This is a genomic window from Bacillus sp. 11C (assembly GCF_055486375.1).
Map to the genome: position 1 here is coordinate 230,685 of NZ_JBUPVZ010000004.1, position 57,671 is coordinate 288,355.

The 57,671-nt window shown below is 44.8% G+C and carries 59 protein-coding genes (2 of these 59 cut by a window edge); 3 read left to right on the plus strand and 56 right to left on the minus strand.

The annotated features are described in order from the left end of the window. From hslU to ACY3LV_RS08210, 20 genes are all read right to left on the minus strand, one after another. Positions 1 to 181, minus strand: the 5' portion of a protein-coding gene (gene hslU, locus ACY3LV_RS08115) for an HslU--HslV peptidase ATPase subunit (RefSeq protein ID WP_087992062.1). The gene continues 1,223 nt to the left of window position 1, outside the view; 181 of the gene's 1,404 nt are visible here — the first part of the coding sequence; the start codon lies at positions 179 to 181; its stop codon lies beyond the left edge, outside the window. Between the two features lie 16 nt (positions 182 to 197). Then, positions 198 to 743 (minus strand): ATP-dependent protease subunit ClpQ, encoded by a 546-nt coding sequence (gene clpQ, locus ACY3LV_RS08120; RefSeq protein WP_003238555.1) that lies wholly within the window; start codon positions 741 to 743, stop codon positions 198 to 200. 12 nt (positions 744 to 755) lie between these two features. Then, entirely contained in the window at positions 756 to 1,670 is a 915-nt protein-coding gene (gene xerC, locus ACY3LV_RS08125) for a tyrosine recombinase XerC (RefSeq protein WP_087992063.1), read from the minus strand. A 66-nt stretch (positions 1,671 to 1,736) separates the two neighbouring features. Continuing rightward, complete coding sequence (gene trmFO, locus ACY3LV_RS08130; RefSeq protein WP_087992064.1) at positions 1,737 to 3,044, minus strand: FADH(2)-oxidizing methylenetetrahydrofolate--tRNA-(uracil(54)-C(5))-methyltransferase TrmFO; 1,308 nt, start codon at positions 3,042 to 3,044, stop codon at positions 1,737 to 1,739. Positions 3,045 to 3,119: 75 nt separating this feature from the next. Beyond that, the gene (gene topA, locus ACY3LV_RS08135; RefSeq protein WP_148961833.1) at positions 3,120 to 5,195 is read right to left on the minus strand and encodes a type I DNA topoisomerase; all 2,076 of its coding nucleotides are present in this window, start codon (positions 5,193 to 5,195) and stop codon (positions 3,120 to 3,122) included. A 186-nt stretch (positions 5,196 to 5,381) separates the two neighbouring features. Further along, positions 5,382 to 6,275, minus strand: coding sequence for a DNA-processing protein DprA (gene dprA / locus ACY3LV_RS08140; protein WP_333560432.1), 894 nt, complete (start codon positions 6,273 to 6,275; stop codon positions 5,382 to 5,384). Between the two features lie 61 nt (positions 6,276 to 6,336). Continuing rightward, positions 6,337 to 7,239 (minus strand): succinate--CoA ligase subunit alpha, encoded by a 903-nt coding sequence (gene sucD, locus ACY3LV_RS08145; protein ID WP_087992067.1) that lies wholly within the window; start codon positions 7,237 to 7,239, stop codon positions 6,337 to 6,339. Positions 7,240 to 7,267: 28 nt separating this feature from the next. Further along, the gene (gene sucC / locus ACY3LV_RS08150) at positions 7,268 to 8,425 is read right to left on the minus strand and encodes an ADP-forming succinate--CoA ligase subunit beta (protein WP_148961835.1); all 1,158 of its coding nucleotides are present in this window, start codon (positions 8,423 to 8,425) and stop codon (positions 7,268 to 7,270) included. 173 nt (positions 8,426 to 8,598) lie between these two features. Then, the gene (locus ACY3LV_RS08155; RefSeq protein ID WP_087992069.1) at positions 8,599 to 8,880 is read right to left on the minus strand and encodes a FlhB-like flagellar biosynthesis protein; all 282 of its coding nucleotides are present in this window, start codon (positions 8,878 to 8,880) and stop codon (positions 8,599 to 8,601) included. Next, positions 8,877 to 10,607: a hypothetical protein gene (locus ACY3LV_RS08160; RefSeq protein WP_333560433.1), complete on the minus strand. Its 1,731-nt coding sequence runs from the start codon at positions 10,605 to 10,607 to the stop codon at positions 8,877 to 8,879. The genes ACY3LV_RS08155 and ACY3LV_RS08160 overlap by 4 nt, the downstream gene beginning before the upstream one ends. Before the next feature lie 29 nt (positions 10,608 to 10,636). Beyond that, a complete protein-coding gene (gene rnhB / locus ACY3LV_RS08165) occupies positions 10,637 to 11,404 on the minus strand; it encodes a ribonuclease HII (RefSeq protein ID WP_333560434.1) in 768 nt (255 codons plus the stop codon). Between the two features lie 70 nt (positions 11,405 to 11,474). Next, the gene (ylqF, locus tag ACY3LV_RS08170) at positions 11,475 to 12,323 is read right to left on the minus strand and encodes a ribosome biogenesis GTPase YlqF (protein ID WP_333560435.1); all 849 of its coding nucleotides are present in this window, start codon (positions 12,321 to 12,323) and stop codon (positions 11,475 to 11,477) included. A 142-nt stretch (positions 12,324 to 12,465) separates the two neighbouring features. After that, on the minus strand, positions 12,466 to 12,813 hold the full coding sequence (rplS, locus tag ACY3LV_RS08175; RefSeq protein WP_003220825.1) for a 50S ribosomal protein L19: 348 nt from the start codon (positions 12,811 to 12,813) through the stop codon (positions 12,466 to 12,468). Between the two features lie 139 nt (positions 12,814 to 12,952). Beyond that, the gene (trmD, locus tag ACY3LV_RS08180) at positions 12,953 to 13,684 is read right to left on the minus strand and encodes a tRNA (guanosine(37)-N1)-methyltransferase TrmD (protein WP_148961840.1); all 732 of its coding nucleotides are present in this window, start codon (positions 13,682 to 13,684) and stop codon (positions 12,953 to 12,955) included. Then, positions 13,681 to 14,205 carry a ribosome maturation factor RimM gene (gene rimM / locus ACY3LV_RS08185; protein ID WP_087992073.1) on the minus strand — a complete coding sequence of 175 codons (525 nt, stop codon included), beginning with the start codon at positions 14,203 to 14,205 and terminating at the stop codon, positions 13,681 to 13,683. The genes trmD and rimM overlap by 4 nt, the downstream gene beginning before the upstream one ends. A gap of 4 nt (positions 14,206 to 14,209) precedes the next feature. Next, positions 14,210 to 14,596 carry a YlqD family protein gene (locus ACY3LV_RS08190; protein WP_333560436.1) on the minus strand — a complete coding sequence of 129 codons (387 nt, stop codon included), beginning with the start codon at positions 14,594 to 14,596 and terminating at the stop codon, positions 14,210 to 14,212. Between the two features lie 121 nt (positions 14,597 to 14,717). Then, positions 14,718 to 14,963, minus strand: a complete 246-nt coding sequence (locus ACY3LV_RS08195; RefSeq protein ID WP_087992075.1) for a KH domain-containing protein — start codon at positions 14,961 to 14,963, stop codon at positions 14,718 to 14,720. Further along, positions 14,963 to 15,235, minus strand: coding sequence for a 30S ribosomal protein S16 (gene rpsP / locus ACY3LV_RS08200; protein ID WP_010788590.1), 273 nt, complete (start codon positions 15,233 to 15,235; stop codon positions 14,963 to 14,965). The genes ACY3LV_RS08195 and rpsP overlap by 1 nt, the downstream gene beginning before the upstream one ends. A gap of 105 nt (positions 15,236 to 15,340) precedes the next feature. Further along, the gene (gene ffh, locus ACY3LV_RS08205) at positions 15,341 to 16,681 is read right to left on the minus strand and encodes a signal recognition particle protein (protein WP_087992076.1); all 1,341 of its coding nucleotides are present in this window, start codon (positions 16,679 to 16,681) and stop codon (positions 15,341 to 15,343) included. A 13-nt stretch (positions 16,682 to 16,694) separates the two neighbouring features. After that, a complete protein-coding gene (locus tag ACY3LV_RS08210; RefSeq protein WP_003238590.1) occupies positions 16,695 to 17,027 on the minus strand; it encodes a putative DNA-binding protein in 333 nt (110 codons plus the stop codon). Between the two features lie 178 nt (positions 17,028 to 17,205). Here ACY3LV_RS08210 and ACY3LV_RS08215 point away from each other — a divergent pair, with 178 nt between their 5' ends. Next, on the plus strand, positions 17,206 to 17,691 hold the full coding sequence (locus ACY3LV_RS08215) for an Ig-like domain-containing protein (protein WP_253269087.1): 486 nt from the start codon (positions 17,206 to 17,208) through the stop codon (positions 17,689 to 17,691). A 33-nt stretch (positions 17,692 to 17,724) separates the two neighbouring features. Here the strand turns inward: ACY3LV_RS08215 and ftsY are convergent, their stop codons facing one another. The 13 genes from ftsY to ACY3LV_RS08280 all read right to left on the minus strand — a co-directional run bounded on the left by ftsY (position 17,725) and on the right by ACY3LV_RS08280 (position 32,791). Then, positions 17,725 to 18,714, minus strand: a complete 990-nt coding sequence (ftsY, locus tag ACY3LV_RS08220) for a signal recognition particle-docking protein FtsY (protein WP_087992079.1) — start codon at positions 18,712 to 18,714, stop codon at positions 17,725 to 17,727. 19 nt (positions 18,715 to 18,733) lie between these two features. Beyond that, a complete protein-coding gene (gene smc / locus ACY3LV_RS08225) occupies positions 18,734 to 22,294 on the minus strand; it encodes a chromosome segregation protein SMC (protein WP_333560438.1) in 3,561 nt (1,186 codons plus the stop codon). A 102-nt stretch (positions 22,295 to 22,396) separates the two neighbouring features. Next, positions 22,397 to 23,146 carry a ribonuclease III gene (rncS, locus tag ACY3LV_RS08230; RefSeq protein WP_014113767.1) on the minus strand — a complete coding sequence of 250 codons (750 nt, stop codon included), beginning with the start codon at positions 23,144 to 23,146 and terminating at the stop codon, positions 22,397 to 22,399. Between the two features lie 139 nt (positions 23,147 to 23,285). Further along, positions 23,286 to 23,519: an acyl carrier protein gene (acpP, locus tag ACY3LV_RS08235; RefSeq protein WP_003154310.1), complete on the minus strand. Its 234-nt coding sequence runs from the start codon at positions 23,517 to 23,519 to the stop codon at positions 23,286 to 23,288. Between the two features lie 84 nt (positions 23,520 to 23,603). Beyond that, positions 23,604 to 24,344 (minus strand): 3-oxoacyl-[acyl-carrier-protein] reductase, encoded by a 741-nt coding sequence (fabG, locus tag ACY3LV_RS08240; protein ID WP_087992081.1) that lies wholly within the window; start codon positions 24,342 to 24,344, stop codon positions 23,604 to 23,606. Then, entirely contained in the window at positions 24,337 to 25,290 is a 954-nt protein-coding gene (fabD, locus tag ACY3LV_RS08245) for an ACP S-malonyltransferase (RefSeq protein WP_333560439.1), read from the minus strand. Before fabD ends, fabG begins: the two co-directional genes overlap by 8 nt. Positions 25,291 to 25,308: 18 nt before the next feature. Beyond that, positions 25,309 to 26,310 (minus strand): phosphate acyltransferase PlsX, encoded by a 1,002-nt coding sequence (gene plsX / locus ACY3LV_RS08250; RefSeq protein WP_333560440.1) that lies wholly within the window; start codon positions 26,308 to 26,310, stop codon positions 25,309 to 25,311. 13 nt (positions 26,311 to 26,323) lie between these two features. Then, entirely contained in the window at positions 26,324 to 26,890 is a 567-nt protein-coding gene (gene fapR, locus ACY3LV_RS08255) for a transcription factor FapR (protein ID WP_087992084.1), read from the minus strand. A 108-nt stretch (positions 26,891 to 26,998) separates the two neighbouring features. Further along, positions 26,999 to 29,047 carry an ATP-dependent DNA helicase RecG gene (gene recG, locus ACY3LV_RS08260; protein ID WP_333560441.1) on the minus strand — a complete coding sequence of 683 codons (2,049 nt, stop codon included), beginning with the start codon at positions 29,045 to 29,047 and terminating at the stop codon, positions 26,999 to 27,001. Then, positions 29,025 to 29,927, minus strand: a complete 903-nt coding sequence (gene sdaAA, locus ACY3LV_RS08265; protein WP_333560442.1) for an L-serine ammonia-lyase, iron-sulfur-dependent, subunit alpha — start codon at positions 29,925 to 29,927, stop codon at positions 29,025 to 29,027. The genes recG and sdaAA overlap by 23 nt, the downstream gene beginning before the upstream one ends. Positions 29,928 to 29,950: 23 nt before the next feature. Then, complete coding sequence (sdaAB, locus tag ACY3LV_RS08270; RefSeq protein ID WP_019714380.1) at positions 29,951 to 30,613, minus strand: L-serine ammonia-lyase, iron-sulfur-dependent subunit beta; 663 nt, start codon at positions 30,611 to 30,613, stop codon at positions 29,951 to 29,953. 138 nt (positions 30,614 to 30,751) lie between these two features. Further along, positions 30,752 to 32,413 (minus strand): DAK2 domain-containing protein, encoded by a 1,662-nt coding sequence (locus ACY3LV_RS08275; protein WP_464863617.1) that lies wholly within the window; start codon positions 32,411 to 32,413, stop codon positions 30,752 to 30,754. A 15-nt stretch (positions 32,414 to 32,428) separates the two neighbouring features. Further along, positions 32,429 to 32,791: an Asp23/Gls24 family envelope stress response protein gene (locus ACY3LV_RS08280; RefSeq protein WP_087992089.1), complete on the minus strand. Its 363-nt coding sequence runs from the start codon at positions 32,789 to 32,791 to the stop codon at positions 32,429 to 32,431. A 279-nt stretch (positions 32,792 to 33,070) separates the two neighbouring features. On the opposite strand from ACY3LV_RS08280, the gene rpmB reads away from it, so the two are divergent. Beyond that, positions 33,071 to 33,259, plus strand: coding sequence for a 50S ribosomal protein L28 (rpmB, locus tag ACY3LV_RS08285; RefSeq protein ID WP_003221548.1), 189 nt, complete (start codon positions 33,071 to 33,073; stop codon positions 33,257 to 33,259). 72 nt (positions 33,260 to 33,331) lie between these two features. On the opposite strand, the gene spoVM is transcribed toward rpmB, so the two are convergent. The 17 genes from spoVM to ACY3LV_RS08370 form a co-directional block, all read right to left on the minus strand. After that, positions 33,332 to 33,412, minus strand: coding sequence for a stage V sporulation protein SpoVM (spoVM, locus tag ACY3LV_RS08290; protein WP_003221545.1), 81 nt, complete (start codon positions 33,410 to 33,412; stop codon positions 33,332 to 33,334). A 70-nt stretch (positions 33,413 to 33,482) separates the two neighbouring features. Then, the gene (locus tag ACY3LV_RS08295; RefSeq protein ID WP_333560445.1) at positions 33,483 to 34,127 is read right to left on the minus strand and encodes a thiamine diphosphokinase; all 645 of its coding nucleotides are present in this window, start codon (positions 34,125 to 34,127) and stop codon (positions 33,483 to 33,485) included. A 68-nt stretch (positions 34,128 to 34,195) separates the two neighbouring features. Then, positions 34,196 to 34,849 (minus strand): ribulose-phosphate 3-epimerase, encoded by a 654-nt coding sequence (gene rpe, locus ACY3LV_RS08300; protein ID WP_464863618.1) that lies wholly within the window; start codon positions 34,847 to 34,849, stop codon positions 34,196 to 34,198. A gap of 4 nt (positions 34,850 to 34,853) precedes the next feature. Next, positions 34,854 to 35,750: a ribosome small subunit-dependent GTPase A gene (gene rsgA / locus ACY3LV_RS08305; protein ID WP_464863619.1), complete on the minus strand. Its 897-nt coding sequence runs from the start codon at positions 35,748 to 35,750 to the stop codon at positions 34,854 to 34,856. Between the two features lie 14 nt (positions 35,751 to 35,764). Then, positions 35,765 to 37,711 carry a serine/threonine protein kinase PrkC gene (gene prkC, locus ACY3LV_RS08310; RefSeq protein WP_333560447.1) on the minus strand — a complete coding sequence of 649 codons (1,947 nt, stop codon included), beginning with the start codon at positions 37,709 to 37,711 and terminating at the stop codon, positions 35,765 to 35,767. Beyond that, positions 37,705 to 38,469: a protein-serine/threonine phosphatase PrpC gene (gene prpC, locus ACY3LV_RS08315; RefSeq protein ID WP_148961853.1), complete on the minus strand. Its 765-nt coding sequence runs from the start codon at positions 38,467 to 38,469 to the stop codon at positions 37,705 to 37,707. Before prpC ends, prkC begins: the two co-directional genes overlap by 7 nt. A 6-nt stretch (positions 38,470 to 38,475) precedes the next feature. Then, positions 38,476 to 39,567 (minus strand): dual-specificity RNA methyltransferase RlmN, encoded by a 1,092-nt coding sequence (rlmN, locus tag ACY3LV_RS08320; RefSeq protein WP_148961854.1) that lies wholly within the window; start codon positions 39,565 to 39,567, stop codon positions 38,476 to 38,478. A 2-nt stretch (positions 39,568 to 39,569) separates the two neighbouring features. Next, positions 39,570 to 40,913: a 16S rRNA (cytosine(967)-C(5))-methyltransferase RsmB gene (gene rsmB, locus ACY3LV_RS08325; RefSeq protein ID WP_148961855.1), complete on the minus strand. Its 1,344-nt coding sequence runs from the start codon at positions 40,911 to 40,913 to the stop codon at positions 39,570 to 39,572. Next, entirely contained in the window at positions 40,900 to 41,853 is a 954-nt protein-coding gene (gene fmt / locus ACY3LV_RS08330) for a methionyl-tRNA formyltransferase (protein ID WP_333560448.1), read from the minus strand. Before fmt ends, rsmB begins: the two co-directional genes overlap by 14 nt. 4 nt (positions 41,854 to 41,857) lie before the next feature. After that, complete coding sequence (def, locus tag ACY3LV_RS08335; protein WP_333517618.1) at positions 41,858 to 42,340, minus strand: peptide deformylase; 483 nt, start codon at positions 42,338 to 42,340, stop codon at positions 41,858 to 41,860. Positions 42,341 to 42,366: 26 nt separating this feature from the next. Next, complete coding sequence (priA, locus tag ACY3LV_RS08340; RefSeq protein WP_464863620.1) at positions 42,367 to 44,784, minus strand: primosomal protein N'; 2,418 nt, start codon at positions 44,782 to 44,784, stop codon at positions 42,367 to 42,369. Continuing rightward, entirely contained in the window at positions 44,781 to 46,001 is a 1,221-nt protein-coding gene (coaBC, locus tag ACY3LV_RS08345; RefSeq protein ID WP_333560450.1) for a bifunctional phosphopantothenoylcysteine decarboxylase/phosphopantothenate--cysteine ligase CoaBC, read from the minus strand. The genes priA and coaBC overlap by 4 nt, the downstream gene beginning before the upstream one ends. Before the next feature lie 81 nt (positions 46,002 to 46,082). Further along, the gene (gene rpoZ / locus ACY3LV_RS08350) at positions 46,083 to 46,286 is read right to left on the minus strand and encodes a DNA-directed RNA polymerase subunit omega (RefSeq protein ID WP_087992101.1); all 204 of its coding nucleotides are present in this window, start codon (positions 46,284 to 46,286) and stop codon (positions 46,083 to 46,085) included. 3 nt (positions 46,287 to 46,289) lie between these two features. Then, positions 46,290 to 46,904 (minus strand): guanylate kinase, encoded by a 615-nt coding sequence (gmk, locus tag ACY3LV_RS08355; protein ID WP_010327898.1) that lies wholly within the window; start codon positions 46,902 to 46,904, stop codon positions 46,290 to 46,292. A 7-nt stretch (positions 46,905 to 46,911) separates the two neighbouring features. Further along, positions 46,912 to 47,181: an extracellular matrix/biofilm regulator RemA gene (remA, locus tag ACY3LV_RS08360; RefSeq protein WP_003154355.1), complete on the minus strand. Its 270-nt coding sequence runs from the start codon at positions 47,179 to 47,181 to the stop codon at positions 46,912 to 46,914. A gap of 76 nt (positions 47,182 to 47,257) precedes the next feature. Beyond that, positions 47,258 to 48,133 (minus strand): YicC/YloC family endoribonuclease, encoded by an 876-nt coding sequence (locus ACY3LV_RS08365; RefSeq protein WP_148961860.1) that lies wholly within the window; start codon positions 48,131 to 48,133, stop codon positions 47,258 to 47,260. Between the two features lie 81 nt (positions 48,134 to 48,214). Further along, positions 48,215 to 50,887, minus strand: a complete 2,673-nt coding sequence (locus ACY3LV_RS08370) for a calcium-translocating P-type ATPase, SERCA-type (protein WP_464863621.1) — start codon at positions 50,885 to 50,887, stop codon at positions 48,215 to 48,217. A gap of 119 nt (positions 50,888 to 51,006) precedes the next feature. Between ACY3LV_RS08370 and rqcH the strand changes: the two genes are divergently transcribed. Next, positions 51,007 to 52,719, plus strand: coding sequence for a tRNA modification protein RqcH (rqcH, locus tag ACY3LV_RS08375; protein WP_187441490.1), 1,713 nt, complete (start codon positions 51,007 to 51,009; stop codon positions 52,717 to 52,719). A gap of 298 nt (positions 52,720 to 53,017) precedes the next feature. On the opposite strand, the gene sirC is transcribed toward rqcH, so the two are convergent. The 6 genes from sirC to cysP all read right to left on the minus strand — a co-directional run. Continuing rightward, positions 53,018 to 53,506 (minus strand): precorrin-2 dehydrogenase, encoded by a 489-nt coding sequence (sirC, locus tag ACY3LV_RS08380; RefSeq protein WP_148961941.1) that lies wholly within the window; start codon positions 53,504 to 53,506, stop codon positions 53,018 to 53,020. Then, positions 53,487 to 54,272 (minus strand): sirohydrochlorin chelatase, encoded by a 786-nt coding sequence (sirB, locus tag ACY3LV_RS08385; protein WP_464863622.1) that lies wholly within the window; start codon positions 54,270 to 54,272, stop codon positions 53,487 to 53,489. The genes sirC and sirB overlap by 20 nt, the downstream gene beginning before the upstream one ends. 2 nt (positions 54,273 to 54,274) lie before the next feature. Beyond that, positions 54,275 to 55,048, minus strand: a complete 774-nt coding sequence (gene cobA, locus ACY3LV_RS08390; protein ID WP_087992108.1) for a uroporphyrinogen-III C-methyltransferase — start codon at positions 55,046 to 55,048, stop codon at positions 54,275 to 54,277. Positions 55,049 to 55,149: 101 nt separating this feature from the next. Next, positions 55,150 to 55,737, minus strand: coding sequence for an adenylyl-sulfate kinase (cysC, locus tag ACY3LV_RS08395; RefSeq protein WP_464863623.1), 588 nt, complete (start codon positions 55,735 to 55,737; stop codon positions 55,150 to 55,152). Positions 55,738 to 55,749: 12 nt separating this feature from the next. Beyond that, entirely contained in the window at positions 55,750 to 56,898 is a 1,149-nt protein-coding gene (gene sat / locus ACY3LV_RS08400) for a sulfate adenylyltransferase (RefSeq protein WP_087992110.1), read from the minus strand. A 48-nt stretch (positions 56,899 to 56,946) separates the two neighbouring features. Next, on the minus strand, positions 56,947 to 57,671 hold the 3' portion of the coding sequence (gene cysP, locus ACY3LV_RS08405; RefSeq protein ID WP_087992111.1) for a sulfate permease. Its footprint extends 340 nt past the window's final position; 725 of the gene's 1,065 nt are visible here — the last part of the coding sequence; its start codon lies beyond the right edge, outside the window; it ends in the stop codon at positions 56,947 to 56,949.

Genomic DNA, 57,671 nt, shown 5'->3' on the forward strand with positions numbered 1-57,671 from the left:
TAGGCCCCATCATTAAAATGTTTTTCGGAACGACCTCATCCTTCAGTTTTTCATCTAGAAGACTTCTTCTATAGCGGTTTCTTAATGCCACGGCGACAGCTTTTTTCGCGTTTTGCTGACCGACAATATATTGGTCTAACCGATCTACAATCTGTCTTGGTGTTAATGGTTTTTTTTCCATGCGCCTCAAGTCCTTTCTATTCAAGTTCTTCCAGTATGATTTGATCGTTCGTGTAAACACAAATTTCGCCCGCTGTTTCTAACGCGGCTCTAGCAATCTCACTTGCAGACATGCTTTCACCGGCATGTTTTTTCAAAGCTCTTCCGGCCGCCAAAGCGTAATTGCCTCCTGATCCAATCGCGAGAATGCCGTCATCTGGTTCGATTACCTCGCCTGTTCCCGATACGAGAAGCAAAGTATCTTGATTCATAACGATTAACATGGCTTCAAGCTTTCTAAGCACTTTATCGCTGCGCCATTCTTTAGCAAGCTCAACAGCGGCTCGTTTTAAGTTGCCGTTGTACTCTTCAAGCTTAGCTTCAAACTTTTCGAATAAAGTGAAAGCGTCTGCAACAGATCCCGCAAACCCAGCAAGAACCTTACCGTTAAACAGTTTTCTCACTTTTCGTGCAGTGTGTTTCATGACAACAGCCTGACCAAATGTCACTTGGCCGTCTCCGGACATAGCACTTCGTCCCTTATGCTGCACGGCAAATATTGTGGTCGCATGAAAAGATGACATAAAGGGCCTCCTTTAATTTTTCTTAAAAGCTCTTGGATGGTGAGACATATATGTGTTTCTCAACATTTCCTTCGAAACGTGCGTATATATCTGTGTCGAAGACAGATTGGAATGTCCGAGCAATTCTTGAACACTTCTCAAATCTGCTCCTTCGTTTAACAGATGAGTGGCGAACGTATGTCGAAGCATATGCGGATGGATATGTAAAGTGCCGGACGCTTTTTGAACAAGCCCGCTTAAAATATGTCTGATACCTCGGGCTGTAAGCGGTCCGCCTCTTTGATTCACGAATAATAGATCATGAGGTTCTTTTGCTTTCATCAGCAAGCACTGTCTTCCGCTATTCATATATACCTTCAACGCTTCGCGGGCGTAAGACCCAAAGGGGATATAGCGCTGCTTCTTGCCTTTGCCGTGAACAAGCACAGTGTCCATAAATAAATCAACATCGTTAACAGTTATGGAACAGCATTCACTGACCCTCATTCCGGTGGCATAGAGAAGCTCTAACAGCGCTTGATCCCTCATTCCGGCCGGCTGGCTTATATCTGAAACTTCAAACAGCTCCTCAAGCTCTTTTTGATATAGAAACTTCGGTATCCGTTTTTCTTGTTTCGGCAGATGAACAAGCTGAAACGGATTTTCTTCAACAAGCTTTTCCCGCATCAGAAACTTATAAAAGCTTCTTAATGCAGATATCTTTTTGCTTATCGTTCTTCTCGATAAACCTTTTTCATAGGCTTCCGTCAAAAAAATCCTAGTATCCTGATATGCAGCTTCTTCAAATCCATTTATACCTTGAACGCGCAGAAAAGTCTCGAATTCTTCAATTGAATCCACATAATTCACAATAGTATATTGTGAATAATTTTTTTCAATTTGTAAATATTCTACGAATAACTTTACGAAATTCTTAACATTATCCATACCTAAACCTCCCCAGAAAGGGCTTTTAAATGGTATCACAAATCGCGTTCAGGTTGCAATCAATACCTATATTGTTTTCAAAATTGTTTGAATTGTCTCAATCGCACGGTTCGCGTATTGTTCATTCCGCTCTTTTTTATTTTTAATTTTAACAGGCAATTCTTTTAAAAGCCCAAAGTTTGCATTCATCGGCTGGAAGTTCTTCTGGTTTGTTGTTGTAATATAGTGAGCCATACTGCCTATCGCTGTTTCCTGAGGGAAAGTGACAAGCTCTTCTCCTAGTACAAGTTTAGCCGCATTAATGCCTGCTATGAGTCCTGATGCAGCTGATTCCACGTATCCTTCTACTCCCGTCATTTGGCCTGCAAAGAACAAATCACTGCGGTTTTTAAATTGATAAGTCGGCTTTAACAGGCTTGGAGAGTTAATGAATGTGTTTCTGTGCATCACGCCGTATCTGACGATTTCTACATTTTCTAACCCCGGAATCAATTTGAGAACTTCTTTTTGGTCTCCCCATTTTAAATGAGTCTGGAATCCTACAATATTATAGAGTGTTCCCGCAGCATCATCCTGTCTGAGCTGGACGACAGCATAAGGACGTTTTCCTGTCTCAGGATGCTCTAATCCAACCGGCTTCATCGGTCCGAAAAGCATTGTTTTCTTTCCCCGTTTTGCCATGACTTCAATCGGCATGCAGCCTTCAAAGAAAATCTCTTTTTCAAATTCTTTTAAAGGGACTGTTTCTGCTGATGTTAATGCTTCATGAAAACGGTCAAACTCTTCTTCTGTCATCGGGCAGTTCAAATACGCCGCTTCACCTTTATCATAACGGGATTTCAAGTACACTTTATCCATATCAAGGCTGTCTTTTTCTACAATTGGCGCCGCTGCGTCATAAAAATATAAATAGTCTTCTCCAGTCAGCTCCTTTAGCTGGGCAGACAGCGATTCAGACGTTAACGGTCCCGTGGCAATAACGGTAGGACCTTCTGGAATTTCCGTCACTTCTTCATTCATAACGGTTACGTTTGGATGGTTTTTTACCCGATTTGTCACGCTTGCGGCAAATTCATGACGGTCTACCGCGAGAGCACCGCCGGCAGGCACCGAACATTCGTCAGCGGCCGCGATGATGGCTGAATCTAGTGCCCGCATTTCTTCCTTTAATACACCGACCGCATTAGCAAGTGTGTTGGAGCGCAAAGAGTTGCTGCACACAAGCTCGGCAAATTTATCTGTATGGTGCGCAGGGGTTTGTTTAACAGGACGCATTTCATATAATTTGACTTGAATTCCCCGTTTGGCAAGCTGCCATGCCGCTTCACTTCCTGCGAGTCCGGCTCCGATTACATTCACTGTTTGTTGGTTCATCTTTCACATCTCCTAGTTTATTATTCAAGGCCTTCTTTTAACACACAAAGAAGGTGAGCAAGACCCTGCTCACCGCTACTTCTGTGGTTCTTCCTTATAATCGCATTCCACGCATTGGACTTGTATGCCTTTTTTGAGTTTTTTCTCGACGAGCATTTTTCCGCATTTCGGGCATTTTCGTTCAATTGGTTTGTCCCAGGAAACGAATTCACAGTCCGGATAACGGTCACAGCCGTAAAAAACCCGTTTCTTTTTCGATTTTCGTTCAACAATATTTCCTTCACCGCAGCTCGGGCACTTTACGCCGATTTGTTTCACAATCGGCTTTGTGTTCCGGCAATCCGGAAAGTTGGAGCAAGCTAAGAATTTACCGTATCGGCCCATTTTATATACCATTGGAGAACTGCACAATTCACAATCTTCCCCTGCATACTCAGGCTCAATTTCAACTTCTTTCATTTCCGCTTCAGCTTTTTTCACGCGTTTTTCAAAATCCGCGTAGAAGTTATCAATAATCTTAACCCATTCGGTATCGCCTTCTTCAACATGATCAAGGTCTTTTTCCATTTTCGCTGTAAACTCAACGTTAATGATTTCAGGGAAAAATTCCATAATCAAGTCAAGAACGATCTGCCCCAGTTCAGTCGGAACAAAACGTTTATTATCCAAAGACACATAGCCGCGCCGCTGAATGGTATCAAGCGTCGGAGCATACGTGGAAGGACGGCCGATACCGAGTTCTTCAAGAGTTTTAACGAGTCGTGCCTCGGTATATCGCGGAGGCGGCTGGGTATAATGCTGCTCCGGTTCTATATCTTTTGATAATACCGTGTCGCCTTCTTGTAAGTCAGGCAGCATCCGATTTTTTTCTTCCATTTGGTCGTCTTTTCCTTCAACATAAACCTTCATAAACCCGGAAAACTTGACTTTACTTCCATTTGCACGAAATGTCAAACCATTGTTTGTCAGATCGACACTCATTGTATCGAGAATTGCAGGTGCCATTTGGCTTGCAACAAAGCGCTCCCAAATTAATTTATACAATCTCATCTGATCTCTGCCGAGTACTGCTTTTAATTCACTAGGTTTTCTGAGAACTGATGTCGGACGGATGGCTTCGTGGGCATCCTGGGCACTTTCATTCTTTTTCGCAGGCTTTCGTTTGCCGCCTAAGAACTCTTTGCCGTATGCCTGATCAATAAATGCAGCAGCTTCATCAACCGCCGTATTTGAAATACGGGTTGAATCCGTTCTCATATACGTGATCAGACCGACAGTTCCTTCTCTTCCAAGATCGATTCCTTCATATAATTGCTGTGCGATCATCATCGTTTTCTTCGCTCTGAAATTGAGTTTGCGAGCCGCTTCCTGCTGCAGGGTGGAAGTGGTAAAAGGCAAGGCCGGATTACGTTTACGTTCTTTTTTCGTTACTTTTTCAACTGTATATTTATTGCCTTTAAGCTGAGAAAGAATGTCTTTTACGTCGGCTTCACTATTTAAAGGAAGTTTTTTGCCGTTTTTTCCGAAAAAGCTCCCTTCGAACGTTTCCTGTCCTTTTAAGAACGTACCGTCAATGGTCCAATATTCCTCCGGCTTAAAGTCGTTAATTTCTTTTTCACGGTCAGTAATCAAACGGAGGGCAACGGATTGAACGCGGCCTGCGCTAAGCCCTTTCTTGACTTTTTTCCATAGGATAGGACTGATTTTGTATCCGACAAGCCTGTCTAAAATACGTCTCGCCTGCTGTGCATCCACTAAATCCATATTGATCATGCGGGGATGTTTAAACGATTCCTTAATGGCGTCTTTTGTAATTTCGTTAAACACCACACGGCAGTCTGAATTGAGATCTAAATCAAGGCTGTGTGCCAAGTGCCATGCAATCGCTTCCCCTTCTCTGTCGGGGTCGGCTGCGAGATACACTTTTTTAGCTTTTTTCGCAGCCGTTTTCAACTCTTTTAATACCGGCCCTTTACCTCGAATGGTAATATATTTTGGTTCGAAATTCTGTTCTATGTCAACTCCCATTTGACTTTTTGGAAGATCCCGGACATGTCCCATTGATGCTTTCACTTTATATTTTTTACCTAAGTAACGTTCAATCGTTTTCGCCTTAGCAGGCGATTCCACGATGACTAGATAATCAGACATTTTCATCCCCCTCAAGAGGTGTTCTCTCTCTTTTCAAGTATTTCAATTTTATTTTTGCTGCTGTCTTTATTTGGCTTTCAACATTTCATTCTTTATGATGAACGTCATTATTTAAATAGAAAACAATATGCAACTTTAAATCCTCACTATTATTAAATATTACAATGCCGTTTGTCAAACGATAATTCAAAAGGGTTCCGTATATTGAACGTTTCTTTCAGGAAGCTCCTCGAAAATATCCTCTGCTGACCATATGGCTTTAGCTCCCTGCTGAATCAGTTTTATAGGACCTCCGGCGTAAGGATCAAATAATGAACCGGGTACGGCAAAAACTTCTCTCCCTTGTTCCAGTGCTTGATATGCAGTAATCAGCGAACCGCTTTTTTCTTTGCCCTGCACAACAATAATGCCTTCACTTAATCCGCTGATGATGCGGTTTCTCATAGGGAAATGCCATTTTTGGGGTTTAGTTTCAGGTGGATGCTCTGACAGAAGGATATGGTGTTTTGCCATGTGATTTGCTAACTGAAGGTTTTCCCGGGGATAAATGTGATGAAATCCCCCTGCAATGACGCCGATTGTCCGCCCCTTCGCCTTAATACTTGCCGCGTGGGACATTCCGTCTATCCCAGACGCAAGTCCGCTGACAATCACCCACTCTTTGCGGCAAAGCTCTTTAGTAAGGTGATTGACAACATGTATCCCATAAGCTGTTGGATTTCTTGTACCTACAATTCCAATTTTCCTCCCTTCGGAAAGAAGAGCCATATCACCCTTTGCAAACAGGACGGCGGGGGGATCATAAATGGTTTGCAGCCAGAAAGGATATTGCTCAGAAGAAATCGGGATGGGGATAATGCCTTGCTCATGGTAAGCAGCAAGTACACGCTGAAGCTTTGGATAATGTTTTTCTATTTTGTTTTTTAATGCAGCTGCCTCTCTTTTACCGCGAGTAACAGTTTCTAACACGGGTGATGTCAGCGACATAGATGGATCGGCTTTCCACCATTTTAATAGAAGGGATGGGGATAATAATTGATTGATTCTGCAAATCATTAAACAGGCAGCGGCCTGATCCAATATATTGACCTCCTTTTGACAGAAAAAAGATAGAACAGCCTTGACGGCTGTTCCTTCTTTATTAATGCGTTTTGCAAGTTTCGAACAAGTTCTTCTCTTTCAGCACCTTAATTAACGTTTCGCCCATTACAGAAGGTGTGTCTGCAACTTCGATTCCGCATGCATTAAGGGTTTTGATTTTTTCATCAGCTGTACCTTTTCCGCCGGAAATAATGGCGCCGGCATGTCCCATGCGCTTCCCTGGAGGTGCTGTTTTACCGCCGATAAAACCGACTACCGGTTTTGTCATGTTGGCTTTTACCCACTCTGCCGCTTCCTCTTCGGCAGTACCGCCGATTTCGCCAATCATAATGACAGCATGTGTGTCAGGATCTTCGTTAAACGCTTTTAAAACGTCAATAAAGTTTGTTCCATTTACAGGGTCGCCGCCGATTCCAACAGCTGTAGATTGTCCTACACCGGCTTCTGACAGCTGGTGCACCGCTTCGTATGTTAATGTTCCTGAGCGCGATACAACGCCTACATGACCCTTTTTATGGATATATCCAGGCATAATGCCGATTTTGCATTCTTCAGGCGTGATGACACCAGGACAGTTCGGCCCTATCAGTCTCGTTTTCTTGCCTTCCATAAAGCGTTTTACCTTTACCATATCCAAAACCGGAATATGTTCAGTGATGCAGATCACGAGATCAAGCTCCGCATCTACCGCTTCCATAATCGCATCAGCTGCAAACGGTGCCGGCACATATATAACAGACGCGTTAGCGCCGGTCGTTTGAACTGCGTCAGCCACTGTATTAAATACAGGAACCCCTTCCGCTTCAGTTCCGCCTTTTCCAGGTGTTACACCGCCTACGATATTTGTGCCGTATTCGAGCATCTGTTTCGTATGAAATAAAGCGGTAGAACCTGTAATCCCTTGCACAATAACTCTTGTATCTTTATTAATAAAAACACTCATTATCTGGTCCCCTGCCTTTCATTCTTTCTTAAACTAAGGATACGATTTTCTGCGCGCCGTCAGCCATTGATTCCGCAGATGTAATATTTAACCCTGATTCACTAAGGATTTTCTTCCCTAGATCCACGTTTGTGCCTTCTAGACGGACGACAAGCGGCAATGTCAAACCGACTTGTTTAGTCGCTTCAACAACCCCTTCTGCGATGACATCACATTTCATAATGCCGCCGAAAATGTTGACAAAAATCCCTTTAACGTTTTGATCAGAAAGAATGATTTTGAATGCTTCCGTGACCTTTTCTGCGGTTGCACCGCCGCCCACATCAAGGAAGTTGGCCGGTTCTCCTCCGTAATGCTTGATAATATCCATTGTGGACATTGCAAGTCCCGCGCCGTTTACCATACAGCCGATATTTCCATCAAGGGAAATGTAGCTTAAATCATATTTGGACGCTTCGATTTCTTTCGGATCTTCTTCATCCAAGTCTCTGTATTCCATAATATCTTTTTGTCTATACAACGCGTTGCTGTCGAAATTCAATTTCGCATCAAGCGCCATCACACTTCCGTCGCCGGTGACAACGAGCGGGTTGATTTCAGCGATAGAGCAGTCTTTCTCAACAAACGCTTTATATAGTCCAAGCATAAATTTAGCAGCTTTTCCCACAAGCTCTTTTGGAATATTAATAGCGAATGCAATTTCTCTGGCTTGATAGCCTTGGAGGCCGACAGCCGGATCGATTACAGCTTTTTTGATTTTTTCCGGTGTTTTTTCCGCAACTTCTTCAATTTCTGTTCCGCCTTCTTCAGAAGCCATCAGAACGATTCTGGAAGTGGCGCGGTCAAGCACAAGACCCACGTAGTATTCTTTTTTAATATCGCAGCCTTCTTCAATAAGTAAGCGTTTTATTACTTGGCCGTCCGGGCCCGTCTGATGTGTAACTAGGGTCTTCCCTAAGAGCTCTTCGGCATACGCTTTAACTTCGTCTAATGATTTTGCTATTTTTACCCCACCAGCTTTGCCTCGACCGCCAGCATGAATTTGAGCCTTTACGACATAAACCGAGCTGGATAAGTTCTTTGCTTTCTCAACTGCTTCATCTGCTGTAAAAGCCACTTTACCTTCAGGAACAGATACCCCATATTTTCTGAGGACTTCTTTTCCCTGGTACTCATGGATATTCATTTCCCATCCTCCTAACTTATGTAACAAAACTAAAATAGACTGCGCTTTCATTCTATAATAATACTGGAAGAATTGTCTAGAGTTCGATGCAAAATCTTTAAATCCTTCTTAACATTCAAACTTTTATTTTATTAAAAACATAAATTTCAAACAGAGGATGGGGAATATTATCGTTATTTTTTGTTTTTTACGCTTTCGTCCAATCTGTAAATGAACGAAAAAATCTCGGCTACCGTTTCATAAAGAGCTTCCGGGATTTGATCATCCACAGTCAAATGGCGCATTAATTCGACAAGGGTCCGATCTTCTTGAATCGGGACCCCTGCATTTTTCGCTTCTTTGATAATGTTGTCGGCTACATGGCCCTTTCCTGTCGCAACCACTCTCGGCGCCCTGTCTTTTCGTTCATCATAATGGAGAGCCATAGCTTTTCTGACCGGCGTCTGCTCTTTCATATTTTCACATCCACTTCCTGATCACTGATGCTAGTTACATATTGATCAATTGCAGCCTTCTCTTCGGTGTGAATCCTTTTTTTAGCGTTTACACCTGAAAGACTGTACCCCATTTCCATAAGACCCTGTTTAAGTGCAGGCACCATCGGATCGATCGCAGCCTGAAGATCGAAATCAGTCTCAATTGTAATGGTCATGACTTTTTGCTGTATCAAGCAATCAACGACTGTTTCTTTTAACGTGTCCAACTGCAGCAAAAACAAAAGGCGGCAATGGGAGGGATCCAGCTTTCCATCCGCTTCTTTCTTTCCTTTAAACAGAACGGTCATGTCCTGAACCCCTGACTTCGAGAACAGCGGAAATGACATCACTATTTGGCTGTATGACGGATGGTCCTGCTGCATGAAAAGCTGGCCGTTTAATTTGTGAAAAAGCTGATCGGCTTCCCGTTTGACAGGTTCGGCTACCTCATGCGACCCTCTTGCGGCCTGAAGAGCCAACTTCATGGATTGTATGTCATCAGGGGTGACCGCGCTTCCTTGTTCAAACGCTTTAATGAATGCAAGCTCGTCCCTTGCGCCGATTGCCATCTTCACTTTGGTTAAGAAAGAAAGAACATCTGCCTTATCAGCCAAACTAGGCGCTGTATGCTGAACAGCCTTTAAAAAGACTTCGGCTTCCTGATCTGTGACTTGTGCAGCCTGTAAAACAGCTGAAGCGGCAGGTGACTTACTGTCACCCGATGAAGCAGCCGCTTTCATCCAATTTGCTGCTTCTTTCACAATTTGAAGACTGTTTTTTTCAGCAGATTCCGTCAGCTTTGTCAGTAACTGCCGGGCTTCTTTGATTGGAATGTCTGCTGCGGTTTTAGCTGGCTCTCCTTGTACGCCTCTCTGTTCCGCTGTGTGGTTTACAGGCGGCAAACTGGCCTTTTCGAGAGAGCCGGATGGTGCGCTAAGCTCTCTATTTCCGGCTGTATTGCCTGAAGAAGGCGCTTTGGTATTGTCCGTTATAGAGACAAGCTTATCGATCAGACGTTCTGCATGAACATCGATTTCGCTATTAAAAAGTGTTGTAATTGCTTCTTTGAGCTTTGTCATCATTTGGCTCTGCTGAGGGTTTTGGTTAATAGCCTGAAGCAGCTGGGATACGTGCTGATGCAGCGGAACAGGCGATTTTACAGCATGAACACCGCTCAAAACCTCGGGGTGAATGGGTAATTCACGCTTTAAAGCGAACAGAACCGTTTCAATCGCTTTTTTTGTGTCTGACGCAGGCAGCGCATCCATCCAGCGGACAGCTGTTTTGATATCATTTTCTGTTACGGGTGTTTTGCTCTTGAGCATTGCTCCTGTCATCATTAGAGCAGCGTTTGACGGCTTTACTGATATGGCATTCAGGAGCTTTCCCGCTGCTTCCTGAATGGTTTTGGGATTTTGGTTAAAGCTTTGAACGACCTGAAGGCGGCCTGTTTGTTCTGCCGTGTTTTTTTCGTAGGAAAACCAATAGTACGCCTGAGGACGAAGCTGGGTTTCAAGTTTTCCCTGGACAGTTTGATTGCCGACTTGGATCAGCGCATGCTGATCTCCTAACAAACGAAGCACTTTTCCTAAAAGAAGACGCTTCTCCCCGTTTTGCGCTTCGCTGACATTTGCTGATTCCTGCGGGATTGCTGTATTTTTAAAAAGGTGCTGCAGCGCCTTTTGCACATCATTTCGTATATTCATTTACAAGAGGTGCCTCCTTGTCCATTGATTTATCTGATAGATTGAACAGGAGCGAAAGTTTTGCGGTGCAATTCAGTTGGGCCGTATGCAGCGAGAGCTTCAAGATGCTCTTTTGTCCCATAGCCTTTATTTTTTTCAAAGCCATACATGGGGTAGGTTTCGGCATAGACGCTCATCATCCGGTCTCTTGTTACTTTCGCGATACACGCACCTGCCGCAATAGACACGCTTTTGGCATCACCTTTTATAATTGACGACTGAGCCGTGTCGAGCGGCAGTGTCATTGCGTCAACAAGCAAATAATCAGGTGTATCTGACAAATCCTGTATCGCTTTCACCATTGCCATCTTTGAAGCCTCATATATATTGATTTCATCAATCACAGAGGCTTCTACAATTCCTATTCCGACCGCCAGTGCTTCTTTCATAATAAGTTCGTAATATTCATCACGCTTTTTTTCTGAAAGCTTTTTGGAGTCTGTCAGCCCAAGTATTTCACATTTCTCCGGAAGGATGACTGCGCTGGCGACAACAGGTCCCGCCAATGGCCCCCGGCCGACCTCGTCAACACCTGCGATCAAGCGAAATCCTTTGTTTCTTGCCAGCCTTTCATAGAAAGTCATATTCAGCCATTGTTCTTTCAGCGCTTTTTCTTTCGCCTGCTTTTTAAGCCATTGCTCTACAAGCGTTTGAACGCTCTTTCTCGGATCGTTTACGCATTGGGCAAGAAATGGGTCTTGTTCATCCTTCACTTCCTGCAAACGGTCTTTAATGTCCTTTACGGTTAATGTATTCACTTTCTCTTCTCCCTTACTGTATGTATCGGATCGGTCAGGAAAAAATAAAGACCCGCATTTCTGCGCGCCTTTACTTAACGGGCTGTTCAAATGACAGCCTGCCGAACTTTTCAGTGCGGATATCGCGAATGATGACTTCAGTCGTTTTATCGTAGTTAATAAGCCCTCCGCTCATGAGACAGCCGCGCTTTTCACCTATTGCATCAAACAGCTCTGCAATGTCCTCTGGGATCTCATCAAGGCTGTAACGCTCTTTAAGCCGTTCAGGATAATGTTCTTCGAGAAAACGAAGACCAAACACGGCCACGTCCTGCAGATTGAGAATTGTGTCTTTAATAGCCCCGGTGATTGCCAGCCTCAAGCCGACAAGCTCGTCTTCAAATTTAGGCCATAAAATCCCCGGTGTATCTAAGAGCTCTAATTCTTTCCCGACTTTGACCCACTGCTGAGATGTCGTAATACCAGGTCTGTCTCCCGTTTTTGCTATGTTTTTCTTTGCCAGCCGGTTGATAAGTGTTGATTTTCCGACGTTTGGAATGCCGATAATCAAAGCGCGAATTGCTCTAGGCTTCACGCCTTTCGCCCTCATCCGGTCAAATTTTTCTTGGAGGATCTCTTTTGACGCAGGCACAATTTGATTTAAGCCTTGTCCGTTTACCGAATTAATGGACAGAGAGCGAATCCCCTGATTCTCAAAGTGCTGTTTCCATTGCTGCGTAACTGCCGCATCTGCTTTGTCAGCCTTGTTTAACAGCATAATTCTCGGCTTATTTTTTAGAATGTCCTCAATCATTGGGTTTCTTGATGACATAGGAATTCTGGCATCTACCAATTCATATACAATATCGATTAATTTTAATTTTTCGGTTACTTCCCTTCTTGCCTTTGCCATATGGCCCGGGAACCATTGAATTGTCATGTGACACGAACACCGCCTTTATCTCTCAGTATGCATAATTCTTGTTGTCCTTTATGTATTTTACGATGCCTGTCCGGCATTTTCAAATTGTGTATAAAAAAAGAGCTTGTTACAGGTAACAAGCTCTTTTCGTTCGTTATCATTATCGTCTGATCTCTTTAATACGAGCCGCTTTTCCGCGAAGTTCACGCAGGTAGTAAAGCTTAGCACGGCGTACTTTACCGTAACGTACAACTTCGATTTTCGCGATTTTTGGTGTGTGTACAGGGAAAGTACGTTCAACGCCAACACCGTAAGAAATCTTACGAACTGTGAACGTTTCGCTGATTCCACCACCACGACGCTTGATCACAACACCTTCAAAGATCTGAATACGCTCACGGTTACCCTCAACAACTTTAACGTGTACACGTAAAGTGTCACCAGGACGGAACGCAGGAAGATCAGTACGAAGTTGTTCTTTTGTGATATCTTCAATTAGTTTTTGCATCGTTTTCAACTCCTTCCAACAGATGCTCTTGGCCACAAAACCCGGCACAGCGGAACATCGTTTTCAAGCTTAAAGCGGATAAGCCCGCTTAAGCCACAAGTAGTATCTTATCACAATTTCATAGTCTATGCAATAAAATCTATTCTTTTTCCCATTCAGAAATCCATTTTCTTTGCTGCTCTGTAAGCGGATAGTCTTTCAGAAGATCCGGGCGTCTTGCATAGGTTCTTCTGATCGATTCTTTATTCCGCCATTCGTTGATTTTCGCATGGTTTCCTGATAGAAGCGTTTCAGGCACTTTTAAACCTTTGTAATCCGCCGGTCTTGTATAATGCGGGTGCTCTAAAAGGCCGGTGCTGAATGAATCCTCAATATGGGAAGCCTCTTTGCCCAGCACCCCCGGAAGCAGTCTAACCACACTGTCTGCAATCATCATTGCAGGGAGCTCACCGCCGGTCAGAACAAAATCGCCAATGGATATTTCATCCGTCACCAGATGCTCGCGAATGCGTTCATCGTAGCCTTCATAGTGGCCGCAAATGAACAGCAAATGGTCTTCCTTCGCTAATTGTTCGGCTTTTTTTTGGGTAAAGCGTTCACCTTGCGGACAGACGAGAATAATACGCGGAGCAGCGGCTGCCTTTGATGTCAGGCCCTCGACCGCGTCAAAAACAGGCTGAGGCTTGAGAACCATGCCTGCCCCGCCGCCATAAGGATAATCATCAACAGTATTATGCTTGTTATCAGAATACTCCCGGAAATTTACGACTTGAAACTGCACCGCTTCTTTATCCTGCGCTTTTTGAAGAATCGATGAACCGAGCACGCCTTCAAACATTTCGGGAAACAGTGTCAAAAAGTCGATTTTCATTCGTCTATTAATCCTTCCATGAGTTCAACCTCAATTTTCTTTTCGCTGACATCGATATGTTTGACCACTGATTCAATGTAAGGAATCAGCGCGTCTTTTTTCCCTTTTCTCCCGATGACCCATACGTCATTAGCTCCAGGCGTCAAAATTTCTTTAACCTTTCCGATTAGTTGGCCGTCTTCGGTAAATACCTCACACCCAATGATTTCGTGGAAGTAAAATTCTCCCGCATTCAGCTCTCCTAAATCTTCTTCAGGAACTTTAATGATCGCGTTTTTCAGTTCTTCCACTTCATTCATGCTTTGTCTTTCTTTAAACTGCAGCAAATGAAATTGTTTATGCAGTCTGTGCGTGTTCACCGTTACTTCCACGGGCTCGTTACGTCCGTCTATAAACAAATACAGCGTGTTGCCCGGCTTGTACCGTTCTTCGGCAAAATCTGTTTTCGAAATCACCCGCACTTCGCCTTTAATTCCGTGGGTATTTACGATCTTACCTACGTTAAACCATCGCTTTGTCATATCATCACCTCTGGCGAATTTCAATTACTTGTCCGTCTTTTATGACGATGGTGTTTGCCGCTGTTTTCTCATGCCAGTTATCCCCGGCTTCAATTGTCAGCAGCGCATCGACTTCCTTTTCTTTCATCTCACTGCCAAGCGGCAATGTATGTACTTGAGCAATTTGAAAATCGATTATTTTTATGTTATCTTTTCGCTTTTCTATTGCCTTTTTAAATTGTTCAATCATATCTGGATTTTGCTGTTCTTTCTCATGTTTTCTAAGCTGAAAATAGAGCTGGCTGCATTCTCGTTCAAGCATTTCTTTCTTTTCGGCAAAAGAAGCTAAAAGCTTTTCCTTGCTGCGCTCGGTTAAGACTTGCATAACGGCTACACGGTGAATAATTTGCATCGCACCAAGCTCCCCGCTTTTAAAACTTTTTTGTCGCTCAGGTTTTCAATTTCACCTAAGCTTCTATTAGTTTACCCTTTTTTTGCGTGTAAAAAAAGGGGAGGTGCCGGCCCTCTCCCTTTTAGTCAAATATCTCAAATTGAACTTTCTTAGAAGACTGTGCGCCAGCTGCAAATACAGCTGTTCGAATCGCTTTTGCAGTCCGGCCTTGCTTTCCGATAACTTTACCGGTATCTGACTTATGGACAGATAAGCGCAGCGCAATCTTTTGATCGGTTTCTTCTCTTGTGATGCGAATGTCATCTGGATGATCAACAAGCGGTGTCACAATTTTGACAATCAAATCTTCCAAGTGTTGATCAGTCATTACTTGCCTTGTTTAGCGTTGTGGAATTTTTCCATGATTCCTTGGTTAGAGAACAAGTTACGAACTGTGTCAGAAGGTTTAGCTCCAGTTTGAAGCCATTTAAGAGCAAGCTCTTCATCAATTTTCACTTCTGCTGGTTTTACAACCGGGTTGTAAGTTCCGACTGTTTCGATGAAACGGCCGTCACGTGGTGAACGAGAATCTGCTACAACAATACGATAGAAAGGAGATCTTTTTGATCCCATACGTTTTAAACGAATTTTTACTGCCATTTTACTAGCACCTCCGAAAATATTTCAACAAGATAGTATATTAACAATGATAAAAGTGTTTGTAAAGTGTTTTTTCTTAACAACGGTTTTATCATGTATAACCGATTACATAAAAGGTAGCTTAAACCCTTTTTTCTTGCCTTTTGACATGTTTGTCATCTGCTTCATCATTTTTTTCATTTCGTCAAACTGCTTAAGCAGACGGTTGACTTCCTGCACGGATGTCCCGCTTCCTTTCGCAATCCGCTTCCGCCGGCTGGCATTGATGATATCCGGCTGTTCTTTTTCACGAACAGTCATGGATTTAATGATTGCTTCCACATGATTCAGCTGTTTTTCATCAACTTGGATGTTTTTCAGGCCTTTCATTTTACCTGCACCCGGCATCATTTGCAGAAGTTCATCAAGCGGCCCCATGTTTCTGACCTGCCCGAGCTGCTCCAGAAAATCGTCCAATGTGAAGCTCATTGTTCTCATTTTTTGTTCCAGCTCTTTGGCTTTATCTTCATCGACGCTGGCCTGTGCTTTTTCAATCAATGTCAGCACGTCGCCCATGCCGAGAATCCTTGATGCCATGCGTTCAGGATGGAACGATTCTAGCGCATCAAGCTTTTCGCCTAAACCGGCGAACTTAATCGGCGTGTTTGTGACCGCGCGAATAGAAAGCGCAGCACCTCCGCGTGTGTCTCCATCAAGCTTAGTCAGCACAACACCGGTTAAACCAAGCTGTTCATTAAAGCTTTGGGCTACATTCACAGCGTCCTGACCGGTCATTGAATCGACAACCAGGAAGATTTCTTCCGGATTCGCGATTTCCTTCACGCTGGTCAGTTCATCCATCAATTCATGGTCAATATGCAAGCGGCCTGCCGTATCCAAAATGACATAGTCATAATGTTCTTCCTTGGCTTTTTCAATAGCCTGTTTAGCTATTTCTACAGGACTGACCTGATCACCAAGTGAGAAAACAGGCATGTCAAGCTGTTTGCCAAGCGTTTCCAGCTGCTTAATGGCGGCTGGGCGGTAAATATCGGCAGCAACCAGCATTGGTTTGCGATTATGCTTTTTGCGCAGCAGATTCGCAAGCTTACCGCTTGTTGTCGTTTTACCGGCACCCTGGAGACCGACCATCATAATAACAGTCGGCGGCCTTTTCGCGGTGGCGATTTTGCTCTCTTCGCCGCCCATCAGCTCAGTCAGTTCCTCTTTAACAACTTTAATGACCTGCTGGCCGGGCGTCAGACTTTTCATGACGTCTTGGCCTACAGCGCGTTCACTTACTTTCTTGACAAAATCCTTGACTACTTTAAAGTTAACGTCAGCCTCAAGCAGCGCAAGACGAACCTCACGCATCATATCTTTTACATCTTGTTCACTGACTTTCCCTTTTCCGCGGATTTTGGAAATCGTCTGCTGCAGTCGGTCGGCTAATCCTTCAAATGCCATAGTTTGCCGCCTCCTAATCTAATTTCTCAAGCGCTTCAATCAGAGCTGTAATTTCTTCCTCTTCTTTTGAACCGGAAGCAAGCTCCTTCAGCTTATTAAACATCTCTTTACGCTCCTGAAACTTTTTCAAAAGGAGCAGCTTTTCTTCATATTGTTCAAGCATCGCTTCTGTTCGTTTGATGTTATCATAAACAGCTTGTCTTGAAACCTCATATTCTTCGGCTATTTCGCCTAGGGAGAAATCGTCCAAATAATAAAGCGACATATAGCTCTTCTGTTTTGACGTCAACAACGACTGATAAAAATCAAACAGATAATTCATTCTCGTTGTCTTTTCGAGTGACATTTGAGCTCTCCCCTTTGTTAAGTCAAATCCCTTTACGATAACTTAGTTTACATGGTTTTATGGAGACTGTCAAGTTTTTATCTTGTCATAGCAATGATTATTTTTTCCAAAATACACTAAATATCACCCAATTTATTCCGATATTGTATATGAACCCTATTTAAAAGGAGGATTTTTCATGAAAAAAATCGGTTTATTGTTTATGCTGTGCTTGGCAGCTGTGTTTACAATCATTGTCCCGGCACAGCAAGCAGACGCTGCTGAGGCGCCTTATAAGGCTACAATCACAAATATCAGCACGGATGGAGGGGTTTACGGTAAAATCAATTACGGTCAAGGTCAATTTTGGCGAGTGAAGTACAATATCACCATAAGTGGCAAATTGCTCGACCAAAACGGACAGCCGGTGCCAAACGCTCCAGTAAGATTTGAAGCAGATACGAAAGTCGGAAATACAACAAAAACAGCTTCAGGAACAACCGATGAAAACGGAACGTTTGAGGTTCCAATGTATTTGGGACCAGCTGCTGGGTACTATACGTATTACACATCTGTTTCCGTTCATTACTATGACATCATCCCTTTTAGAGTTTATTCAGGAGATTCGAGACTGGTATCCACTGATAACAGCCTTTATCATTTCGCCTATCAAGTGAGAAGATAATAATAGAAAAAGGCCTTTTTAGGGGCCTTTTTCTTAATCCTCGGCTTTTTCAACTAAATCTGAAAACAGGCCGTATACATACGATTCAGCGTTAAATTCCTGGAGATCATCAACTTTTTCACCTAACCCGACTAGTTTAACCGGGATGTGAAGCTCGTTGCGGATCGCAAGGACAATACCGCCTTTTGCCGTACCGTCAAGCTTCGTTAAAGCAATGCCTGTAACGTTTGTTGCTTTAGAAAACTCTTTCGCCTGCGCCATCGCGTTTTGGCCGGTTGTGGCATCAAGAGCAAGCAGCACCTCATGCGGCGCTTCAGGCACTTCTCTTTCGATGACGCGCTTCACTTTTTCAAGCTCTTTCATCAGGTTTACTTTGTTTTGGAGACGCCCTGCTGTATCACAGATTAATATATCAGCGTTTCTTGCTTTCGCAGCATGGACAGCATCATAGATAACAGCCGCAGGATCGCTTCCGGCCGTCTGCTTAATGACAGGCACTCCCGTACGCTCTCCCCATACTTCCAGCTGTTCAATGGCGCCCGCTCTAAATGTGTCTCCGGCAGCAAGTACGACAGATTTCCCTTCTTGCTTCAATTTATGGGCAAGCTTTCCGATTGTTGTCGTTTTGCCGACTCCGTTTACACCTACCAGAAGGATGACATTTAAACGCCCATCCTGAATGTTCAATTCAGAAATTTGCTCATCTCCGCTGTTATAAATCTCGACCAGTTTCTCAGATATAACAGACTGGACTTCCATCGGATCTTGAATATTTCTGCGTTTCACTTCTGTTTTCAGCTCATCTATTAATTCCATAACGGTTGTAAAGCCGACATCCGCGCTGATAAGAACCTCTTCAAGTTCTTCAAAGAAATCCTCATCCACTTTACGGTAACGGGATACAAGATCATTCACTTTGGTTTGAAAGGAGTTTCTTGTTTTTTCAAGGCCATCCTTAAACTTTTCAGATACGGAATCTGTCTGTTTTGTGATTTTCTCTTTTAATTTTTTAAAAAAGCTCATCTTTTACCCTCTTTCCTCGTTACTGTACGAATTCTTTTGTTTCTTCCAGCTTAACTGAGATTACCTTGGAAACACCGGATTCCTGCATGGTTACGCCGTATAGCACATCCGCTTCCTCCATCGTCCCTTTTCTGTGGGTAATCACAATAAACTGGGTATCGCTGCTGTATTTTTTTAAATACTGCGCAAATCGGAAGACATTCGCTTCGTCAAGCGCAGCCTCTACTTCGTCAAGGACGCAAAACGGCACAGGACGAACCTTTAAGATTGAGAATAAGAGTGCTATAGCAGTAAGCGCACGCTCTCCGCCTGACAGAAGGTTTAAGTTTTGCAATTTTTTCCCCGGCGGCTGTGCGATAATCTCGACTCCTGAGTGAAGCAGATCGTTCGGATCGGTGAGCCTTAGTTCAGCTCGTCCTCCTCCGAATAAGGAACGGAAGACTTGATCAAAGTGTGAGCGGATTTGGACGAATGTGTCGTTAAAGCGTTTCGTCATTTCTTCATCCATTTCTTCAATCACTTGGAACAGGGTGTTTTTCGCTTCTGTCAAATCTTCTTTTTGTTCTGACAGAAACTTATACCGTTCGTTGACCCTCTCAAACTCATCTATGCTTCCGAGGTTTACAGCACCCAGCTCTTCGATTGCGAGTTTAATCAGCTTCACGCGCTTTCTGGCTTCCTCTGGATCAGCTTCAAGCTGATATGTCTCTTTTGCCCCCTCAAAGGACAAGCTGTATTCCTCCCGCAAGTACTGAAGCAAATTATCAAGCTCAACTTCCATCCGGCCCAGTTTGACCTCTTCATCTTTTAAGAGCGTTGTTTTTTGTTTATACAGCCGTTTCATTTCTTTCAGCTCACGCTCATACGTATCAAGCCCATGCTGAAGCTTGATACGCTGGTCGCGTCTTAACGCAATCAGTTCGATCGTTTTCGTTTTGTCATTCAATTTATGTTTTGCAGCTTCTTCAAGCTTTTCTTCGCCGCTGGAGCTTGATGACATCTCTGACGTTAAGAAGCTCAAGTCTTCTTTCGCTTCTTTTAACGCAAACTCTGTTTCTGCGAGCTCTTTCTTTAGTCTGTCAAGGTTGTCCTCTTCCCCCTGGCATGCCTGCTCTTTTTTGGCTGCTGTGATCTTCAGCTCGGTCAGCTCATTGGAGAGAGACTCTTTCGTTGAGGATTGCGTTTGTTTTTGTTTTGTCAGTCTGTCCATGTCCTCTTCAAGCTGCTTCATCTTTTCGGAAACGGTAAAAAGCTCTTCTTCCAGCTTGCGTTTGCGCGTTTTCTTCTCTTCATCGCTTTCTGACAGAGCGGATTTTTCTTGATCATAGAGCTCTAAATGGGTATTGATATTTTTCTCAGCAACTTGAAGTTCGTACAGCTGGCCTTTTACATCCTGCTGCTTTAATCTCAAGCTTTCCCCTGTTTCTCTTAAGTCAGCCAGTTTATTCTCTATATCCTGAAGGGATTGCTTAAGTGTTTTGACTTCTTGTTCAAGCAGTGCTGTTTTCTCTTCCATTTCAATGAGCCGTTTGCTTACATCTTCAAGCTCACGGCTTCTTCCAAGCAGCGAGTTATTTTTCTTTTTAACCGCTCCGCCCGTCATTGAACCACCCGGATTCACGACATCTCCCTCAAGGGTTACGATGCGGTACCGGTGGCCGAGAAGCTTCGCAAGCTCGTTTGCCCCCTTTAAATCCTCTGTGATCAGCACGGTTCCAAGAAGATTCTGGATGATGCGCCGATACGCAGGATCAAATGTGACAAGTTCACTGGCAACCCCGAGAAATGACGAATGCTGCGCTGCTGTTTCAGCGTCCCGGCTTTGAAGCTGGCGGTCTCTGATGACAGAAAGAGGCAGAAACGTCGCCCGGCCGAAGGAATTCTGTTTTAAATATTGAATCGCTTTGCGGGCAGACTGTTCATCGTCGGTCACGACATGCTGGGCAGAAGCGCCGAGCGCAATTTCAATGGCCGTTTCATACTTTCGGTCTGTTGACATCAGCTCAAGGACCGCTCCGCGAATCCCGCCAAGGCGCTCCTTCACTTTCAGCACTTCTTTAACACCTTGATAAAAGCCGGAGAAATCACCCTGCATCGTCTCAAGCATGTCTTTTTTCGATCTCGCTTGCTGAACGTATTGGTATGCCTGATACAGAGCGGATTCATTTTTTTCGTATTGGCGCTTTTTCTGCTCATATTTTGTCTGCATGTCACGATATGCGCCGACTTGGCTGTGAATTTCCTGCTCGATTCGGGCAAACTCCGCTTCACATGAGGCTTTTCGCGCAGAAATATCGCGCCGTTCCTGAAGATGCTTTTCATTGTTGTCTGCAAGCCTCTGTAATGTGACAGCGGATTGGGACATCTGGTCATCCAGCAGCTGGAGCTCATTGCGAATTGAAGCCTGGCTGTTTAACAGCTCAAAGTAATCGCTTTTCAGCTGCTCGATCTTCTCTTCGACATTTTCATTGTGAAGACTGAGAGCCTGCTGTTTTCCTTTTACCTGAGCTCTTAACTGCTTCACCTCTGCCTGAAGCGTTTCGAAGACAGCTTCCTGCTTCGCAAGCTCTTCTTTCAGCACCGTTTCTTTTTGCTGAAACTGAATGATGGCTTCTTCCAGCTGTTCTTGGTTTTGCACAGCGTTTTTCTTGCGTTCTTTCAGGACTTCTTTACGGCCTTCAAGCTTTTCCAGCTCTTCACTCGTCACCAATAAGACCTGCTGGAGCTCATCTACTGATTCATCCAGCGCTTGAATTTTGTCTCTCGCATCTTCAATTTTCGCTTCTTTCGCAGAAATTGCAGACGATTCAGCGAGCTCTTCTTCCTTTGCGAGCTGCACTTTCTCTTTAAGCGTTGACCATTTGCCGTGCAGCTCTTCGATATCATAGGCAGTCAGCGCAATTTCAACATGCTCCAGCTCTTTCTTTTTCTCCAGATAGTCTTTCGCGATTGAAGCTTGAATTTTAAGAGGTTCAACCTGTCCTTCAAGCTCATGTAATATATCTTCTACCCGGTTTAAATTGTCCTGTGTCTCAAACAGTTTATTTTCTGCTTTTTTCTTTCTCGTTTTATATTTAAGCACCCCGGCCGCTTCTTCAAAGATACTGCGGCGATCCTCCGCTTTGCTGCTCAGGATCTCTTCCACTTTCCCTTGGCTGATAATAGAAAATGCTTCTTTACCTAGACCAGAGTCCATAAACAAATCAATAATATCTTTTAAGCGGCACGGCTGATTGTTAATCAGAAACTCACTCTCGCCTGATCTGTATACACGTCTTGTAACACTGACCTCATGGAAGTCAATCGGCAAGAAATGATCATCATTATCAAGAGTAAGTGTAACTTCAGCTAGGTTTAATCGCTTTCTCGAATCACTGCCGGCAAAAATGATATCTTCCATTTTTCCGCCGCGAAGAGACCGTGCCGATTGCTCTCCAAGAACCCAGCGAATGGCATCTGTGATATTGCTTTTTCCGCTCCCGTTTGGACCGACAACCGCTGTAACGCCTTTTACAAAATCTACGGAAATCCGTTCTGCAAACGATTTAAATCCTATAACGTCTAAACGTTTGAGGAACATAGCGATCCTCCTTATGTAATAAGTATTTCAATTCTATCATAAAACATGGATGAAATAAGACGGCATACATACTGAAATCCCCCTGAATGATAAAGGGGGATTTTATTGTCTCGTATGGTGTTTTTGCAATTTAGCTAAAGCTTCCTGAGCAGCGTGCTGTTCGGCTTCTTTCTTTGAACGGCCGTTTCCGACTCCGAGTGGTTCACCTTTTAGAGATACGATGGCTTCAAACTCACGGTTGTGCGCAGGCCCTTTTTCGTTGGAGATTTTATACTCCAGAGAGCCTTTGCCGTCCCGCTGCACGTATTCCTGCAGCTGGCTTTTGAAATCCATCACATGAGAAAAAGCACCATCGTTAATTTTAGGGAACACATAGACTTTTAAGAAACTTTCGACCGGCTCTAATCCCTGGTCAAGATACAAGGCTCCGATAAATGCCTCAAAAACATCCGCCAATAGAGCGGGACGCTTTCTTCCGCCTGTCATTTCCTCACCTTTACCTAATAGGACAAGGTCGCCGAATGACAGTTCGTGAGCCAATGAAACGAGAGACGGTTCGCATACAATCGCAGCTCTCAATTTCGTCAAATCTCCTTCACTCATAGCCGGGTACTTGGCAAATAAGAATCTGGAGATGGTCAGTTCCAAAACAGCGTCACCTAAAAATTCAAGCCTTTCATTATCTTCATACGGCTTTTTCCGATGCTCATTCACATAAGATGAATGTGTAAATGCTTGATACAAAAGCTTTTCATTTTGAAAGTGAACCGAAATCCGTTCTTGAAACTCTTTAAATTGTTCTACTTTTTTATAGAACTTTTTTTTATCTTTATAATGTGAGTGTTTTGACATAGTAACCTCCATAGGCACATCAGGTTCACCGCGCTTCTCTGACTAAACCGGATACAGCGCGCGTAAAAGCGGCATGCTGTAATAACTGCACGAATAAAGGGCTAAAGCCCCGCGTTTCGGCGGGACTTTTAGCATCAGCTTATTGCTGGTTTTGTATGTAGTTCACAGCGTCGCCGACTGTTGCAATCTTTTCAGCATCTTCGTCAGAAATTTCCATATCAAACTCGTCTTCAAGTTCCATAACAAGCTCAACTACATCTAGGGAATCAGCACCTAAGTCTTCCTTGAAAGAAGCTTCAAGTTTGACGTCTGCTTCATCAACGCCAAGGCGATCTACGATGATTTTCGTTACACGCTCTAATGTATCTGCCATAGCAATTCACCTCCCCTCAAGTATTATAGTGGATTCGTTTTTAAAAAACTAGAGAAACTATGATGAAATTTTCGAGAAAAAAACTTACATCACCATTCCGCCGTCAATATGAAGCGTTTGGCCTGTCATATAACGAGCTCCCTCTGAAGCAAGGAACGTGACCACGCTGCTGACGTCGCCAGGTTCGCCAAAGCGCGCGAGCGGAATTTGTTTCAGCATTTCGTCTTGAACATCTTTTGTTAGCTTATCTGTCATATCAGTTGAGATAAATCCAGGCGCAATCGCATTTACCGTAATATTGCGGCTTGCGAGCTCTTTGGCAGAAGATTTTGTTAAACCGATCACGCCGGCTTTTGCGGCCACGTAGTTTGCTTGTCCAGGATTTCCACTGACACCTACGATAGACGACACGTTAATAATACGGCCTGAACGCTGTTTCATCATTTGTCTTGTAACAGCTTTCGTGCAGTTGAAAACACCCTTTAAGTTAATGTTAATGACGTCATCCCATTCATCTTCTTTCATTCTCATGATGAGATTGTCTCTTGTAATTCCGGCGTTATTAACTAAAATGTCAATCGCAGAAAAAACAGACAGCGTTTCTTTTATCATGTTTTGTACATCTTCGGGATTTGATACATCCGCTTTGACAGCAATTGCTTTTCTGCCCAATGATTTGATTTCATCTACTACTTCATTAGCTTTCGCTTCATTGCCGGAGTAGTTCACGACAACGTTTGCGCCGCTTTTTGCCAAGTCAAGGGCGATTGAGCGGCCGATTCCGCGGGATGCGCCAGTGACAATAGCTGTTTTGTCATTAAGCATTTTCATTCTCCTCCTTAAGCGTTTGAATTGCCAGCTCGATCGTTTCCGGATCTGATACAGCAATTGTTTTTAAGCGTCTGTTTACTTTTTTCACAAGGCCTGAAAGCACTTTTCCGGGGCCGATTTCAATAAAAGTCGTAACACCCTCTGCAATCAGCTTGTTAATGCTTTCCTCAAAACGAACCGGAGAGTAGAGCTGCTCAATGAGCTTCTCTTTGATTTCTGCTTTATCAGTCATGGCATTAGCAGAAACATTTGAGATGACTGGAACGTCAGCGTCTTTTATGTCACAGGAGTCCAATACTTCTTTCAGCTTTTCAGCTGCTGGCTTCATCAGTTCAGAATGGAACGGACCGCTTACTTCAAGCGGAATCGCACGTTTTGCACCGTTCTCTTTTGCCCGTTCAGATGCAAGCTCTACCCCTTTAGCTGTTCCGGAAATGACGATTTGTCCGGGGCAGTTGAGATTCGCAAGCTGGACAAGGCTGCCTTCCTCCGTCACTTTATCGGTTACTTGCTTTAATGTTTCAGCATCCATGCCGAGAATCGCAGCCATGGCTCCTTCGCCAGCCGGCACTGCTTCATTCATAAACTCTCCGCGTTTTCTGACGGTATAAACAGCATCTTTGAAAGACAGTGCGCCAGACGCAACCAGTGCGGAATATTCACCAAGGCTGTGTCCTGCTGTAAAATCAGGTGTAATGCCTGATTCTTTAAATTTTTCAAGAACAGCAATGCTTGTCGTCAGCAAAGCAGGCTGTGCATTATATGTAAGCGTTAATTCTTCAGTATCACCTTCAAAAATCAGCGAACTGAGTGTTGTTTCCAATGTTTCATCCGCTTCATCAAAGAGACGCTTTGCAGCAGGGACCTGCTCATAAAGCTCTTTCCCCATGCCGATAAATTGTGATCCCTGTCCCGGGAATAAAAATGCAATCTTACTCATGATGTAAAAACCTCCAGACTACTCATCTGTTTTTTCTTCTTTTACTTCTTCCTGAATGAGCGCAGCCACATTTTGGCTGACCATCTCTCTTGCTTGACGAATCGCGTGAAATACAGCATTAGAATCTGAAGAGCCGTGCGCCTTGATCACAGGGGCTTTTAAGCCAAATAGACTTGCTCCGCCATAATTCGAATACTCCATTTTCATTTTCATGTCTTTCATCTTCGGCTTCAGCACAGCTGCCGCGAGCTTTGATGTGAGATTAGACGTCATGACTTCCTTCATCATTTTAAAAATAGACAACGCAGAACCTTCCAGCGTTTTGAGTGTAACATTCCCGGTAAAGCCGTCTGTTACTACAACATCCGCCACATCATCTAAAAGGTCTCGCGCTTCCACGTTTCCGATAAAATGGATGTTTGCTGTTTCTTTTAACAATTGAAACGCCTGCTTCGTCAGTTCGTTTCCTTTTTTATCTTCTGTTCCCACATTTAAAAGCCCGACTCTCGGTGAAGTGACACCGCGCACTTGCTGAGAATAAACAGAACCCATGATGGCATATTGGACGAGGTGCTCCGGCTTGGCATCGACATTGGCGCCGACATCAAGGAGAAGAAATCCATCTCCTGAAATGGTCGGAAGCGTCGGGGCAAGCGCCGGACGGTCAATCCCTTTAATTCTGCCGACAATAAACAGACCGGCTGTCATTAACGCGCCGGTATTTCCTGCTGATATGCAGGCGTCAGCTCTATTTTCCGCAACTTCCTGCGCCATAAGGACCATAGATGAGTTCTTTTTTCTTCGCACGGCGCGGACCGGTTCATCCGTAGGCTCAATCGCTTCATCTGCGTGCAGCACCGTGATGCGATCTGGTGTTGTTGTTAAATGTGATTCTATCGTTGTTTTGTCACCGACAAGTGTGATATGGAGATCATCAAATGCCTCTATACCCTTTAAAACTCCGTCAATAACAGCTTTGGGAGCGTGGTCTCCTCCCATTGCATCTACAGCTATTCTCATGCATGCTCCACCTTTATAATTGTTTTGAACGGTACATGTCAAAATGTCCAGAAAAAACAATTTCTTCGCCAACATAGCTGTTCACTTCGACAACTGTTCTTCCTTTTTCTTTTTCGACCGCCGTCACTTTCGCTTTCGCTACAACACGTTCCCCCTGCTTTACCTGTCTTGTAAAGCGGATATCCGCGCTTGCCGTTAGTGCCAGCTCGTCATCAATAACTGCAACAGCCAAAGAATTCGCTTGCGCAAACAAATGGTGGCCTCTCGCAATTTGATTCCGGCTGAACACATGCTCTTGTTTTATTTCTAAAATGGATATCGCCTGATCATCCAGCTCAAGGTCAATAATTTCTCCGATAACTTCGTCCAGTGACAGGGATTTCACTTCATCTTCAAGCGTTTTCTCTGCAACGTTCTTAATTCTTTCTCTCAGCTCCGGTATCGATAGCTCTAAGCGGTCCAAACGAATTGTCTGGATGCTCACCCCGAATTTACCCGCTAATTCTTCATCTGTAATAAAGGGGGTTGCTTGTATCGTCTGCTGAAGTAATTCCTGGCGTTCTCTCTTATTTCTTCTCATGTCTAAACACCATCCGGACAATTAAGACTAGGTACTAATAGTAGTATATAATTTCATAGATTGGAATGCAACGATTGTTTCTAACTGAACACCGAAAACTTCTGGTAACTAGCTTAATTTTTCCCCGTCCATTGCTCCGCTCGTCAGTAATCGCTCTCTCAGCACACCGTATTCCGGCTCGTTCCAGAACGCGTCAGAAGCCACAAGATTCGCAGCATCCTGCCTTGCCGTTTCAAGCGCTCTGTAATCATGAACCATGTCCGCCACCTTGAATTCAGGCATTCCGCTTTGTTTTTTACCGAAGAAATCTCCCGGGCCTCTCAGTTCCAGGTCCTTTTCAGACAACTCGAAGCCGTCATTGGTCTCGGACATAATTCTCATCCGCTCTTTCCCTGTTTCTGATTTAGGATCGGCCATCAGAATGCAAAACGATTGATGCTCTCCCCGTCCGACACGGCCGCGCAGCTGGTGAAGCTGTGACAGTCCGAAACGGTCGGCGTCATAAATCACCATAATGGTTGCATTTGGAACATTCACGCCAACCTCAACAACAGTGGTTGATACGAGGATTTGACAGTGATTCGCACTAAACTCTCTCATGACCTGATCTTTTTCATCGGAATGCAGCTTTCCGTGCATCAGGCCGACATTCCATTTCCCTTGAAAAATGTCAGAAAGCATATTGTACACATCAATGGCGTTTTGCACATCAAGTTTGTCTGATTCTTCAATCAGCGGGCAGATGATATAAGCCTGTCTGCCCTGTTTTAATTCTTTTTCGACGAATGCCAAAATACGATCCAGCATGTCATGTTTTACCCAATAGGTTTCGATCTGTTTTCGTCCCGCCGGCATTTCATCAATGACAGATACATCCATTTCACCGAACACTGTGATGGCTAACGTTCTTGGGATTGGAGTGGCTGTCATAAAAAGAACATCGGGATCCTGCCCTTTGTTCCGAAGTTTTTTACGTTGCTCAACTCCAAATCGGTGCTGTTCATCTGTAATGACGAGACTCAGCGCCTTAAACTCCACCTCATCCTGAATTAAAGCGTGGGTTCCTACAAGAATATCAATCTCTCCCGCGGCAAGACGCTCAAGCAGTTCTTTTCGCCGCTTCCCTTTGACAGAGCTTGTCAAAAGGGCGACGCTGACATTCCACTTTTCAAATAGTGAAACGAGCGAATCAGCATGCTGTTCGGCCAGAATCTCTGTCGGCACCATGAGCGCCCCCTGGTATCCGGACAGGATCGCGGCATACAACCCAATGGCCGCGACTGCCGTTTTTCCCGATCCGACGTCTCCTTGAAGAAGACGGTTCATTCTGTATGGAGAAGACATGTCTGCTGTTATTTCGCGAAGCACGCGCGACTGGGCGTTAGTGAGAGGAAACGGAAGGCTATTGATAAATCTCATGAGTTCTTCGTTTGAAAAACGCTGCCGTATCCCTTGAGTCTGCTCTCTTTCCGCCTTTCGGAACGCCTGCATTTTCAACTGAAACAACAAAAATTCCTCATAAACAAACCGGCGTCTTGCAAGCGTTAACGCTTCTCTTGTTTCAGGCTGATGCATCATTTTTAACGCCTGCTGATAGTCCGGCAGCTTATAGCGTGTTTTTAGCTTTTCCGGAAGAGGATCCGGAAGCGAGTCTGCATACTGGGTCAGCGCCTGCTGAATAAAGCGTCTCATCATTTTGACGGTAACATTTTCTTTCACAGAATACACTGGTTCAATGCTTTTATCCTCTTGGTGCGGCCCGGTTTTCAACTCCTGAACAGAGATGGTTTGGCGGTGCTTGTCCCATTTACCGGAAATCGTCACGACAGAGCCCAGCGAAAGCTTTTTCTTCAAATAAGGCCGGTTAAAACATACGGCAGTGATTAAATAGCGGCCGACAAGAAGCCTGAATGTCAGCCTGTTTCGTTTTTTTCCGTAATAGGTAAGAGAAGGCTCTGAATGAACCTCCCCTTCGACTGTGACTCTTTCATCATGCTTCACTTCTTCTAAATCCCTCAGCTCGTAGTCATCATAGCGATAAGGGAAATAATTCAGAAGATCAGAAGTGTCATAAATACCGAGTTCATGTAATGTTTTTTCTGTTTCCGGCCCAATGCCCTTAATGTTAGCTATACTAGTTTGCTGATGTTGTTTCACGTGAACCTAGCGCTCCTCCGAAAATTTTTTTCTCTAATTCTCTGCCAGTCGGTGTTGCTGCTAAACCGCCCTGACCTGTTTCTCTAAGCGCAGTGGGCATCGTTTGGCCAATTTTATACATGGCATCAATAACCTCATCACATGGAATGCGGCTTGTAATGCCCGCCAATGCCATATCAGCAGCAATCATCGCATTTGACGCGCCCATCGCATTCCGTTTCACGCACGGCACTTCAACAAGCCCCGCTACAGGATCGCACACGAGTCCGAGCATATTTTTTAATGTAATGGCCATGGCCTCCGCGCTTTGTTCGGGTGTTCCTCCTGCCATTTCAACAATAGCCGCAGCCGCCATGCCTGAGGCTGATCCAACTTCTGCCTGACATCCTCCGGCGGCGCCGGAAATACTTGCGTTATTGGCCACGACAAATCCGAAAGCGCCGGACGTAAACAAAAAGCGGATCATTTGTTCTCTTGTTGGGTTCAGCTTTTCTTTTACAGCAAATAATGTGCCTGGCACCACACCAGCAGAACCTGCAGTCGGTGTCGCACAGATGGTACCCATGGCTGCATTTACTTCATTTGTTGCAACAGCTTTCGATACAGCATCTAAAATCAGCGGGCCAGACAGGGTTTTACCTGACCGAATGTAGGCCTGCAATTTAACGGCATCCCCGCCTGTTAAGCCCGTTTGGCTCGTAACTCCCTCGAGTCCTTTCTGAACCGCTGCTTCCATAACAGACAGATTGTGATCCATCTGCTGAAAAATCTCTTCTTTTGTTTTTTCTGTTACTCCCATCTCTTGAGCGATCATCACATCAGAGATGGATATTTGCTTTTCTTTTGTAATCTCTAATAATTCCTTTACATTACGAAACATAACTGGCTCCTCCTGACCTTTCGCTAGTCAGCAATCTTTGTCACTTGAATAATATTCGGCAGCTTCGACAGTTCGTCGAGAACATGATCATCGATATTTTGATCAACCTCAATTGTCATCAGCGCAAGCTGGCCGATATCCTTTCGGGCTACTTCCATATGGCCTACGTTGATTGAAAATTTCGCCAGGACATTGGCAACACCGGCAATCGTGCCAAACTTGTCATTATGAACAACTAATATGGCCGGGTGATTTCCTGACAGCCGTAGTTCAAAACCGTTTAATTCTGTGATTTCAATCTTTCCTCCGCCAATCGAAATACCCGTCAGCTCAAGCTCTCCCTTTTCATCAGATATGGTGATTTTGGCTGTATTCGGATGGACGGGGACAGCGTCTTCAACCCGAAACTCTATATCAATTCCTTTATCTTCTGCAATTTGTATAGCGGTTTTAATTCGTTCGTCGAATGTGTCAAAATCCAGCAATCCGCCGATAATCGCGACATCTGTGCCATGGCCTTTATACGTTTCCGCAAAAGAGCCGTAAAAGGATACGATGATGCGCTCAGGCTCTCTGCCAAATAAACTTCTGGCCACTCTCCCGATTCTCGCCGCTCCCGCCGTATGCGAGCTGGACGGACCAATCATAACGGGTCCGATAATATCAAAAACGCTTCTGTATTTCATGCTATTCCTCCTTATGAACCAGAGCTTATAAGCGCTTTGCTTCTAGACTAATTGATCATATATAAAATGGCAAGCGGGCGCGTCACAGCGCTGCCGCACTTAAAAGCAGACATAAGAATAGAAGGGCGAATCGCCCTTCTATTCTGCAGAAACTATATACGAATACAGCGGCTGTTTTCCGTTGTGGATCTCAACCTCAATCTCCTCGTACTTTTCACTAAGGAACGCTTCAAGCTCCTTAGCTTCTTCCTGAGACGCATCCTCACCATATAGGATGGTGACAATTTCGTCGTCTTCTCCGATCATTTCTGACAGCAGCATTTTCGCGGCTGACAGCTGATCTTCAGCAGTGCCGATAATCGTGCCATTCAGAATTCCCATAAAGTCGCCTTTTTTAATGTCTTTGCCGTCAATATGGGTATCTCTGACTGAGTACGTCACCTGCCCGCTTTTTACTTGCTGAATGGCGCTGAGCATATTGGCTTCGTTCGCTTCAGCTTCTTGATCCGGATTAAATGCCAGCAGGGCTGACATCCCTTGCGGAACCGTTTTGGCAGGAATGACAAAAACCTGTTCACCCATTACACTGGCCGCTTGATTAGCCGCCATGATGATGTTGGAGTTATTCGGTAAGATAAACACTGTTTCCGCATTTACGGATTTCACGGCATCGACAATATCCTCAGTGCTCGGGTTCATGGTCTGCCCGCCTTCAATCACAACAGAAGCGCCGATGCTTTTGAATAAATCGGAAATACCTTCTCCCATCGCCACAGTCACAATGCCATACGGCTGTTTTGCCGACGGTTTTTCGTTGTCAGCAGGTTTGCTTTCCTGGCTGATGAGGGAGGTATGCTGCTCTCTCATATTTTCTATTTTAATTTTGATCAATTCACCGTAATGCTGGGCATAATTTAATACGTTTCCCGGTTCTTCCGCATGAATATGAACCTTCGCCAGCGATTCATCCGCAATGACTAACAGAGAATCACCGAACTGGCTGAGATCTTGTCTGAACGTGCCTTCGTCGAATTCTCGTTTTGCCTGATCGAGTCTAACCATCACTTCGGTACAAAAACCAAATTCAATATCTTCGGTATTCATCACGCTTTGCGCGCTCTTATGATGCTCTGCGCTGACCATGTCGTCAAGTGACGGAAGAACAGCTTTTTGAGGCACAGCCTCACCTTTTAATGAAGCAAGGAAACCTTCATACACACAAAGCAGGCCTTTGCCGCCGCTGTCGACGACTCCTACTTCCTTCAGGACAGGAAGCAATTCAGGGGTCCGGTTTAAAGACGCTTCTGCTTCTTCTGTCACTGCAGTCATCAGTGCTGTGATATCGGTTTCTTTTTCTGCCAGAGCCATCACTTTTTTCGCAGCGTCTTTTGCGACTGTTAAAATGGTGCCCTCTACAGGTTTCATGACAGCTTTATAAGCCATGTCAACACCCGCTTGCAGCGCAGCGGCAAACTCTTGTGCATTTATTTCTTTTTTTGATTCAATGCTTTTACTGAATCCACGGAACAATTGGGACAGGATCACTCCTGAATTTCCGCGTGCTCCCATGAGCAGTCCTTTAGATAACGCAGAGCCTACCTTACCGATATCATCCGTATCCATTTGCTCCACTTCTCTTGCTCCGGAAGTCATTGACAGGTTCATGTTTGTTCCCGTATCGCCGTCCGGCACCGGAAACACGTTCAGCGCATCAACTGCACTCGCGTTTTGAGACAGATTCTGCGCTCCCGCGAGAATCATCCCGGCAAAAGTTCTGCCGTCTAATGTTCTAATAGACAATCCTACTCCTCCTAACTACGGGTTCGTCACTCGGACGCCTTGGACATAAATATTAACAGAGTCCACTGCCAGTCCGATGGTTTGATTTACTGTGTACTTTACTTTTGTTTGGATATTATGTGCCACTTCAGAAATTTTCGTGCCATAACTGACAATGATATACATATCAATATGTATCTGTTCTCCTTCTTGGCGAACTTGGACACCTCTGCTGAAATTCTCTTTCCGAAGGATTTCAGTCAGTCCGTCTTTAATCTGATTTTTAGAGGCCATACCGACAATGCCGTAACAGTCAATCGCCGCGCCACCTGCAACCATCGCAATGACTTCATTAGATATATCAATCTGCCCGTACTTCGTTCTTAATTCAATGGACACACTAGTTCCTCCTTCGAATGCATAGAGTTACAGCTATTCTACTATATGGTTTCCATTATGAAAAGAAAAGACCCGGCTGTCGCTGCCTGTCCCTCTACATATACTATAGCACCGCTGTTTCCGCAAGATGTCAAGTGAATTTTCTTGAAAGATGATGAAACAATAGTTGCAAACGTTTTTTAGCTGTGGTAAATTATTTAAAGTATCCATATCGAAAGCATCTAAGATCATATGAAATGTTAGAAAGTAGATGTTTTGTGCAAGTGAGGAGGGAAACAAATGGCACGTAAATGCGTTATCACAGGTAAAAAAACAACAGCTGGGAATAACCGTTCTCACGCAATGAACGCTTCTAAGCGCACTTGGGGCGCGAATCTTCAAAAGGTTCGTATCCTTGTGAACGGAAAACCTAAAAAAGTATATGTATCTGCTCGAGCTTTAAAATCCGGTAAAGTTGAGCGTGTATAACAAAATGAACGCCTGCCCCGATATGTGGCAGGCGTTTTTATGTGGTGAAAGAGGGCTTTGAACCCCTGGGCTTTAATCTTTTCTGAATGAGCCCAGCATCGCCCGGACAATTCCTCCTAAAAACTTCGGCAATTTAATGGTGTAAAATTTCATTTTTTGTCCCCTCCTATAACGTACCGTAACCGCCTGTTCATTGATTTTAGCAAATGAATGAAAGCACATGCTAATCCGTGCTTCTTATCATTATTAATATGCCTTTTGCAAACGAAAAAGTACCTCGTGAATGAATGAGTTCGTTACTAATACATAGTGTTGAACCGAGCGTAATATGACATTTATTTAGCGGATATTTAAAACCGGTCAGTGTCAGCTCATGTATTTCTTCGGAAAACGGTATGAAGGAGATATATCGCTTGTTTTCATCCTTCTCCATATCATATTCACCAGGAGGGAACATTTGAATATGATTTTGTTTGTCTATCAGCCTAATTTTTATATTCGTTTTTACACCTCTGTACAGAAGCTGAATATTTCCTAAAAAATGATCAGCTCTGCCGCCTGTAATGCCGAAAATCTGAATCATATCAGGCTGCTTTTCCAGCGCCCAATCAAGGGCGAGGTCCAAATCGGTCTGATCTTTTTCTGCTTGATACACATGGAGTGCAGGAGCCGCTTTTTCAATTCGGCGGCGTTCTTGATCTGTTATGCTGTCAAAATCTCCAAAAGCTTCATCAGGAATGATACCGGCATCCAAAAGATTGACGGTGCCTTTGTCAACACCGATCCAAAGGACGTCCTCAGCCGTATAGCCAGTTAGATCGGGAATGAGATCTTTAGGGCCTCCCGCAACGATATTGATTGTCTTCATCTTTGATTCCTTTCTCTGATACAGGAAAAAGAGCTTAGGCGTTGTATGCCCAGCTCTTTTTTTGCTGCTTATTTACTTCCTCTGATTTCAGAAATCGCTTTTTTGCGGTCAGGCTGGCCGTAAACAGCTGAACCGGCAACGAGTAAATTTGCGCCCGCTTCAATAACTAGCGGAGCGGTTTCTTTGTTGACGCCGCCGTCTACTTCAATCAACAGATCTTTTTTTCCTCTTTCATCCGCCATTCGCTTAACTTCTTTTATTTTAGAAAGGACGGAATGAATAAATTTCTGCCCGCCAAATCCCGGGTTCACCGTCATTAAAAGAACAAGATCGAGGTCGTCGAAAACATGCTCGATGACCTGTACAGGTGTATGCGGGTTCAGAACAACACCGGCCTTTGCGTCTTGCTCTTTAATAAGCTGGATGGTACGGTGCAGATGCGGACATGCCTCAGCATGTACAGACAGGATATCTGCGCCCGCTTTAGCGAAAGCCGGGATGTAACGATCCGGCTCTTCTATCATTAAATGAACATCAAGCGGCAAATCTGTTACCGGCCGTACAGCTTCTACAATCAGCGGACCGATCGTGATATTCGGGACAAAATGCCCGTCCATGACATCAATGTGAATACAATCGGCTCCGCCCTTTTCTACATCTTTAATCTCATTGCCTAAAGCGGCAAAATCAGCGGAAAGAATAGATGGTGCAACCTTTATCATTATGCTAATACCTCGGCTTTCTGTCTTTAATCTCCGTCATAAATTCAACATAATGGTCGTAGCGGTACTGCTTTAATTCCCCGTCTTCAACAGATTGTTTCACTGCACATTTCGGTTCTTTTAGATGTAAGCAGCCTCTAAATTTGCATGAAGAGCTTTTTTCTCTGATATCAGGGAAGGTATAGTCCAGCTCTTCTTCCTCAATATCTGTAAATTCAAGCGAGCTGAATCCCGGCGTATCCGCAACCAAACCTCCGGACGTGTGAATCAGCTCCACGTGGCGGGTAGTGTGTTTCCCGCGGCCCAAATGTTCGGAAATCTCGTTTGTTCTTAAACCGAGCTCCGGACTGATTGCGTTGAGAAGCGAGGATTTTCCAACACCGGACTGACCCGCAAACACCGTTGTTTTGTCCTTAAAATGCGGGATGATATCCACCAAAGTGTCTTGGTCCTTAGAGGAGGTGAGATACACGTCATAACCAATATTCCGATAGTCTTCTGCATAGGCTTGTATCGTATCTTTTGTATCTTGATCTTCAATCAGATCCATTTTTGTAACGCATATCATCGGCTGAATATCATTGGCCTCAACGAGAACCAGGAAGCGGTCGAGCAATGCCGTGCTGAAAGAAGGCTGAACCGCTGAGAAAACAAGGACCGCTTGATCAACGTTGCAAATTGGCGGCCTGATCAGCTCATTGGTTCTTTCTTTAATTTCTAACAAATATCCCTCTTTGTCATTTTCAGCCTGATACACAACGTAATCGCCGACGAGAGGGGTAATTTTGTTCTTTCTGAAAATGCCTCTTCCTCTGCATTGTACCACTTTATCTGAATCCTCTGATTCATCCAGTACATAGTAAAAGCCGCTAAGCGCCTTAATAATTTTGCCCTCAGGCATATTTTCCCTCCTTGTTATTCATCTTTCGGATACTCAATGGTTTTGTAGCTGACGACTTTATTGTTTACCATCACTTGATAGTACCCTTTTTGGCCGGATTCAATCTTCAGTTCGATCGTTCGTTCAGTCGGCTCTTTTATCTTAAATTCTTCGTAAGTGTCAGAGATACTGTGATCCGCATCGTCAATAGCGATTTGCACTTCAAGCTCGTCCCCTTCATTTTCTGGCTCGTAGGGGATCTCGACCTTTTCTTTCACTGTTTTCGCAGGTTTTTTCTCAGGTCCGAGAGAGAATGTCACTTCCACTTCGTTTCCCGGCTTTACTGCCGTTCCTGCTGCTGGTTTTTGTTTGACAACCTGCCCTTCTGGAACGTCATCTGAGTATGCTTCTTTTTCTTTCAGCTTCAGTCCGTTGTCTTCCAGATATCCAGACGCTGCTTCTTTACTGTAAGTTTTCAAGTTTCTAAGCGTAATGTCTTCAGGCCCGATACTGACTGTGAGTTTGACTTGATCATCACTCGGCACAAGCTCAGTCCCTGCTGACGGATTCTGTTCAATGACAGTGCCCGCGTCTTTCTCATCATTCACTTCATTCACCGTGACATGTTTAAAACCTTGGTCTTTCAACGCTTTTTTTGCCTGATCGACCGTTTGTCCTGTAACATCACCGATCTCCGTTTTAGCTTTTCCAGTGCTTTTATAAAGCGTGACCGTTGCGCCTTCTTTGACTGTAGAATCCGCTTTAGGATCCGTTTTTACCATCAGGCCTTCTTCAATTTTCTCATCTGAGATTTCCAAAACCTCAGAATCAACCTGCAAACCGTCTTTTTCCAAGATGTCTGCCGCCTTTTCGTATTCCATTCCGGAGACATCAGGTATTTTGACATCTTCAGGCATAAAAAGCGACGGAAAAACAGTGACAGCAAGAATTCCAGCCGTGATGAATACGACGCAAACCGTGAGCAAAACCCACGGCCACTTTTTTCTTTTACCGTTTTTCTTTGTTGTATTTTCGTTGCTGGGTGTCAATTCGGCTTCTTTTTCGCCAGCAGCTTTAGCGAGCTCTTCATCTTTAATGATAGGAATCGCTTTTGTCATTTCTTCATCTTCTTGAATCATAAATTTCTTTTCATTGAGTCTGTCGGCATCAAAAGCTGTTTTGATATCAGCTTCCATGTCTTCAGCCGTTTCATAGCGATGAAAAGGATCTTTGGCAGTTGCCTTTAGGATCATGTTTTCAACGCTTTGGGGTACTGACGGATTCCACCTTCTCGCCGAAGGAGTTTCCGCCTGAAGATGCTTTAAGGCGATGCTGACTGCCGATTCTCCATCAAATGGGATACGGCCGGTTAAAAGCTCAAATAGAACGATTCCAAGCGCATAAATATCCGATTTTTTTGTCGCCAAACCGCCCCGGGCCTGTTCAGGTGATAAGTAATGTACTGAGCCCAGCACAGAATTGGTATGGGTGATTGTGGTCGAACTTAGTGCCGTCGCAATTCCGAAATCCGTCACTTTGATATTTCCCATGTGGTCAATCAAAATGTTATGCGGCTTAATGTCTCTGTGAACAATCTGATTTTGATGGGCATGAGCGATGGCTGAGACAATTTGCTCCATGATGTTCAGCGCTTCTTTAGGGTGAAGCGGCCCATTTGCTGTTATGTATTCTTTAAGCGTCATGCCCTCAACGTACTCCATGACAATATAATAAATATCATCTTCCTCGCCCAAATCGTAAATGCTGACGATATTCGGGTGATCGAGGCTTGATGCGGATTGGGCTTCTCTCCGGAAACGCCTGATAAACTCATTGTCATTCACATAGTCAAACCGCAGGATTTTGATTGCGACTTCACGGTCTAGAATCATATCCTCAGCTAAGTACACGTTGGCCATTCCCCCGCCGCCTATGACGCGGAGAATTTGGTAACGTCCGCTGATCCGCTTGCCGATTAGCACTGATCTTCACCCTCTTCAACATGTAAAGCAAGCTCAAGCAAAACTGCTGTAATGTTGTCTTCCCCGCCATTCTGATTGGCTTTGTCCACAAGCAGGTTTACTTTTTCCTGAGGAGCTGAATCGCTTTGCAGGATGTCTTTTAATTCAGTGCCTTCCACTTTATTCGTCAGTCCGTCAGAACATAGAAGCAGTTTGTCCCCGGGTTCGATATCAAAAGAACGTGTGTCAATACTTACTGACAGGTCTGTTCCGAGTGCCTTCGTCAGCACATTTTTTCGCGGATGATGTTCAGCGTCTTCTCTTGAAATCTCTCCAGTGCGTACCAGCTCATTTACAAGCGAATGATCTTCTGTCACTTGAAAAAAATGGTCCTCCTGAAGCAAATAGCATCTGCTGTCACCTATATGAGCAACAGAAACCGTTTTCCCCGTAAAAAGCGCACATACAATCGTCGTCCCCATGCCTTGGCATTCTTCGTGGGCTTGGGCATGATCGTATATTTTGCTGTTTACCGCCAGAATCTGTTCAATGAGCCATTTTTCACATTCTGCGGGCGCAACTGGAATCGCCTCCGCTTCATTCCATTTCTCCCCCATGGCTTTCACAGCCATCTTGCTTGCAACATCTCCAGCAAGATGGCCGCCCATGCCATCAGCGACAACCGCTAATACAAATTCATCTTTCCCCTTGAATACCCCCGCATCATCTTCATTATGCTGGCGGATTTTTCCTGTATCTGATTTTAAGGCTGTTAACAACCCTCATCACCTCGTCTCGTCTTGACGCTCCTTCGCGCGAAGCTGACCGCAGGCTGCGTCAATGTCATGGCCTTGCTCTCTTCTGATTGTGACATTTACTCCGCGAGATTTCAGCGTTTTCTCAAAAGCAAAAATCTGATCACGCGGTGTGCGCACATAGTCCCGTTCAGGCACGTAGTTTACTGGAATCAAGTTCACGTGACATTTGATTCCTTCCAGCAAGTCGGCAAGCTCTTCAGCGTGCTCGACCTGGTCGTTTACGCCTCCGAACAGCCCGTATTCAAAGCTGATTCGGCGTCCCGTTTTGTTAATATAATATTTAACGGCTTCCATTAATTCAGGCAGCTTATACGCTCTGTTAATCGGCATCAAACGGCTTCTGATTTCTGTATTAGGCGCATGCAGAGAAATCGCAAAGTTAATCTGCATTTTCTGATCAGCGAATTCGTAAATTTTCGGGATGATCCCGCTTGTAGAAACCGTAATATGGCGGGCACCGATATTCAGGCCCTTGTCATGGTTAATGATTTTCAAGAAAGCGAGCATTTCCTCAAAGTTATCAAAAGGTTCACCGATTCCCATGATCACGACAGAGCTCACGCGTTCATCCGTCTCATCAAGGGCTTTTTGAACTTTGACGACTTGAGCGACAATTTCGCCCGCTTCAAGGTTTCGTTTCAAGCCTCCGAGCGTCGAAGCGCAGAATGTACAGCCAATGCGGCAGCCAACCTGTGTCGTTACACATACAGAATTACCATACTCGTGTCTCATTAAAACGGTTTCGATTGTATAACCGTCATGAAGTTCGAATAAAAACTTCATTGTACCATCTTCAGAGGTTTGTTTAACAGCCGTTTTCAGCGTTGTTAACACAAAATGAGTGCTTAATTTCTCACGCAGATCCTTTGACAGGTTTGTCATTTCCTCAAAAGAAGATATCCGTTTTTCATATAGCCATTCAAAAATCTGTGCCGCGCGGAACGGTTTCTCTCCGTTGTCTGTCAGCCATTGTTTGATTTCATCTAATTCTAAAGAATAAATAGACGGACGCTCTGTCCGCAATTCTTTTCTTTCTTTCGTTTTTTTCATTTCTGCCATTGTTATCCCTTCTTTCTCATGCTGCAAATAAAGAAACCATCTGTTCCGAAATAATGAGGAAGGATTTGCACCCTTCCTTCCCGAACAAAGGGTCTCGCCTTTTCGGGCAGCCGCTTTTCCAGAGACAAATCGGGTTCAAAATCAGGATGTTCTTGTATAAACGCATGTATGACTTCTTCATTTTCTGTCCGGTCCATTGTACACGTACTGTAGACAAGAGTGCCACCTTTTTTTACTAATGGTGCGATTTCCGCCAAGATCGACAGCTGGATTTCAGCAAGCCGTGCACTGTCATCAGGCTTTTTCGTGTATTTCATGTCCGGCTTTCTTCGGATGACACCAAAACCTGAGCACGGGGCATCTACCAATATCCGGTCAAACTGTTCGTTTTCAAACGTTTCTCCTGCTTTTCTCGCATCCATTGTTTCCGCATGAATGATTGTAAGGCCAAGCCGGTCTGCCGCTTCTTTGATCAGCTTCACTTTATGTTTGTGAAGATCAAGCGACGTAACGTTTCCCTTGTTCTCCATCAATTCTCCGATATGAGCCGACTTTCCGCCAGGCGCCGCACAAGCGTCAAGCACCGTTTCACCAGGCTTAGGATCAAGGGCACGGGCGACGAGCATGGAGCTCTCATCCTGGATGGACACTTCACCGTTTTGGAAGAAATGAGTTCCAGCAATTGTTCCCTTTAGAAGCTTCACAGCGTCTTCAGCGAGGTCGCCTTTTTCAACGTCGATTCCCTCAGCTGCCATTTGATCAAGCAAATCCGTTCTGTCCGCTTTCATTTGGTTGACACGCAATGTCTGCTTCGGCGGAATGAGGTGGATGCGGCAAATCTTTTCAGCTGCTTCAAATCCATACGCACCGGCCCATTCTTTCACGAGCCATTCCGGATGGCTTGTCTCTGTCGCCAGCCGGCGGACAGGGTCTTCAATGGCGTCAAAGGTTGGAACACCTTCGCGCTGAATGGAACGAAGTACGCCGTTGACAAATGAAGCAATGCCTTTGTGTCCTCGGATTTTCGCAATTTCGACCGCTTCATGAATAGCAGCCCTGTCTGGTATCTTCTCCAAATACTCCATTTGATATAAGGATAGGCGAAGAAGCTGAATCACCCACGGCTTTACTTTTTGAGGCTTATTAACAAACGGTTTGAGCATATAATCGAGCGCGATCTTGTTTTGCAATGTACCGTAGACAAGTTCAGTCAAAAGACCTCTGTCCTGATCGCTCAGTTCATTTGATTTAATGACCGACTTCAGGAGCAGATTGCTGTAAGCCTGATTTTGTTCTAGTTTGATGAGCGCCTCAAGGGCGATATCACGAACACTATTTTTTTTCATTGTTTACTCCTAACATATCGCCTGCTTCAACATGGGCGCCGCGCACAAAGTCCTCGCCTTTCATGCGTTTTTTGCCGGCCGGCTGAAGTTCGGTTAATAACAAGGCCGTGCCGTTACCTGTGGCTACTATAATCCCTTCCTTTTCAATCGCAACGACTGTGCCGGGCTCGGCTTTTGTTGGTGCGGGTGTTTTTTTCGACGTCCACACTTTCAAGTTTTGTCCATTAAGAGTCGTATAGGCCACAGGCCAAGGATTTAAGCCGCGGACTTGGTTGTAAAGCTCTTCACCTGTTCTAGACCAATTGATCAGCTCTTGCTCTCTTTTAATGTTAGGCGCGTATGTCGCTTTCTCTTCATCCTGCTTTTCAGGTGATATGCTGCCGGCAATGACATTTGGAACGGTTTCAGACAATAGCTTCGCGCCAGCCGCGCTTAATTTATCATGCAGCGTTCCGACATTGTCGGTTTCTTCAATGTCCACTTCCACCTTTGAAATCATATCGCCCGCATCTAATTTTTCTACCATATACATAATGGTAACACCGGTTTTTTTCTTTCCCTGCAGAATGGAGTAATGGATCGGAGCTCCGCCGCGCAGTTCCGGCAAAAGAGACGCGTGAACGTTAATGCAGCCGTATTTCGGGCTGTCGAGAAGCTCCTTCGGCAAAATTTGTCCAAATGCTGCGGTTACAATAAGGTCAGGCTTAAATGCCAGCACTTTCTCGATTTCTTCTTTCAATCTGACTTTTTCCGGCTGAAGAACCGGGATGCCGTGACGCAATGCCTCTTCCTTGACCGGAGGAGGTGTCAGCACTTTTTTTCTGCCCTTCGGACGGTCCGGCTGTGTGACGACCCCTACTACTTCATATCCGTCCTCTATCATGTTTCTTAAAACAGGAACTGAAAAATCAGGCGTTCCCATAAATACGATTCTTGTCATCAAATCATCCTTCCATATCCGCTAGTTCATCTTCTGTATAGTATTTGCTTATTTTAGATGTAAACAGCACACCGTCTAAATGGTCCATTTCGTGCAGCACAGCCCTCGCTAAAAAGCCTCGCGCTTCCAGAATGAACGGTTTTCCCTGACGGTTAAATGCACGCACTTTGACGTAATCGGCACGTGTGACATCACCATAGACGCCGGGAAAGCTCAGGCATCCTTCAATTCCGGTTTGCTCACCGCTTTTTTCTACAATCTCGGGATTAACGAGATCGATTCTGCCGCTGTCATCCCCAATGTCTACGACAGCCGCTCTTTTTAAAATGCCGATCTGCGGCGCTGCCAGTCCGACCCCATCCATTTCAAGCATGGTGTCGTACATATCATCAAGCAGTTTTTTTAGCTTTTTATCAAAAACAGTCACGGTTTCCGTCGGTGTTTCCAAAACCTCCGCAGGATGTGTGACGACCTTTTTCACAGCCAATTTGTTACCCTCCAAGACGTGAGATCTTACATCATCATATAAGGATTCATATCAATTGAAATCATTACATGCTTTTGTTCAATTTCGCGTTTATAATGTTCCAGTATCTTCTTCAATAAAGCGGATAACTGGGTTTCCTGTTTGTATTTTATCACGCATTGATAGCGATATCTATCTTTGATCCGGGCTATCGGCGACGCGCTAGGCCCGAGAATTTTCGTGTCAGCTCCGCAGTTTGCTTTCAAAAAGTGAGCGATTTTTTCAGCCGTAACAGCTGCTTTCGCCACTTCCTCATGAGAAACCGTCACAAGAGCCAAATAGTAATAAGGCGGATAGGATTGTTCTCTCCTGTGCGCCATTTCATGCTGATAGAACGTTTCATAATCGTGCGACTTCGTCAGTTGGATGCTGTAATGGGACGGTGTGTACGTTTGAATGATGACACGGCCGGGTTTCTCATGCCTTCCTGCCCGGCCGCTGACTTGTGTTAACAGCTGAAATGTTTTTTCGGCCGATCTGAAATCAGGAATATGGAGTGTTGTATCAGCGCTTAACACTCCGACAAGTGTGACATTGGGAAAATCAAGCCCTTTCGCGATCATTTGCGTTCCGAGAAGAATATCCGCTTTTCCTTCTCCGAAAGCTGACAATAATTTTTCATGGGCGCCCTTCCTTGAAGTCGTATCAACATCCATCCGAATCACTCTCGCATTTGGCAGAACTTTTGTCAGTTCTTCCTCCACTCGCTGTGTCCCCGTCCCGAAAAAGCGGATATGCTCGCTTGCACATTCGGGACAAGTATGCGGGACAGGCTCTTCATGTCCGCAATAATGGCATTTCAGCCTTTGACCGTAACGATGATACGTCATGGAAATGTCGCAGTGCGGGCATTGCGGGACATATCCGCAATCCCTGCACATCACAAAGGAAGAATAGCCTCTTTTATTTAAAAACAGCACCGCCTGCTCACCCTTGGCAATCGTTTCTTCAAGCTGTTCCATTAATTCAACTGAAAACATTGAGCGATTGCCGTTTCTGAGCTCCTCTCTCATATCGACAAGCGCAACCTCAGGCATCACCTGTTGGTTAACGCGATGCTTCAGCGAAAGAAGTTCATACACGCCCTTTTGGGCCCGTGCATATGACTCTAATGTCGGCGTAGCACTGCCTAACACAACGGGGCAGCTGTGATGCTCAGCCCGCTTGATCGCCACCTCTTTCGCATGATAGCGCGGCATTTCTTCTTGTTTATAAGAGGACTCATGCTCTTCATCGATGATAATCATTCCGAGATTTTCAAACGGAGCAAAAATAGCCGATCTGGCGCCGACGACAAGCCGCACTTCCTTCCGGTGGATTTTACGCCACTCGTCATATTTTTCCCCTATGGATAATCCGCTGTGCATGACTGCTACCTGAGAGCCGAAACGGCCCTTAAAGCGATTGACCATCTGCGGCGTCAGCGATATTTCCGGTACGAGGACGATGGCTTCTTTTCCTTTCGCCAGTACTTTTTCAATCGATTGCAAATAAATTTCCGTTTTTCCGCTTCCTGTCACGCCGTGAAGGAGGAACACTTTATGCTCATCATTGTCCAATGTCTGTCGTATTGGCTGAAAGGCAGCGCTCTGTTCGTCTGTCAGCGGGAGCGGCTCTGTTTTTTTGAACATTTTGTCCTGATAGGGATCTCTGTAAACCTCTTCATAGCTTTCCTTCAAAAGCCCCTTTTGGATAAGGGTTTTGATGGTCGCAGAGCTTGCATCCGTTTTTTTGCACAAATCCGCCGCAGGGATTTTTACACCTTCCGGCTCAGCGATGAAAAAGTGAAGAATTGCCTGCTGCTTGGCTGCTTGGCGGGATAATTCCTCTGCTTGCTTGGCAAGCTCTTCTATATTCGCATTTGCCTGAATATGCCTGACCACTTTTTTATTCGTTTTTTGCGCGACTTTATATGTCACGTCAATGCTGCCTTTTTGAACATGCTTTTGAATCAGTTTCAGCGTATCGTGATCGGGTATATCTGAATACAGCAGAGTCTTTGTTTCAGAAAACAGCCGATCCACTTGCGGCGGAAGATCGGCGCCCTGTGTGATTTTTAGTTCTTTTTCATATTTTGCCTTTAATGCGGCAGGCAGCATCACTTGAAGCGCCGTTATTTTAAAAGACAGCGTTTTGTCGGACAGCCATGATGACAAATTCATCAGCTCCTCTGTCAAAACAGGTGTAAGATCTAATAAATCCTCTACTTCCTTGACAGATTTCCCCGAGAGATCAGATGCTTCTTTCACAGCTGTCACAAACCCTTGAATTTTACGGGGGCCAAATGGAACAATGACCCGCATGCCCGTTTTAATCATGCCTTTGAGATGGTCCGGGATTTTATAATCAAAAGGCCTGTCAATATTTTTAGTGCTGACATCAACGATGACCTCGGCAAAATTCATGATTGCTCTCCGGTTTGTTTTGAGAGGACTGCGATTTCCTGAAGGATTTCAAAAGAAACATCGAGCTTAGACATCATCGGAAGCTCGCGTTTGCGCCCGTCTTCGAAAAAGATTGTCACGATATTCGTATCAGCACCAAAACCGGCCCCATTTGCTTTCACATCATTTGCCACAATCATATCAAGATTTTTGGCGGCGAGCTTTTTGCGCGCATAGTGTTCAACGTCTTGTGTTTCAGCGGCGAAACCAACTAAAAGCTGGGACTGCTTTTTCTCGCCCAATTCTTTTAAAATATCAACCGTTCTTGTCAATTCAAAGGTCATATCGCCGTCTTGTTTTTTCATTTTATGGTCAAATACGGTTTTCGGCGTAAAATCGGCTACCGCAGCTGTTTTAATGACAATATCGCTTGAGTCATACACAGAGAGCACCGCATCGCGCATATCCGCAGCCGATTGAACAGGAATGAACTGAGCCAGACCTTTAGGATGATCAAGTGAAACAGGGCCAGAGATTAAGGTTACCTGTGCGCCGAGCTGAACAGCAGCCCCCGCTAATGCGTATCCCATTTTACCCGTTGATTTATTGGTGAAAAATCGGACAGGATCAATCGCTTCCCGTGTCGGGCCAGCTGTAATGACCACATGTTTGCCCTCCAAAGGAGCAATTTTTTCTTCAGCAAAATGCTTTTCGGCTAGCTCCACGATATTTTCTGGCTCTTCCAATCTGCCTTTCCCTACATAACCGCACGCTAAATAGCCCTCACTCGGCTCAATAAAACGATAACCATCCTTATACAGAACAGAAATATTACGTTTGACTGCCGGGTGGTCATACATGTGAACGTTCATCGCCGGCGCGATCCATACGGGAGCCGTTGCCGCTAACAACGTGGTCGTCAGCATATCATCGGCGATGCCGTTTGCCAATTTTCCAATCACATTAGCCGTAGCCGGTGCCACGATAATCAAGTCGGCCCAGTCTGCAGCATCAATATGAGATATGACACTTGGATTCTGTTCTTTAAATGTATCTGTATATACTTCATGGCGGCTCAATGCCTGAAATGTCAGCGGTGAGACGAATCGGCATGCTGATTCAGTCATAATCACTTTGACATTTGCTCCTGCCTGAACCAGCTTGCTCGTTAACGCACAGGCTTTATAAACAGCGATGCCTCCGCTCACGCAAAGTAACACATTCCGATTGTTAAGCAATGACTTCTCCCCCTCTGCACTTTACAAAAACCGCACGGAAAAAAATAACAACCTACATGATATAGGTTGCTACTTGTGCTACTATTCGCGGTCTTCCTTTTCAAACGAAAGCAGGCCTGCATCAATTTCTTCTAAAGCTTTGCCTACATATTTGTGTGAAATCGTATGTTCAATCAACTGATCTTTTTTGATTTGCATTTCACGCGCACGTCTCGCAGAAACAGTCACGAGCGTGTATTTGGAATCTAATTTATTCATTAATGAGTCAATCGACGGATCTAACATCTGTTATTCAACCTCCAGCATTTTCTTATATCTCGGTGCAACGCGCTCCCGCTTCAAATGTTCAGCGAGAACGATTGCTTTGATTTTGTCGCAAGCCTTTTCGACATTATCGTTTTCAACGACATAATCATAAGCATCCATCATTTCGATCTCAGCTTTTGCGGCTTTCATTCGATTTTCAATCAGAGCGTCTGTTTCCGTTCCCCGTGTCACGATTCTGTTCTTCAGTTCAGAAAGGCTTGGAGGCGCAAGGAAAATAAACAGGCCTTCCGGGAAAGCATTTCTCACTTGAAGAGCGCCTTGAACTTCGATTTCTAAAAAGACATCTTTTCCATCTTGAAGCGTCTGTTCAACATAATCGACAGGAGTGCCGTAATAATTGCCGACATACTCCGCCCATTCAAGCAGCTTGTTGTCTGCAATCATTTGCTCGAATTCTTCTCTCGTTTTGAAAAAATAATCGACTCCGTTCACTTCGCCCTCTCGCGGACTTCTTGTGGTTACCGAGATCGAATATTCAAATTTTGTGTCTTCCTGCGAAAAGATCGCTTGCCGAACCGTTCCTTTACCAACTCCTGAGGGACCTGAGAGAACGATTAATAACCCTCTTTCTTTCATGCGGCAACTATCCCTGCCCTTCATCCATAATTTCTTCTTTAACAGAAAGTCTGTGTGCAACTGTCTCAGGCTGGACGGCAGATAAGATAATGTGATCACTATCCATAACGACAACTGCACGGGTTCTTCGCCCGTATGTAGCGTCAATTAGCATTCCGCGGTCTCTTGCATCCTGGATCATCCGTTTGATTGGCGCAGACTCCGGGCTGACAATCGAAATCATCCGATTGGCGGAGATAATATTGCCAAATCCGATATTAATCAGTTTAATCGTCATCTTCTACGTTCCCCCTGTAAAGTAGACGTCTCTAGTTTAGCCTAGTAAGACCGTCTGTAAACAATACGCACAGTCACTATTCTATATTTTGCACTTGTTCTTTTATTTTTTCAATAGAACTTTTCATTTCGACGACAAGCTTTGTGATCTGATGATCATTTGCTTTTGAGCCGATTGTATTTGCTTCCCGGTTCAGCTCCTGAACGAGAAAATCGAGTTTGCGCCCGACAGCTCCTCCACCAGCTAATATATCACGAAATTGGGCGAAGTGGCTCTTCAGCCTGGTAATCTCTTCAGAGATATCAGATCGGTCTGCAAAAATAGCGCATTCTGTTACAAGCCGGCTCTCGTCTAACACGTCTTCAGTCCATTCTTTTATTCTGGCGTACAGCCGTTCCCGATAGCGAGATACGACATCGGCTGCCAGCAATTCAGTTTCATTCACCAGCTCTTCAAGCTGATCAATATGCATCAGGCAGTCTTTTGCTAAAAGCAATCCCTCTTTTTCACGCATTTCACAGAGCCCTTTTACCGCTTCCTCTGCAGCAGCGGTGATTAACGCCTCCAGCTTGTCATTTTGCGTCTGTTCTTCATGAATCTGGACGACATGGTCAAGCTTAAAGAAATCCATTACTTCAGGCTCTGCAGCCAATTGATACCGCTTCTTCATATCTCCCGCGGCTGCGACATATTCATCGAGCAGCGGCCAATCAATTTCAAGCCTTTTCTCAACAAGCATATCGCTGTCAACGGACACAAAAAGTTCAATTCTTCCGCGCTGGATATGCTGCAGAATGGTCTGTTTCAGTTTATCTTCAAAATATAGCAAAGGCCTTGGCAAACGAGCGTTCACTTCTTTAAATCTATAGTTCACAGATTTAAGTTCAACGCTTACAGAGAGATCATCTTGTGTTTTGCTTGCACTGCCGAAGCCTGTCATACTTCGTATCATTTTAAAACACCCAATTCTTCCCTGTTCTATAATAAAAGGGCAATAGACATGCTATTACCCCTAAGATTATATCATATGAATTTATTTTTTTCTTGTCAAAAGTGACCCAGCCAGCAAAAAAGTAGGAATGGCGGACATGCCGATGACGAGCATCCAGTCTCCCGGTGTGATGGCTACCGTATGAAAAATCGGCTGAAGCGGCGGATAGTAGATGACGACAAGCATCAGCAACATGGATGACAATACCGCGCCGATTAAGTACAGGTTTTCAAACGGATTTCTGGAAAAAACAGAGGTCTCGCTGCGACAGTCAAAAACGTGAATCAGCTGAGCCAGCACCAATGTTGCAAACGCGATCGTCTGGGCGTAAGCCAAATTCTCCGGATTCCGGTGATATACAATGATAAACGCTAAAATAGTGGCAGCTCCGATTAAAAATCCTCTGGAGACGACCTTCCATCCAAGCTTGCGGGCAAATACCCCTTCTTTCGGATGACGAGGCTTCCGCTTCATCACGTCTCCTTCCGGCTGATCCATGCCGAGCGCCATTGCCGGCAATCCGTCCGTCACCAAGTTGACCCACAAAATCTGAATCGGCACGAGCGGCAAAGGAAGGGCAAGCAGCATCGCAAACAGCATGACAAGGATTTCTCCGACGTTAGAAGCCAACAGGTATCTGATGAACTTTCTAATATTCTCATAGATGTTTCTGCCCTCTTTTATCGCTGACTTGATCGTCGCAAAATTATCATCCGCGAGAACGAGGGATGACGCTTCTTTGGCCACATCTGTCCCGGTAATACCCATAGCAACTCCGATGTCAGCTTGTTTAATGGCAGGGGCGTCATTGACGCCGTCTCCCGTCATCGCCACAATATGCCCGTTTTCCTGGTAAGCTTTCACGATTTTCAGTTTATGCTCAGGAGAAACGCGTGCAAATACATACACATCCTCCACCACATGAGAAAGCTCTTCTTGAGAAAGTTCATTCAGCATCTGGCCGTCCATGATTTTGCCGCTTTTCGGAAGGAGGCGCAAGTCTTTCGCTATCGCTTTAGCGGTCTCCAGATGATCGCCTGTAATCATGACGGTTTTGATTCCCGCTTCACGGCATTCTTTAATCGCCTGTCTGACTTCCGGCCGCGGCGGATCAATAATGCCTGAAAGGCCGAGCATCGTCAAATCTTTTTCCGCCTGCTCCATAGACGGTGTTTCACCTGCTTTAATCGGCTTGTAGGCAACTGCTATCGTTCTGAGCGCCTGGGATGCCAAATGTCTTAATACCGACTCTGTTTCTGCTTTTCTCTCATTAGAGAAAAGAGCCGCTGAGCCGTCATAATAAATACGGGAAGAACGCTGCATCAGCACATCCGGTGCACCTTTTGTAATGATATACCGCTTTCTGTCCTGATCCTCTACAATGACAGTCATCATTTTTCGTACAGAATCAAACGGAAACTCTTCAATCACCCGATAATGAGATTCAACAAACTCCTTAGAAAAACCGCCTTTTCTCGCCGCGGTAAGCAGCGCCCCCTCTGTCGGATCTCCGTCAAGCACATATACGCCGTCTCTTTTCTCAATATTGGAGTTGTTACAAAGCGCTCCGAACAGCAGCATCTGCTGAAGCGGCATATGCTCATTGACACTGATCTCTTTTTCGTTCAGTGTGAAGCTTCCATTCGGTTCATAGCCGGCCCCTGTTACTCTCCATGTTTTTCCTCCGGACCAGACATGTGTCACCGTCATTTTGTTTTGCGTCATTGTCCCTGTTTTATCTGAACAAATGATAGATGCACAGCCAAGCGTTTCAACCGCAGGGAGCTTTCTTACGATTGATTTTTGCTTAATCATCCGCTGTACGCCAAGTGACAGCGCCACTGTCACAATCGCCGGGAGCCCCTCCGGAATAGCAGCTACAGCCAGCGACACACCCGCTAAAAACATACTGTACAGATCATGGCCCTGAATGACACCGACAGCAACGACAAGTACCGTCAGCAGCAACGCAACAACAATTAAAATCTTCCCGAGCTGCTCCAGTCGTCTTTGCAGCGGTGTTGACAGTGTCCCTGCCGATTCAAGCATATCGGCAATTTTCCCCATTGCCGTATTCATTCCTGTTCCGACGACGACCCCGATACCGCTGCCGCGGGTCACAATCGTTCCCATAAATGCCATATTCGTAATATCACCGAGCGAAACATCCGGTTTTTTCAATTTGTCGGCATGCTTCACAACCGGGATTGATTCCCCGGTCAGCGCTGATTCTTCTATTTCAAGGCTTTTCGCTTCAACAATTCGAACGTCCGCGCCAATTCTGTCACCGCTCGTAAATTTCACAATATCCCCCGGCACAAGTTCTTTAGAAGGAATCTTTATCCAGCTTCCTCCCCTGAGCGCCATGACATGTGGTGTTGAAAGCTCTTTTAAAGCCTGAAGAGATTGCTCAGCACGCCTTTCTTGAAAGAAACCGAGTATGCCATTCACAAACACAATCGCAATAATCGCAACCGCGTCTACGTATTCACCAAGAAATCCTGAGATTAACGTTGCCGCCAGAAGCACAAGCACCATAAAATCTTTGAACTGCGCGAAAAACAAGAGAAGCGCTGATGTTTTTTTCCCTTCTGCTAGCTCGTTTGGCCCATGCTTGTCGAGGCGTTTTTTCACCTCTTTTTCTGTTAATCCTTGTTTCATGGACGTATTGGTTGCCTCTAGTAAATCTGTTTGCCCCATTTCATGAAACTTCATTCCGCTCGTCCACTCCCCTGCTCTTATAGAGATATCACTCTATAAGCATGCTTATTCTGACTCGTCCCATTTCATGCTATAATTATCGAATGCAGGAAGAATGAGAGGGTGTATTGCATATGTCGTTTGATGGCATGTTTACATACGGAATGACACACGAACTTAACGAGAAAATCATGGGCGGGCGAATTACGAAAGTCCATCAGCCATATAAGCATGATGTGATTTTTCACATTCGCGCGAATGGAAAAAACCAAAAACTATTATTATCGGCACACCCGAGCTATTCACGGGTGCACATCACGACGCAAGCTTATGAAAACCCAAGCGAACCGCCAATGTTTTGCATGCTGCTGAGAAAGCATATCGAAGGCGGATTTATTGAAAAAATTGAACAAGCGGGCTTAGACCGCATTATGATTTTTCATATTAAAAGCCGGAACGAAATAGGCGATGAAACAGTTCGGAAGCTTTATGTGGAAATTATGGGACGCCACAGCAATATCATTTTGACAGATGGAACTGAAAATCTGATCATCGACGGACTTAAGCATTTATCTCCGTCAATGAACAGCTACCGTACAGTACTGCCCGGCCACGATTATAAGCTTCCGCCGGCCCAGGACAAAATCTCGCCGTTCGAGGCGACAGAAGATCACATTTTGCGTTATCTCAGTTTTCAAGAAGGTCGGCTTGATAAACAAATTGTCGACCACTTTTCAGGTGTGTCTCCGCTCTTTGCCAAAGAAACGGTCCACAGAGCGGGCCTGGCCAACAAAGTCACACTGCCAAAAGCGCTGCTGGAGCTGTTTGCGAAAGTAAAAGAACACCGATTCATTCCAAACATTACGACTGTAAATGGAAAGGAATATTTTTATCTGCTGGAGCTGACTCATTTAAAAGGTGAAGCGCGCCGGTTTGATTCATTAAGCGAGCTGCTCGACCGTTTTTATTTCGGAAAAGCTGAACGAGACCGCGTTAAACAGCAGGCACAGGACCTTGAACGGTTTGTTGTCAATGAACGGAAGAAAAATGCCAACAAAATCAAAAAATTAGAAAAAACACTGGAGTATTCGGAAAACGCGAAGGAATTTCAGCTATACGGGGAGCTTTTAACTGCTCATTTATATAGGCTGAAAAAAGGTGATAAACAGGCTGAGGTCATTAATTATTACGATGAAAAAAGTCCGACAATCACGATTCCTTTAAATCCTAACAAATCGCCTTCTGAAAACGCACAGGCCTACTTCACGAAGTATCAGAAAGCAAAAAATTCGGTCGCAGTTGTCGAGGAGCAAATCAGGCTGGCACAGGAAGAGATTGAATACTTTGATCAGCTGATTCAGCAGCTTTCATCCGCTTCTCCTCGAGATATTAGCGAAATCAGGGAGGAGCTTGTAGAAGGCAAATATTTACGCCCTAAGCAGCAAAAAGGACAGAAAAAACAAAAACCGCACAACCCGGTTTTGGAAACATATGAATCCTCTTCGGGCCTGACAATTTTAGTTGGTAAAAACAACCGCCAAAATGAGTATTTAACGACAAGAGCCGCAGCCAGAGACGATATTTGGCTTCACACGAAGGATATTCCAGGCTCCCACGTTGTGATCAGAAGCAGCGAGCCGGATGAGCAAACAATCATGGAAGCCGCGACGATTGCTGCTTATTTTTCAAAAGCTAAAGATTCAAGTTCAGTGCCTGTAGACTATACAAAAATCAGGCATGTTAAAAAACCGAACGGCGCGAAGCCCGGCTTCGTCACCTATGATAGCCAGCATACCGTCTTTGTTACACCTGATGCTGATACTGTCATCAAGCTGAAAAAAAGCTGAACCGCATGGATAAAGAAAAGCCAGAGCATTTGTATGCTCTGGCCAGCGTGTCGACAATGCATTCGTTGTCAGGCCTGCGCGTCGGTGCTCACGAATTCCGAAAGGAACGGCGGCTAAATGCTTAGGCGTCCTGCCTAAACACCGCCGTCATCACATCCTGTGAAAGTCTGCTTAGATGCTCGCCCTTTCTAGACTTCAAGGGTTTTCAATCACGCTGAAAAATCGACAAAACCCTAAAACGAAAACTGTTTTAGGGTTTTGTCAACAATCTGAAGTCAGAGCATTTGTATGCTCTGGCTTATTTCTTTCTTCTCGTCTGATAAAGTCTGTCAACTTCAGCGACAAAACCGCCGTCAACCAGCTCATCCACTTTTTCAGCCAGCTCCTTTGTGTGCTTTGGGCTGGCTCCGTTTGTAGAAACAGATACCGTAACATGCCCTCTTTTTACGATTTTCGGTATGTACACATTGCCAAGCTCAGCATCACTGACACAATTGACAAGCTGAAAAGGCGAAGCGGTTTGAGCAATCTCTTTGTTGACTGCCGCATTATCCGTTGCGGCAATAATCAAAAACGCATCGAGATAATCTTCTTTTTCAATCGTACGGCTGACCCATCTGATGCGGCGATTGTCTGCCATCTGCTTGATTTCCGGTTCAACATCCGGACTGACAAGCGTAATATCAGCTCCCTCTGAGAGCACCGTTTTCAGTCTTCTGAGAGCGATGCCGCCGCCTCCCGCAATGACAACCTTTTTCTTCTCCAGGCTAATGTGCAGCGGGAGCATATGAACCTCCGTCAAAATCAAATTGTCCTTCAGGGTTTGCAGCGGTTTCTCTCACACGATTCAAAAATGCGTTTTTCACGTGAGGGTGGAAACCGATATAGAAGGAGAGGTAAACATTCGGATTAACAGCCTTTAATTCCTGAACCTCTCGTTCGATTTCATTCATCAGCATGCCCGTAAAAAGCAAATAGGGAACGATAAAGGTTGTTATGCCGTCATCTTCTTTAAGTTCTGAAAAAATCTCTTTGTAATTCGGGCCGCATGCTGTCAAAAAGCACGGGATGACCTCCTTGACCGGAATCATATTTTGAAGAAGATTGGCAATACCGGTTACATCTCTTTTGACTTCGGGGTCTGAACTTCCCCTCCCGATGAGCACGACTCTGGCATTTTCATACGGAACACCTATGTCTTTCATTCGGTGGTATACGGCTTTGACTACTTCTTCGTCAATCCCGATCGGCCTTCCGTATGAAACGCGGACCGAAGGATACCGAGATGCGGCACGCGCAATTTCTTCCGGAATATCATGTTTTGCATGCGCAGCTGTTAAAAGAAGCAGAGGCACCACTGCGATATGAGTGGCGCCTTGTTTCACACATGCTTCAAACCCTGTCTCAATTGTCGGCTCCTGAAGCTCTAAAAAGCTGATTTCCTGTACAGGCGCAGAGACGTGCGCCTTGCATCCTTCCAAAAAGGCCGCGGCTTCTTGCTGCGCCTTTTTCACCCGGCTGCCGTGGCCGACATATAAAATTGCTTGTTTCATTTTTACAACGCCTCGCTTAAATCTTGTTTTTTCAGTTCAGACTCAAACCATTCCAGCTTATAGTGATAATTTACAACATTTCCAACGACAATTAAACTCGGATTTTTAATGTCCTCTTTTATCACCGTTTCTGAAAGGGTATCAACTGTACAAAAAACAGTTTTTTGCTTGTCCGTTGTTCCCCAGTGAATAAAGGCTGCCGGCGTAGATCCGTCCCGGCCGTTTTCAAGGAGCTTTCTTTCAATCTGCTGTATGTTTTTGATACCCATATAGATAACAAGTGTATCAATTCCTGTGGCCAGCGCTTTCCACTTTTCCTCAAAATCCTCTTCTTTTTTATAATGACCCGTTACAAAAGCGACGTTAGAGCCCGCATCACGATGAGTAACAGGAATCCCGGCATAGGCAGCTGCCGCAATTCCTGACGTAATGCCGGGGATGATTTCAAACGGAATCCCGTTTTCTGAGAGGCATTCCGCTTCTTCTCCCCCTCTGCCGAACACAAAAGGGTCTCCGCCTTTCAGTCTGACAACGGTTTTTCCTTTTTGCGCATACTTCACAAGAAATCGATTGATGGTTTCTTGCTTCATCGTATGAAAATCTGGAAGCTTCCCGCAGTAGATCAGGTCTGCTTGCTCTTTGGCATATTGTAAAATCTCTTTATTTACTAATCTGTCATATAAGATGACATCAGCTTTTTCAATGGCTTTCAGCGCTTTAATTGTCAGCAGATCAGGGTCTCCGGGACCCGCTCCTACAATATATACTTTCCCCATCGTATTTCCCCCGATCTATCGAGTTCTTCCAGAACATTTGCTGTAATGTTGTTCTCGCTTGCATTCCGGCATCTGAGAAGAACACAGCAGATCATACTAGCTCAATTTTTTTTGACAAACTCGATCAGCTGGTTTTTACACGCTTCACGGTCATGCTTTCCTGAATCAAGAACAAGCTCCGGTGCTTCCGGCTCTTCATAAGGAGAATCAATTCCTGTGAAGAAGGGAATTTCCCCGTTTCTTGCTTTTTTGTAGAGCCCTTTCGGATCCCTTTGTTCACAAATATCGAGGTCGCATTTAACGTATACCTCATTGAATTCGCCTGCTTCTACAAGCTGGCGAACCTGTTCTCTGTCCTCGCGGAAAGGAGAGATAAAAGCAGTGATCACAATGGTGCCCTGCTGAACAAACAACTTTGCCACCTCTCCGATTCGGCGGATGTTTTCTTTACGGTCTTCATCTGAAAAACCAAGATCCTTATTTAAGCCGTGACGGATATTATCCCCGTCCAGCACAATGACTTGGTAGCCCAGCTCAAACAATTCTCTCGCAGCGGCATTGGCAATGGTTGATTTGCCTGAACCGCTTAACCCTGTCAGCCAGAGAATAGAGCTTTTATGCTTGTTTTTTTGCTGGTACTCTTCTTTTGTAATAGAGGCTTCATGCCATACGATATCGCGATTTGTCACTGCCAGTCCTCCTTAAAATACGCCTGCTTCTTCTTTTTTCTTCATCCCTTTGATTAACACTTCTACGACTTCTGCGCGGCTGAATTCAGCAGGCGGCAGCACACCGTCTCTCAGCATGCCTCTTACCTTAGTGCCTGATAAAATCACGTGATGCTCTCTGCCGTGAGGGCAAGTTTTCGCGGTTCCCATATTCCCGCATTTTTCACAGAAGAAGCTGTGCTCGAATTTCAGCGGTGTAATCCCGAGCTCTTCAGGTTTAAATGTGTCAAACAGCTCCTGTGCTTCGTATGTTCCGTAATAGTCACCTACACCCGCGTGATCGCGGCCGACGATGAAATGCGTGCAGCCGTAGTTCTTTCTGACAAGCGCGTGGAAAATCGCTTCTCTCGGTCCTGCATAACGCATCGCCGCTAAGAAGACGCCGAGGAACACACGGTCTTTCGGATAATAATTGTCAAGAAGCACTTGGTAGCTTTCCATCCGCACATCAGCTGGGATGTCATCAGATTTTGTTTCACCTACCAGCGGGTTTAAGAACAAACCGTCTACTGTTTCAAGAGCCGTTTTTTGAATGTATTCATGTGCTCTGTGAACAGGATTTCTTGTTTGGAAACCGACAATTGTTTCCCAGCCATTTTCCGCAAACTGGCGTCTTGTTTCTGCCGGTTCAAACGTAAATTCAGGGAACTGTTTTGAAGCTTTTTTAATCAATGTGATCGGTCCGCCGACATATGTATCGCCGCGGCTGAACAGCTTTTTAACACCCGGGTGTTCCTGATCATCGGTTTTGTACACATTGACCGCTTCTTTTTGTTTGTCTGGCACGTACAGGTCTTCAATTTGGATAACGCCGTATGTGTCTCCTTCATACGTTAACTTTACCGTTTCACCGACTGACAGTTCAGCTGCTTTTTGCGCGCCTACCGGGAGCGTGATCGGCAGAGACCAGACAACACCGGAAGAAAGACGCATGTTTTCCACAACAGATACGTAGTCCTTTTCATTAAAGAAGCCTTCGATCGGGCTGTAGCCGCCGATTCCAATCAACTCTAAATCGGCAAAAGAAATTAAATCAAGTTCAATTTCTTTTTGAATGCTGCTTACATCAAATGATTCATCTACTCTGTTTACTAATGTTCCTCCGTGAGGTGCTAAACTCATAATATCTTTTTCCTCCTAGTTAACATATAAAAAAACTCAGATTAATGATCAGATTCCCCCGCCTTGTTCGTGGACAGAGCGTCTCTCTTTACGTATGGCCTTCATCAGGCTGACGGCACCGACCGTCGCTAAGAGCACGCTTACCATAATAAAGATTGAATAATAATCCGCTTTTAAAAACAAGGATACAAGCATATAAGAAATCGATAAAGATAAAAACGGCGATACAATCCATACCTTCAGCATCGTTTGAACAACTTGTTTATGGAACACATTCGGACCGTTTTTTGCCATGCCTATTCCGATAATAGACGATGAAGTGACTTGCGCCAAAGGCACCGGCATCCCAAATACCGAACTGATGATCACCAGTCCCGCTCCCGTACCGGATAAGAGAATGCCTTCTCCTTTTGAGAATCTCGTAATTTTCTTCCCGTTTGTTTCTAACACACGCCGGCCTAATAACAGCGCGCCAAGAGCAACAAACGCTCCTCCGTACAAAGTTCCTTTCGCGACATCCAGCACACCGGCCGCCACTAACGGGCCAACGGCATTCGCCACGTTGTTCATGCCGGCAGAGAACGCTTCGAAAAATCCGGCACCTAACAATGCAATGCCAAGGAATTTTTGCTTTTTAGAAGATTTAATTTCAATCTTAAAATAACGAAACAGCTTAAATACGAAATAGGTGAAGCCGAAAGCGAACAGCGGGACAAAAACCCAAAACGACACAATGACCAGAAGGCTGTTCACAAACAATACTTTGTAAGCGA

Bases quoted from the DNA above. Each gene is read 5' to 3' on its own strand.
- sucD (WP_087992067.1), bottom strand. From the start codon at position 7,239: ATGAGTGTTTTTATTAATAAAGATACAAGAGTTATTGTGCAAGGGATT.
- fabD (WP_333560439.1), bottom strand. From the start codon at position 25,290: ATGAGTAAGATTGCATTTTTATTCCCGGGACAGGGATCACAATTTATC.
- ACY3LV_RS08160 (WP_333560433.1), bottom strand. From the start codon at position 10,607: ATGAATATACGAAATGATGTGCAAAAGGCGCTGCAGCACCTTTTTAAA.
- sat (WP_087992110.1), bottom strand. From the start codon at position 56,898: ATGAGTTTAGCACCTCACGGAGGAACATTAGTAAACAGAGTAGATGAA.
- sirC (WP_148961941.1), bottom strand. From the start codon at position 53,506: ATGCTCCCGCTGCACATTAGCCTGGAGAAGAAAAAGGTTGTCATTGCG.
- sucC (WP_148961835.1), bottom strand. From the start codon at position 8,425: ATGAATATCCATGAGTACCAGGGAAAAGAAGTCCTCAGAAAATATGGG.
- clpQ (WP_003238555.1), bottom strand. From the start codon at position 743: ATGTCATCTTTTCATGCGACCACAATATTTGCCGTGCAGCATAAGGGA.
- ACY3LV_RS08210 (WP_003238590.1), bottom strand. From the start codon at position 17,027: ATGTCACTCGAAAAGACAACGAGAATGAATTATCTGTTTGATTTTTAT.
- fabG (WP_087992081.1), bottom strand. From the start codon at position 24,344: ATGCTTAATGACAAAACAGCTATTGTCACTGGCGCATCCCGCGGAATC.
- sdaAB (WP_019714380.1), bottom strand. From the start codon at position 30,613: ATGAAATACAGAAGCGTTTTTGATATTATCGGACCCGTTATGATTGGT.
- fapR (WP_087992084.1), bottom strand. From the start codon at position 26,890: ATGAGAAGAAATAAGAGAGAACGCCAGGAATTACTTCAGCAGACGATA.
- ACY3LV_RS08295 (WP_333560445.1), bottom strand. From the start codon at position 34,127: ATGAAGACAATCAATATCGTTGCGGGAGGCCCTAAAGATCTCATTCCC.
- ACY3LV_RS08190 (WP_333560436.1), bottom strand. From the start codon at position 14,596: ATGCAAATTATTCACCGTGTAGCCGTTATGCAAGTCTTAACCGAGCGC.
- ylqF (WP_333560435.1), bottom strand. From the start codon at position 12,323: ATGACAATTCAATGGTTCCCGGGCCATATGGCAAAGGCAAGAAGGGAA.
- ftsY (WP_087992079.1), bottom strand. From the start codon at position 18,714: ATGAGCTTTTTTAAAAAATTAAAAGAGAAAATCACAAAACAGACAGAT.
- rpmB (WP_003221548.1), top strand. From the start codon at position 33,071: ATGGCACGTAAATGCGTTATCACAGGTAAAAAAACAACAGCTGGGAAT.
- ACY3LV_RS08195 (WP_087992075.1), bottom strand. From the start codon at position 14,963: ATGACTGATCAACACTTGGAAGATTTGATTGTCAAAATTGTGACACCG.
- rpsP (WP_010788590.1), bottom strand. From the start codon at position 15,235: ATGGCAGTAAAAATTCGTTTAAAACGTATGGGATCAAAAAGATCTCCT.
- rlmN (WP_148961854.1), bottom strand. From the start codon at position 39,567: ATGGCAGAAATGAAAAAAACGAAAGAAAGAAAAGAATTGCGGACAGAG.
- rncS (WP_014113767.1), bottom strand. From the start codon at position 23,146: ATGTCAAAACACTCACATTATAAAGATAAAAAAAAGTTCTATAAAAAA.
- plsX (WP_333560440.1), bottom strand. From the start codon at position 26,310: ATGAGAATAGCTGTAGATGCAATGGGAGGAGACCACGCTCCCAAAGCT.
- gmk (WP_010327898.1), bottom strand. From the start codon at position 46,904: ATGAAAGAAAGAGGGTTATTAATCGTTCTCTCAGGTCCCTCAGGAGTT.
- ACY3LV_RS08215 (WP_253269087.1), top strand. From the start codon at position 17,206: ATGAAAAAAATCGGTTTATTGTTTATGCTGTGCTTGGCAGCTGTGTTT.
- ACY3LV_RS08365 (WP_148961860.1), bottom strand. From the start codon at position 48,133: ATGATACGAAGTATGACAGGCTTCGGCAGTGCAAGCAAAACACAAGAT.
- acpP (WP_003154310.1), bottom strand. From the start codon at position 23,519: ATGGCAGATACATTAGAGCGTGTAACGAAAATCATCGTAGATCGCCTT.
- rimM (WP_087992073.1), bottom strand. From the start codon at position 14,205: ATGACAAAGCGATGGTTTAACGTAGGTAAGATCGTAAATACCCACGGA.
- remA (WP_003154355.1), bottom strand. From the start codon at position 47,181: ATGACGATTAAACTGATTAATATCGGATTTGGCAATATTATCTCCGCC.
- priA (WP_464863620.1), bottom strand. From the start codon at position 44,784: ATGAATTTTGCCGAGGTCATCGTTGATGTCAGCACTAAAAATATTGAC.
- rsmB (WP_148961855.1), bottom strand. From the start codon at position 40,913: ATGAAAAAAAATAGTGTTCGTGATATCGCCCTTGAGGCGCTCATCAAA.
- ACY3LV_RS08370 (WP_464863621.1), bottom strand. From the start codon at position 50,887: ATGAAGTTTCATGAAATGGGGCAAACAGATTTACTAGAGGCAACCAAT.
- ACY3LV_RS08155 (WP_087992069.1), bottom strand. From the start codon at position 8,880: ATGAAAGAGCAGACGCCGGTCAGAAAAGCTATGGCTCTCCATTATGAT.
- rpoZ (WP_087992101.1), bottom strand. From the start codon at position 46,286: ATGTTAGATCCGTCGATTGACTCATTAATGAATAAATTAGATTCCAAA.
- sdaAA (WP_333560442.1), bottom strand. From the start codon at position 29,927: ATGTTTCGTAATGTAAAGGAATTATTAGAGATTACAAAAGAAAAGCAA.
- xerC (WP_087992063.1), bottom strand. From the start codon at position 1,670: ATGGATAATGTTAAGAATTTCGTAAAGTTATTCGTAGAATATTTACAA.
- topA (WP_148961833.1), bottom strand. From the start codon at position 5,195: ATGTCTGATTATCTAGTCATCGTGGAATCGCCTGCTAAGGCGAAAACG.
- ffh (WP_087992076.1), bottom strand. From the start codon at position 16,681: ATGGCATTTGAAGGATTAGCCGACCGACTGCAGCAGACGATTTCCAAA.
- fmt (WP_333560448.1), bottom strand. From the start codon at position 41,853: ATGACAAGAATCGTATTTATGGGAACGCCTGATTTTTCAGTTCCTGTT.
- sirB (WP_464863622.1), bottom strand. From the start codon at position 54,272: ATGAAACAAGCAATTTTATATGTCGGCCACGGCAGCCGGGTGAAAAAG.
- spoVM (WP_003221545.1), bottom strand. From the start codon at position 33,412: ATGAAATTTTACACCATTAAATTGCCGAAGTTTTTAGGAGGAATTGTC.
- rpe (WP_464863618.1), bottom strand. From the start codon at position 34,849: ATGATAAAGGTTGCACCATCTATTCTTTCCGCTGATTTTGCCGCTTTA.
- rplS (WP_003220825.1), bottom strand. From the start codon at position 12,813: ATGCAAAAACTAATTGAAGATATCACAAAAGAACAACTTCGTACTGAT.
- rqcH (WP_187441490.1), top strand. From the start codon at position 51,007: ATGTCGTTTGATGGCATGTTTACATACGGAATGACACACGAACTTAAC.
- rsgA (WP_464863619.1), bottom strand. From the start codon at position 35,750: ATGCCTGAGGGCAAAATTATTAAGGCGCTTAGCGGCTTTTACTATGTA.
- trmD (WP_148961840.1), bottom strand. From the start codon at position 13,684: ATGAAAATCGACTTTTTGACACTGTTTCCCGAAATGTTTGAAGGCGTG.
- cobA (WP_087992108.1), bottom strand. From the start codon at position 55,048: ATGGGGAAAGTATATATTGTAGGAGCGGGTCCCGGAGACCCTGATCTG.
- trmFO (WP_087992064.1), bottom strand. From the start codon at position 3,044: ATGAACCAACAAACAGTGAATGTAATCGGAGCCGGACTCGCAGGAAGT.
- smc (WP_333560438.1), bottom strand. From the start codon at position 22,294: ATGTTCCTCAAACGTTTAGACGTTATAGGATTTAAATCGTTTGCAGAA.